We start from the raw sequence: 57,671 nt of genomic DNA on the forward strand, positions 1-57,671 counted from the left end.
CGCGTCGATCTCGACCACGCTGGTGGCCCCCGTGGGCGAATCACCGTGCTCGAGCCCGCCCGGGGCGACGGCGTACAGGGTCTTGCCGTCGGGCACGACGATCAGAGTACCGAGCGGGCCGAGCTTCGGGATCGACGCGCGCCAGTCCTCCTTCATGCTGGCCGCGTCGATCCTCACGACATGGGTCTGGCGGTCGTCGCCGAACGAGCCGGCGTAGACATGCCGGCCGTCGACCGAGAGGGTCCAAAAAGCCGCGATGCGGGTGTCGCTGCAGGCGCGCGCGCCGGTGCGGAGGTCGACGCGGCAGAGGCGGTGGTCCTCGATCCCCATGGCGTTCGCGGCGTCGGGCAGGACCGCGAGCTCGACGAGCGCGGGTCGGTTGGGGAGCGCGGCGACGCGGGTACAATCGCGGGTGTCCCAGATCGTCAAGTGGCCGGCCGAACTGACCACGGCGCGGTCTCCTCCCGGGGACAGCGCGCTGGCTTCGATCCGGTACAGCCGCCCGGGCGCGACGAGGTCCTCGCCGGTCGAGGCATCGATGACCCGCACGCCGCTGTCCGCGGAGTGGGCGACGCGCGCGCCGTCGGGCGAGAAGGCGAGCCGGCCGACATAGGGGAGACCCCATTGCGTGAACAACGGCCGCCCGCTGGCGACGTCGAGGATCGCTAGACCGTATTCCTGGGTCGGTTGCGATCGCTCGAGCACGAGGCCCAGCCGCTGCGCCGACGGCGAGAACACGAGGCTGCTGACTCTCGCGCCCGCGGGCGGCTTGAAGCTGGATACCGCTGCGCCGGACGGGGCGGCGACGAGGCGCGTCTGGTCGCCGTCGACGAATGCGACGAGTCCACCGTCGCGCGAGAGCGCGACCTCACCGAGGTATTCGCCGGTGCGCGCGACGAAGGCGACCTCCTGGCGCGACGCGACATCGAACACGTGGATCCCGTCGCCCCGGTATTCGCTGTCGCGCGTGCGGCTCGGCGCGAGCGCGGCCCGCCGACCGTCGCCGCTCACGGCCGCGGTCGCAAGCTCGGTGCCGGCGCACAGCTCACCCTCCGCGCGGAGGCCGTCGCCGAAGAGGCTCACGCAGGCGCTGCCGCTGCCCTGGAGCTGGATCGCGGAGTGACAGTCGTCGGCGGGAATGACCTCCCTCGTCGACGGGAGCGGACGCTTGCTCACGGGCTCGCGCCCCGGCATGCGCAGCAGCGCGACCTCGCCGCTGGCCTCGGTCGACATGCAGGTGCCCGACGGCGAGACGCCGGAGGTGAGCGCGAGCTCGAATTCCTCGAGCGTGGCGCCCGACAGGGCGTCGGCGACGCGCCAGCGGCCGAGGCCCTCGAGGTACAGGCGATCGGGCGCCGGAAACAGCACGAGGCCGTAGTTTCGCACCGTGGCGAGCCGGTCGGAGCCGATCCGGCAGGTGAAGCCGGGCGGCAGGTCCTCCGCGGCGGCGCGAGCGTCCGGAGCGGGCAAGGACTCGAGGACGCGCGACCTGGACTCCTGCGAGACGCCGGCCTCGCCGGCAGGGGCCTCGGGCGCGCGCTCGGCCGGGGCACAACCGGCCAGGAGGAGGAGGCTCAGGGCCGCAGCGAGACCGGCGTGGAGCATGCGCGCATCCAAGCGCACCGGCCGGCGAGAGGCAAGCGCCGGCGAGCGAACGCGCGGCGAAATCCGACGAGGAGGCCCCTCGATGCCTCGCACAGTTCCGGGACAGCTCGATGCCTGCATTCCAGGCAGTCATCGTCGCGGTCCCATCATAGCGCCTTCACTTGCGTGACGTGCAGGCCAGCCCGACACACCGTGGGGATCTCTCTGTCACAGCGAACCCCCACGACGCGGCGTCGATGTACGCCGCGGGTCCGCTGGTGAATCGCGGCAGTTCGGGTTATCACCACCCCGATGCAACGACTCTCTCGACTCGCCCTTTGTGCATTCGCGCTCGAGCTCGCCTGCGGCGAAACGACCGGCTCCACCAGCGGCTCCACCGGCGAATCGACCGACGGCGGCACCACCACCAGCACCGGCACCACCGACGACACACCGACCGGCACCAGCACCACGACGACGACCCCAGAGTCCTCGACCGGCACCAGCACCGGCGAGCCGCTCACCACCGGCGGCGAGCCGACCACCCTCGGCACGACCACCGAAGCGGCCACGACCTCGACCGAGACCACCGGCGACACCGACACCACCGGCCCCCCCGCCGAGCCCCTCACGCGCGCCTGGTGGGTCGACGGCAACACCCTGCAGCTGCGCATCCTGCAGCAGGACAATCGCGTCGGCCTGTGCCGCGGCCTCATCCTCGAGGCGCTCGCCAGCGGCGGCGTCGACACTCCCGCCTACGAGCCCATCGACCAGCCCGCGGAATGGGCCGTGCGCTACGTGTTCGTGCACGACGCCCCCGACGATTGCTTCGACCCCTACACCTGGTACGAGAACGAGCCCGCCTCGGCCGCCGCCGCCACCGGCACGATCACCCTTCATGACGCCGACGCCGACGGCCAGCCCGAGACCCTCGATCTCGAAGTCACCGGCACCTACGCGCCCTCGGCCCCGTGGACCCCCGCCGAGGACCTGCTCGCCGCCGCCGGCGTCGTCGTCGAGATCGGCTGACCTCGCGCCGCGCTCGCCGAACCTGCGCCCCCGGAGGCATCGACTCCATGCGACAGACCGCGCTCCGATCGCCGCTCAGGTGGCGTCCGGACCGGGCCACGGGTCGCCGTTTTCGGCCCGGCGACGACGAACGCGAGGAGTCGGCAGGTCTGCCTCGTCGATTCGCTCCGGGCCGCCATGGATGAATGGCGGTACCGCCTCCAGCTTGAGCGGACCTGCTGCCGGATCGCTCGAGGACGGTTCTACGCGCCCACCATGCCCCCGAGGATCGCTTGGTGCATTCATGCCCCGAAGATAGCATGCAGCTCGCCGACCGCACGACCCCGCGCGCACCGGTCGGCACGAATCCGTAGCGAGACCGGTCACCACGCGAACCCGCCACCGAGACCGCCGCACGACCCGCGCGCCGAGACCGCCTGCAGGCCACATTCGCTTCGCGCAAGCCTGTAAACCACTTTCGCCTCACGCAAGCCTGTAGGCCACTTTCGCCTCACGCAAGCTCATAGGCCACTTTCGCCTCACGCAAGCCTGTAAACCACTTTCGCCTCAAGCAAGCCTGTAGGCCACATTCGCTTCGCGCAAGCCTGTAAACCACTGCCGCCTCACGCAAGCTCATAGGCCACTTTCGCCTCACGCAAGCCTGTAGGCCACTTTCGCCTCGCGCAAGCATGTAGGCCATTTCCGCCAGCACGCAAGCCTGTAGCCGCTGCAGCCCCGAACCCGACCGCGTCGTTGCGCAAGCCAGTAGACCGATTCGTCACTGCGCAAACCCGTCGTCGACATCTCCACGAGCCGGCGCCCGCGTCGTGCAGCGATCGCTCGCACCGTCTGAGTGCGGGCAGAGCCGAACCATTCGGCCGCGACGCCCGCGACCGGCGCGAGAGCGGCCTGCGCCGGTCCAGGTCGAACCGGACTCCGGCACTCTCGTGGATCTCGCCGCGGCGCCGCATCCTCTGAAAAGTTGTTCCCGCGCGATCGGCCTCCTTTCATCGATCATCGCGCTGGTATGCCAGCATACAATCGCGACGCTCGCGCGGCGGAGAAGCCGAGAGACCGGAGGCCGCAGGAGCTCGCGCACGACGAGCCAGACGCCCACGCGCGGGTCACCGGGCGAAGCCGGCGCTCGCTTACGAAGCGGCGCTCGCCGGCTGCGATCGGCGGAGAGCGACGCGAGGCGCGATCGTTCCGCGGCGGCGACCCGCGCGCCGGCATCGACCGGTCCGCCTCGTACCCGTTCGCGTGCGCCGGAGCTTGTGGCAACTTCGACCCGATGACTCCCGACTCGACCGCGGATGGAGCTCGTACACCCGCCCATCCCTGCACCGCGACCTTTGCCGCCTGGATGGCGGGCACGGCCGATGGCGGCGCGATCGCGCTGCACGCCGCGAAGCTCTCGACCCCCGACCTTTCGCCGCAGCTCACGGCCGTCTATCAGGTCTTCCTTCACACCCAGCGCTTCACGGTCAAGAAGAACCTCGATTCGATGCTGCGCAGTGACCCGACCGGCGTCGACGTGGAAGATCACCCGTCGATCCGCCGCGACAAGCGGCGCCTGTACGTCCTCCAGCGCGAATTGCAGCGCGCCTGTCTCACAGCCACCCTGCTCAACCTGCCGGTCGCCCGGCGCGCCGGCTTCATCCTGATCGAGGTGCTCCGGTTCAGCGAGGACGAGGTCGCCCGGATCCTGGGCACCTCCTCCTCCGCCGTGCACACCGCGGTCGGGCGAGCTCGCCGAGATCTGACCACATACCTCGAATCGAGGTGCGAGCACATGGACCCACGAAACCCGTGCCATTGCGAGACCCGCCTGGGCATCGCCCTGGAGCGAGGGTTTATCCAATGGCCCGACCGCGACGACCTCCCCGGGGACGAGCCGCTCGTCAGCCGCGCCGTGTGCCTCGACGCCGAACGGCTGTATGCCAAACTGCCGTCCCCGCTGCCCGCGCCGCGCGGATCGGGGCCGGTATGTCGATGAAGCGCCCCCCGGCCGAGGATCTCGCGTTCGGCCGCTTCAAGCTGGTGCGCCAGCTCGGCATCGGGGCGATGGCGGTGGTCCACCTGGCGCACGACGTGCGCGGGCATCGCGACGTCGCGCTGAAGCGAATGCTCCGCGTCAATGCCGTCACGGTCGAGCGCTTCAAGCGAGAGTACCGCGCGCTGGCAGGCATCCGGCACCGCGGTGTGCCCGCCATCTTCGACATCGCCGAGTCGGCGCAAGGCGAGCCCTACTTCACGATGGAGGTCGTCGCGGGGGAGACGCTCGAGTACCACCTCCGCCGCGGACCTGTCGAGCCGGTCCGCGCGCTCACCCTGGCGATCGAGCTCGGCCGCGTCTTGATGGCGGTGCACGCCGCCGGCGTGGTCCACCGCGACGTGAAGCCCAGCAACGTGATCATCGAGCCGGGTGATCGCGTTCGCCTGCTCGACTTCGGGATCTGCTGCCTCACCGAGGACTACTATCGGCAGCCGCACCTGCGCGACGTCACGGCGGAGGTCGAGCGCTGGCAGACGCTGGACGTGCGCGGCCTCGGCAACGAGCAATACGTCGACCCGCAGCTCGCCACGGTCGGGACTTCGCCGCAAAACGACGTGTTCTCGGTCTGCGTCGTCCTCTACGAGCTCGTCACGGGGCGGCCTCTCTTCGACGCCGACGCCAGGCGCTTCGGCGAGATCGACGCGGCCGAATTTCTCCCCGGGCTGGCGCCGCTGGTCCACGAGCTGCAACGCGGTGTCTCCGAGCCGTTGTCTCGCCACCGGAGCATGGCGGAGCTGGTGAAGGCGCTCGAAGCGGTGCGCGGGCGGATCGCCGGCTGGCTCATTGAGCAGACGCGGCCCGCGCCTCCGACGCGCGCGCGCGCATGGCGAGCACCGGCGCTGTGCCTGGCGCTGGGGTGCCTGGTCGGCGTCACGCTCGAGCGTCTGGCGTCGCCGCCGCGGCGCGACGATCCTTCGCTCCCCACGGCGGTGCTTCCGCGGCCCGACTCGTCCGTCTTCGACCTCGCAGCACCGCCGGCGAATTCAGCGTCGTCACAGCCGACGTCTCCTGCGAAGAGCCCACCGAACCCCGGATCCACCACGCAGCGGACCGCGACAGTCGAACCGTCTGCGAAGCCGAAGCGCCCGGAGTCGTGGGAGGCTCGCATGCGACATGCCGAAGCGCGCGCGCGCCGGTGCCTGACGAAGGCGAACGCGAAGCCGCGACCCCTCGACGTGACCATCGCCGCCGACAAGCCGCCGAGCGTGTGGGGCGCGACGTCCGAATCACCCGAGGCGCAGTGCATCCGCGAGGCGCTCTCCCATTTCAAGCTGACGGTCGCCCAGGGTCAGCGACAGCACACCTTCTTCGAGGAAACGTGACCATGCTCGTTCATCTCGTCCTCGCCCTCGCCATGCTCGCGCCGCCACCGTCCAAGGCGGCTGCCCAAAAGGCCTTCAACGACGGCCAGTGGCAGACCGCGCTCGAGCTGTACCTCGAGATCGCCGAGACTCCCGGCGTGCACCCTCCGCACGCTCTGGTCGGCGCGCACGACAGCCTCCGCGCGCTCCACGACGCCGCGCCGACCGAGCCACATCTCTGCCGCGCGCTCGAGCTGGCGCGCGAGGTCCTCCGCCGCGACGACCTCAGCGACAGCGAACGGGCCTACTGGCGCGAGCTCGAGGCCGACGACGCGGCGCGGGCCGGTGCGACGTGCACTCCCGCCACAGCACCGAGCGAACCCGTCGAGACCGAGCCGCCGACGCCATCCTCGGACGATGCACCCGACGCTGCGACGCCACCGCCCGCACCGATCCCGGAGGGACCGATCGCAGCGCCGGCCGTGCAGGGCAGCGAGCCGCGTCGCCCCGCCACGGCGAGGATCGTCACGGGCTCGCTCCTCTCGATCGCCGGCGCGGGCCTCGTCGGCGGCATGCTCGGCGTCCTCGTCCGGCGAGAGCACGCGGACGAGAAGATCGCCGGGCTCACCACAATCTTGCTCGCCGAGGATCGCCGACCGACCCCGGCCGAGTCCGACGCGATCGCAGCTGCGCGTGCATCTTATAAGGAGGATCGGACCACCGCCTGCGTGCTCGGGATCCTCGGCGGTGTAAGCCTGCTTACAGGTCTGGCGCTCGCGCTGGCGCCGGCGCGTCCATCGCCACTCGCGCGACTCCGCGCCGACGCGGCCGGAATCGTGTACTCCTTCTAAAAGAAGAGGTTGCCCGTGCACCGCCGACTCTGGACCATCCCATGCATCTCGCTCGCGGTCGCGGCGTGCTCCCTCGAGCCGCCATCGTACGCGGCTTACACCGCGGCCCTCGATCACCTGTCCGCAGGGACAGATACGGAAGGGTCGTCGGGATCGACGAGCACGACCACGACCACGACGGCACTCACGAGCTCCGGCGCGACCGCGACAGGGAGCTCGTGGGCGACGACGTCGGACGGCGAGACGGCGAGCGGCGGGATGACGGGCGACGACGGCAACGCTCTGCCGCTCGAGGTCGCGGTACTCCTGGGCCCCTCGTCGGTGAGCAAGGTCGGCGAGGTGTTGGTGAACGTGTGGACGTCGCGGCCGGTGAAGACGATCGACATCTTCGACGGCGAAGAGCCGCTCGTGCTCGGGGCGGCGCCCAAGACCCCGGTCGCCGTGCTCGAAGTGACCTCCGATCAGAGCCCAGGCGACGGCATGCATATGATCCGCGCCGTCGCGCACGCCGAGGACGGCGTGATCGGCCAGGCGGAGAGGGACCTGCTCATCGACGTCGCGCCGGGCGGCACCGACGTGTGGCCGCCCTACGTCCACGCGGGGCCCGTCAGCGCCTTCACGGGCGTGACGCTGCTCGGCGATCAGTCGATCGCGGCCTCGGGCGTCATCGAGGCGAAGGAAGGTCTGGTAGCGGTCGTGATGCAGTTCGACGGCGCGACGGGCAACGTCGAGGCGGGACCGATCTCCCTCGGCAAGATCTCCGTCGCGGCCGCGGGCCACGGTCCGGCCATCGCCGCAGGCGACGACGGCGCCGTCTACGTGGCCTCGACGCGCGCCGGAACCACGTGGGCGGTGTCCAAGGTACGGCCCGGCAACCCGTTGCCGCTGGTGTGGACGGTGACGGGCGAGCTCGGGACCCAGGCCTTCGGGATCACGTTCGCGGGCAATCGCGTGGTCGTCGTCGGGGCCAGCGAGGTCGCTCCCGGCACCCATGACCTCAAGGTCTGGTGGCTCGCAACCGAAGACGGCGAACTGCTCGACGAGAGCACCTTCGCCGCGGGTTCGGAGGACGACCCGGGCAACCTATTGGATGAACTCGGACGGGCTGCGACTCTCGTTGGCGATCGCCTCGTCGTCGTGGGAGAGCGCCAGATCGAGGGAGAATTCAACAACCCCTACCGTCGCGCGGTCGTGCTGCACTACTCCCTCGCGGGGATCTTGCTCGACGAGTGGACCTCACCAGGAGAGCTGCTGGAAGAAGACGCCGGGATGGCCGTGGCGCCGCTGCGCGACGGTGGGTTCGTCGTCACCGGCTGGGGCCGCAACGTCTTCACCATCCGCCAGGTGCTGACGCGGTGGTTCTCCGCCACCGGTGAGGCTGGCCCCGTGCGGATCGAGTCCACGCCGGGGAATGACGCGATCGCCTACGCGATCGGCGAGGACCGCGAGGGCAAGCTCGTCCTCGCGGGCTCGCGCAAGACGCCGGCGACCGACGCGGACGCGTGGATCTTCGCCATCTCCGGCCCGCTCGGTGCCCATACCTGGGACGTCATCCGCAGCGGTCCCGGCAAGGGGCCCGACCAGACCGCCGACCTCGCCATCGGTCCGTGGGGCCACGTGTCCGTCGTCGGCGGCGAGTTCGCCGACTTGCAGCCACGGGCCTTCGCCATGCGCCTCTACCCCTGATCGCTGCACGATCTCGACTGGCGGGTCCTCCCGGATCGAGGACCCGCCCGCCCATCTCACTGCGGGACGAACACGTCGCACTGCGTCTTGATCTTCGCCGCGGCCTCCGCGAAGTAGCTCGCGTAGCCCGCCTCGTTGCAGATCGAGCCGAACACCGAGTGAGGCATCAGCTCCGTCCAGGTCCGGAGTTCGTGGTAACCGGGAGGAACCCCGATGTAGCCGCACAACCCGTCCGGGTCGTCGATATCGTTGGTGATGACGAGCAGCACCACGGCATCCGCGTCGCCCCCCTTGGCCTCCACTAGCGCGTCCGCCCAGTCTTGAGGCGTGCCGGCGCTGAACTCGTCCCACGTGTCCTGGATGGCGACGACCACGAGCAGCGCGTCCTCCCGGAGAAAGCCCGCGTCGCACCCGCCCGGCTCGTTGATCTCCTCGGTCAGGGCATTCATCGTGACCTCGGCGACGTTGTCGGCGCCGTTGACTCCGACCGACGCGATACAGGTGAACGCGTCCTCGAGCTCGGGCTGCCCTGCGGTGATGTAGCGACGACCGCTGGCGAGGTCGCACCGCTTGTTGCTCGCGTGCTCGCCGATCGGGTACGTGACGCCCGCTCCGCGGACCGTGTCGCACGGCTCGGGTTTGACGCCGCAGGGGTACTCGGGCACCTCGGGACAGAAGTCCTCACAGTTGGCGCACAGCACAGGGTGCCCCCACAGCGGCGACGTGTTCGCCGACAGGATGTGATAGTCGAACTCCGCGAACTCGCTCTCGAGCGTGCCGATGAAGCCCGGGAAGCTCGACTTCAGCCAGCCCTGCGCGACCTCCATCGTCCAGGCCGAGCTGATCGTGAACACAAAATCGATCTTGCCCTTGCAGCCCGCCGGCGGCTTGTCGCCCCCGTCCGGCGGGACCCCGCCGTCCGGGATGCCGCCCACCGAACTGCTCGAGCTCTCCGCCGAGCTCCCCGCAGCCGAGTCCTCGCCCGTGCCCGTCGCGCCGCTCGTCGTGGTACTCGCCGTCGTCTCACCCCCGCCGGTGGTCGAAGTCCCGACCGGCGCCGTCGTGATGCTCGTGCTGAACCCCGAACCCTGCCCGCTGCCATTGTTGCAGGCGAGGACGGCGGCAGCAGCGAGCACGAAGCGGCGCATGGAACCCGCAGTATAGCGGACCGACACACGAAGTCGATGCGTCGAGGCCGCGCTCTGTACACCCTTCGCCAGGTACTGACGCAGTCGTTCAGTGAGGCTGGCCGCCGACCTCGCCATCGGTCCGTGGGGCCACGTGTCCGTCGTCGGCGGCGAGTTCGCCGACTTGCAGCCACGGGCCTTCGCCATGCGCCTCTACCCCTGATCGCTGCACGATCTCGACTGGCGGGTCCTCCCGGATCGAGGACCCGCCCGCACATCTCACTGCGGGACGAACACGTCGCACTGCGTCTTGATCTTCGCCGCGGCCTCCGCGAAGTAGCTCGCGTACCCCGCCTCGTTGCAGATCGAGCCGAACACCGAGTGAGGCATCAACTCCGTCCAGGTCCGGAGTTCGTGGTAGCCGGGAGGAACCCCGCTGTAGCCGCACAACCCGTCCGGATCGTCGGTGTCGCTCGTGACGACGACGAGCACCACGGCCTCGGGATCCCCGCCCTTGGCCTCGACCAACGCGTCCGCCCAGTCCTGAGGCGTGCCGGCGCTGAAATCGTCCCACGTGTCCTGGATGGCGACGACCACGAGCAGCGCGTCCTCGCGGAGGAAGCCCGCGTCGCACCCGCCCGGGGCGTTGATCTCCTCGGTCAGGGCATTCATCGTGACCTCGGCGACCATCGAGGTGCCGTTGATCCCGACCGACGCGATGCAGGTGAACGCCTCTTCGAGCTCGGGCTGCCCTGCAGTGATGTAGCGACGACCGCTGGCGAGGTCGCACCGCTTGTTGCTCGCGTGCTCGCCGATCGGGTACGTGACGCCCGCCCCGCGGACCTTGTCGCACGGCTCTGGTTCGACCCCGCAGGGATACTCGGGCACCTCGGGACAGAAGTCCTCACAGTTGGCGCAGAGCACAGGATGCCCCCACAGCGGCGACGTGTTCGCGGACAGGATGTGATAGTCGAACTCCGCGAACTCGCTCTCGAGCGTGCCGATGAAGCCCGGGAAGCTCGACTTCAGCCAGCCTTGCGCGTCCTCCATCGTCCAGGCCGAGCTGATCGTGAACACAAAATCGATCTTGCCCTTGCAGCCCGCCGGCGGCTTGTCGCCCCCGTCCGGCGGGACCCCGCCGTCCGGGATGCCGCCCACCGAGCTGCCCGAGCTCCCCGCAGCCGAGTCTTCGCCCGTGCCCGTCGCTCCGCTCGTCGTGGTACTCGCCGTCGTCTCGACCCCGCCGGTGGTCGACGTCCCGACCGGCGCCGTCGTGATGCTCGTGCTGAACCCCGAGCCCTGCCCGCTGCCGTTGTTGCAGGCGAGGACGGCGGCAGCAGCGAGCACGAAGCGGCGCATGGAACCCGCAGTATAACGCGGCCGACGCGCAGAGTCACGCCAGGGGGCGCTGAACGGCCGCCATGCCGAACGTTCGGTCGTCGGCTGGCACCTCCATTCGCGGCGTACGCGTCCGCGAGGGCTGCTCGGCGCGCTCCACCAGCGCGTCGAGACCGTGGCGCCGCGCCGCGCCGCGCGCTGCTCCTCGAGCTGACCCAGCACCAGCGGCTGACGGCAACCGGGTCGCCCTGGCGCGAACGACGGCCATCCCTCTCTTCCGGCGCCCATCACTCGGCGAGCTCGGGTCGCCGGTGTCGACACATACGACAATCCATGGCTCGATCTCGATGTTCGCCCACGAATGATGGATGGACCGGAGCTGGATTCGTCATGGACGGGACTATCCATTTCGTCCGTACTCTCCCGCCTCATCGTCGACGCTCCACTCGAGCCGCGGGAATCGTCGCCTGGGCCGCGCTGGCCCCATGCGACGACGAACGCTCCATGGTCCTGCGCGCGGACCTCGACCGAGGCCTCGCCGTGCGACCACGCGGAACGGCGGCGCGTCCGCCATTGCGACGAACGATATCGACACAGCGTGACGCTGCCGTCGCCGCGGTGACAGATGTCGGCGTCAGGCCCACCGCGCTCGCCACCACCCTGCCTCCAGGCGGGGCGCATTCGCGGGCGCCAGCGCTCGCCACTACAGCCTCTGCAGACCTCACCGGCGGCCGCGACGCCGGGGTGCGATGATTCGCGGATGCCTCCGAATCCACGCGAGCAGCGGGGCAGCGGGCGGTCTGCGTGAGCGCTTGTCCTCCCCGGTCACATCGTCTAGCGTCGCCCCGATGTCCGATGTCGAGTCGCGGATCCACCAGCTCGTCCGGCGCGTCCGCAGCATCGTCGACGCCGGCGTCCCGGAGCCGATCGCCGCGCCCGGCGACGACGCGCTCGGCGAGCTCGAGCGCGAGGTCAACCAGCTGATCCGCGCCTCCGACGCCCGCCTGCAGGAGCGGCTCCTGTTCGCCGTCGGCCCGGTCGTCGTGTTCCGCTGGCAGAACCGCGACGGCTGGCCGATCGAGTACGTCTCGCCCAACGTCGCCTCGCTGACCGGCTACCCGCTCGAGGACTTCGCCAGCGGCCGCCGGCCCTACGCCTCGCTGATCCACGCCGACGACCTCGCCCAGGTGTTCGAGGAGGTGACCAGCAACAGCAACGGCGGCGCCTCGTGGTTCGTCCACCAGCCCTACCGCCTGCGCCACGCCGACGGCCGCTCGCTGTGGATCGCCGATTACACCGTCATCCTGCGCGACGACGCCGGCACCATCACCCACTACTTCGGCTACATCATGGACATCACCGACCAGGTCGATCAGATGTCGCGCCTGCGCGCCCAGGAGCAGGTGATCGAGCGCCTCGGCAGCCCCGTCCTGCAGGTCGGCCGCGGCGTGCTGGCGGTCCCCGTGCTCGGCGGCCTGCACGGCGACCGGGCCGCCCGCATGACCGACGACCTGCTGTCGGCGATCTCGCGCCTGGGCGCCCACACCGCCATCCTCGACCTCACCGGCCTGCTCGAGATCGACACCGCCACCATCGAATCGCTGCTGCGGACCAGCCGCGCCGTCGGCCTGCTCGGCTGTCGCTGCGTCCTGTCCGGCATCTCGCCGCTGGTGGCGACGCTGATCGTCCGGCTCGGCCTCGAGGCCCAGTCGCTGACCACCGCCGCCACCCTGCAAGACGCCCTCGAGCTCGCCCTCCGCGCCTGAGATCGTCCGGGGCGCGCGCGACCGTCGTGACTCGAGCGCCCCGCTGCGCGCGCCTGCTCCCGCGCGGGCACGTCGCCGGCGCTGCCTGCCGGGACATGTCCGAAGGGGCATGTATTGACATCCGCGCTTCAGGACACGCGCGCGCGAGCTCTCAGCACGAGTTCATGCATTTGTAGTTCTCGTACTCCCAGGGCCCGCAGCCGCCGCAGGACGGAGGGCTCGGGGCGGCGTAGCACCAGCGGTGATAGTGGGTGTACGTCTTGCCGTCATCGCCCCGCTCGATCTCGCACGAGCCGCAGCTCCCCTCGTCCGTCTTGAATTCCCAGAAGCCCTGACAGACCCCCTCGGAGACCTGCGGCGCGTCCGCGAGGGCCGGCGGTTCCTCGGGGAGGTGTTCGCTCGCCGCGGGCTCGGCCGGCAGCGACTCGCAGAGGGGGAGCAGGGCGGCGAGCTCGTCGGAAGTCACGGGGGCGAGCGCGGAGTCCCGCCAGGACGGCGCCTCCGCCGGATCGCACGCGGCCACGAGGAGCGAGGCGACACACAATGTACAGCTTCGAAGGTTCATGACACCATCACCCCCGGCATTCATTCACGCACCACCAATTCATCACGGTGGCGGGCTCGCAGCCGCAGCTGACCGGACTCGGGGCCTTGTAGCACCAGCGCTTGTAGTTCACCCGTTTGAAGCCCCACTTCTGGATCACGTCGTGCCAGCAGGTCCCGCACGCCTCGTCGACGCTGGGGTAGTCCCAGTAGCCGTCGATGCATTCGCCCTTGGCCGGGTGTGGCGAGTCCGCGAGGTCGTCCGGGCCGATCGGCGGCGCTGCGGCCTCCTCCTCGGCGAGCTCGCACAGGTCGCGGAGCTCGTCCTCGGAGACGACGTCGAGGACGGCCGCGGCGTCCTCGGCGAGCGCCGCGTCAGGGTCGTCGCAGGCCGCGAGGGCGAGCGCGCAGAGCCACCCCGCGGCGGTGAGCATTCGTGGTTTCGTGGTCGTCGCTGTCATCGTCGGTGCTCCCTTGAATGGAGTCGTCACGCCGGCCACCCGCGTGGTGCCCGGCCTTCTCGAGAGATGACAGTCGACCCACGGCGATGTCGCACCGCGTCGACGACAATTTCTCCACGCGACCGACGGGGGCGCCCGCCCGCGGCGCCAAGCCCCCTGCGAACGGTCGCTCGACGGCCGCGTCCGCTGGCGAATTCCGCAGCACCCCTTCGCCTGTCTTCCCGGCCAGGTGGTGCGGCCGCTCGAACAGCGGCGCGCCGCGGGCCGCGAGGGTCGAGCGCGACTGGGCGTCGGCTCGCGTCCTCGGCTCAAAACCCGGCCGACATCAGGTAAACCACCGCTCTCCGCCGGCAGCGCCGCGCTCCACGCCGGCCGCCGCTCGAGCGAGGCCGGCGCGCGCGGTCGGGTACAGTTCGCGCCGCATGGACTCCATCCTCGTCGGACACGAGCTCGACTTCCTGGCCCGCATCGGCGTCTGCTTGGTCTGCGGCACGACCATCGGCGTCGAGCGCGAGCTACGCAACAAACCCGCCGGCATCAGCACCAACTGCTTCGTGATCGCCGGCGCGTGTCTTTTCACGTTCATCTCGCAGCAGGCCGATCCGGAGAGCCCGGCTCGCATCGCCGCGCAGGTCGTGTCGGGAGTCGGCTTCCTCGGCGCCGGCATGATCCTGAAGGCCGCCGGCGACAAGATCACCAACCTGACCACCGCCGCGTCCGTGTGGTTCGGCGCCGCGGTCGGCATGTCCATCGGCATGGGCTGGTACGTCATCGCCGCGATCGGTACCGTCTACGCGGTCCTGGTACCGCGTATCCCGCACGTCAAGAAGTGGCGGAAGCAGACGCCGGACGGTTGATCGAGGGCGCCGTCGGCGATCGTGACAGCGCGGAGGTCGGCGACGACGAGGCGCCGCTGCACGCCCAAGTCGCCATGCGCGACGCCTCTTGCTCGACGAGGGCCGTCGAACCGGTCTGCGCGGCCTTCGGCGATCACTCGAGATCGCCGACCTCGACCACCCGGCGCACCTCGAGCTCGGCCAACCTCGCCGCCACGGCCAGCTGAAGATCGCGGAGCCGCATGTCGCGCACGCTGAGGCTCGCGTCGACCAGCTCGAACGCGCTCAGGCGGCCATTTTGATAGCCCGCCTGCGCCTGCAGCCGCAGCGCGTCCGCGGCCCCGCGGCCCATCTCCACGTGGCGCAGCGACGCCTCGAGGCGCCCCAGCGCCACCGTGTGCGTCGCCTGCAGCCGCTGCTCCGCCGCCAGCACCAGCGTGCGCGCCACGCTGTCGGCCGCCCGCACCTCCGCCCGCGCCCGGTCGACGAAGCCTTGCCCGCGCGACAGCACCGGCAGCGGGATCGTCACGCCTGCGCCCACGTCCACCTGCCCCGGCCCCTGCCCGAAGCCTGCTGCCACGCGGAGGCCGATGCCCGGGAAGATCTCGCGCTTCGCCACCCGCACCTGCGCCCGCGCCCCGTCGATCCGGGCCTGCGCCGCTGCCAGGTCGGGCCGCTCCTCGAGCATGCGCTGGCGCAGCGCCTCGATCCCGCCCATCTCCGGCCGCGCGAACAGGTCGACCCGCGGCGCCCCGCGCAGCCGCGGCGCCAGCGGGCCGACCGCGACCTCGAGCTCCCCGCGCGCCGCCGACACCTCCGCCTCCGCGCTGCGCACCGCCGCCTCGCCCGCCATCACCTCGAGCGCGATGCGGGTCGCGTCGTACCGCGGCGTCACCCCGCCCGCGACCCGCGTGGTGACGATGCGCTCGCTCTCTCGCAGGTCGTCGAGCGCGTCGCTGTGGATCTCCACCGCCTGGCGCGCGCTCGCCAGCCCGATCATCGCCCGCTCGACCTCCAGCTCGAGCCCGCGGACCAGCCGTTGCCCCTCGGCCGCCACCGCCCGCGCCTCGTGCTGCGCCGCCTCCCCGCGGGCCTTCGGCGCCCCGGTCACCGGCAACCACTGCCCCACCCCGACCACCATCGCGCCCGCGCGGTCGTACGAAGTCGAGCGGATGCCGAGGAAGTAATCGGCGTTGATGACCGGGTTCTCCCACAGCCGCGCCGCCACCTGGGTGGCCGCCGCCGCCTCGACCCGCGCCGCCGCGTAGTCGCGCAGCGGATGGCCCTCGCGCATCGCCGCCACCGCCTGCGCCAGGGTGAACCCGGGCTCGACCTCGACCGCGTCCGCGCGCCCTCCGGGCCGCCGCGTCGCCGCTCCTGGCCGCGCCGAAGGATCGGCGACCACCGCGTCCTCGCGCGCCGCGGGCTGCACCGCCACCGCCAGCGGCGTCGCCAACCATCCTGCCAGCAGCCACGCGATCACGGCTCACCTCCGCTGCGGCGCGGCGGCCCCGAGTACAGCAACGGCAACAGCGCCAGCATCACCGGCGTGACCACCAGCAGGCCCGACACGATCGCGATTGCGAACGGCCGCTGCGTCTCGCTGCCCATCGCGTGGCTGAGCGCCGCCGGCACCAATCCCAGCAGCGCCAGCGCCGTCGTCAGCAGCACCGGTCGCAGCGCCGTCGTGGGCCCGACGATCGCCGCCGAGCGCGGCTCCTCGCTCGCCGCGCGATCGATCGCCCCGCTCAGCACCACCCCTGAAAGCACCACCTGCCCGAGCAGCGCGATGCAGCCGACCGCGCTGCTCACCGAGAACAGCTCGCCCGCCAGCCGCAGCCCCGCCACCGCGCCGAAGCACGCCAGCGGCAGGAACGCCGCGATCACCAGCGTCGGCCGCAGGCGCCCGAAGTTGAAGAACAGGATCGCCAGGATCGCCGCCAGCGCCACCGGCAGCGACAGCGCCAGCCGCCGCATCGCCCGGTCCTGGTTCTTGAACTCGCCGCTCCACACCAGCTGCATGCCCTCGCCGAGCGCCACCGCGTCCGTGGCCGTCTGCGCCTCCTGGACCGTGCCGCCGAGGTCGCGCCCGCGGACGTTGAACTTGACCGCCACGAAGCGCGTGAAGTCCTCGCGCCAGATCGCCGCGCGCCCCGGCGCCAGCGAGATCGTCGCCACCTCGCCGAGCGTCACCCCCAGCTCCGGCGCCGACACCACCAGCCGCCGCAGCGCCGCCGGATCGGCGCGCACCGACTCGGGCAGCCGCAGCGCCGCCCCGTAGCGGCGCTCGCCGTCCCACACCTCCGTCGCCACCGCGCTGCCGAGCGCCACCCGGATCGTCGTCTGCACGTCCTCGACCGCCAGCCCGCGGCGGGCCAGCGCCTCGCGGTCGAGCTCGATGCGCAGCTGCGGCACGCTGCCCGCCTGGTACAGCGCCAGGTCGGCCACCCCGGGCACCGCCGCCAGCCGCTCGCGCAGCGCCTCGGCCACCGCCGTCATCTCCGCCAGGTCTTGCCCGCGGACCTTGACCACCACCTGGCCGATGATCCCCGAGATCGTCTCGAACACCCGGTCGGTGATCGGCTGCGAGAAGTTGAGCTCGACCCCTGGCAGGTCGGCCAGGCGGTCCCGCAGCTCGCCCTCGAGGCTGCGCCGCGACGAGCCCTCGCGCCACTCGCCCTCGGGCGCCAGGTTGACGAAGAACTCGGCGTTGTTGGGCCCCTCGGCCTGGGTCGCGTCCTCGGGCCTGCCGATGTGCGTCAGCACGTCGGTGACCTCCGGCAGCTCGAGCATCGAAGCTCGCATCTGCGTCACGTGGCGGCGCGTCTCGTCGAGCGCGATCGTCGACGGGAACACCGCCGTCACGTAGAACCCGCCCTCGTTGAGCTCCGGCAGGAACTCGCTGCCGATCCCGCGCGCATAGACCCCGAGCCCGACGGTCAGCGCCAGCAGCCCCCCCGCCGCCAGCCGGCGCAGCCGCAGCAGCCGGCGCAGCCCCGCCGCGTAGACCTTGCCGAGCGCCACGATCCAGCGCGGCGGCGCCCCGTCGACGCGCCCGCGCAGCAGCGCACGCTCGAGCGCCGGCACCACCAGCGCCGCCGACAGCAGCGCCCCCAGCAGCGCGAACCCGTAGGTGTAGGCCATCGGCGCGAAGATCCGGCCCTCGACGCGCTCGAGCGTGAAGATCGGGATCAGCGCCGCGATGATGATCAGCAGCGCCAGCGCCACCGCGCGGGCCACCCCGCCGGCCGCGTCCTCGATCACCGCCGCGCGGTCGCGGTGCGGCTGGTGGTGGATCGCGTGCAGCGTCGCCTCGAGCACCACGATCGCCCCGTCGACCAGGATCCCGAAGTCGATCGCCCCGAGCGAGATCAGGTTGGCCGGCAGCCCCATCCAGCGCAGGCCGATGAACGCGGTCAGCATCGACAGCGGCACCACCACGCCGATGATGATCACCCCGCGCCATGTCCGAAGGAACAGGTACACCACCGCCAGGACCAGCAGCGCCCCCTCGGCCAGGTTCTTGCCGACGGTCCCGAGCGTCGCCTCGACCAGCACCGTGCGGTCGTAGAACGTATCGATCTGGACCCCCGCCGGCAGCACCTCCTGGTTCAGCTCCTCGACCCGCGCGTGCAGGGCCTCGAGCACCACGCTCGGGTTCTCGCCGCGGCGCAGCAGCACGATGCCCTCGACCACCTCGTCGGTGTGCCCGCGGCCGACGCTGCCGCGCCGCGGCGTCGAGCCCTCGACCAGCGTCGCCACGTCGCGCACGCGCACCGGCACCCCGCCCTGCTCGCGCACCACCGCCAGCCCGAGCTGCGCCGGCGAGTCGACCGCCCCGAGCCCGCGGACCACGAACTCCTGCGCGCCGATGCCGACGTAGCCGCCGCCCGCGTTGGCGTTGCTGCGCGCCAGCGCGTCGTGGACCTCCGCCACCGACACCCCCGCGGTGGCCAGGCGGGCCGGGTCGATGCGCACCTGATACTGGCGCTCGAACCCGCCGAACGTGACCACGTCGGCCACGCCTTGCACCGCCCGCAGCCGCCGCTCGACCACGAAATCTTGCAGCGCCCGCAGCTCTCGCAGGCTGCGATCGCCGCGCAGCGTGTAGCGGTAGATCTGGCCGACCGGCGTCGCCTGCGGCCCCATCTCCGCCTCGGCCCCGTCCGGCAACTCGGCCCCGCGCAGGCGATCCGCCACCAGCGTGCGCAGCTCGAAGTCCGAAGTGCCCTCGGCGAACGTCAGCGTCACCAGCGACAGCCCGAACACCGACACCGAGCGCAGGTCGATCAGCTTCGGCGTGCCCGCGAAGGCCCGCTCGAGCTCGATCGTCACCCGGCGCTCGACCTCTTCGGCCGCCTGCCCGGGGTAGATCCCCACCACCTCGACCATCGGATCGGTGACGTCCGGGAACGCCTCGATCGGCAGCTCGCGCAGCGCCGTCCACCCGTACGTCGCCAGCATCAAGGCCGCCGCCAGCACCAGCGGCCAGCGATGGACCGCGAATCGACTCAGCGCAGCGAACATGACGACCTCACAGCAGCCGATCCAGCTCGCCGTCGAGCAGCACCGCGTTCTCGCTGACCACCGTCTCGCCCGCCGTCAGCCCCTCGACGATCTGCACCTTGTCGCCGAAGCTGGACCCGAGCGCCACCGTGCGCCGCTCGAGCACCCCCTCGTCGACCGCCACGAACACCACCAGCGCGTCGCGCCGCAGCAGCACCGCGCTGCGCGGCACCACCAGCGCCCCGTCGCCGCGCACCGCCGCCCGCACCCGCACCGCCATCTGCCCGCGCAGCCGCGGGTCGGTGGCGTTCGGCATGCACACCGCGATCGCCGTGCGCGTCGCCCGGTCCAGCGTCTGCACCACCTGCACCAGCTTGCCGGGGAACCGCTCGGCCCCCAGCGCCGGCACCGAGAACGTGCAATCGGCCCCCTCGCGCACCCCCGCCGCCTCGTGCTCGGGGAACGCCGCGGTGGCGAACAGCCGCACCGCGTCGCCGATGAGGAACGCCGGCTCGTCGTCTTCGGGCGTCACGCGCTCGCCCGGGTCGAGCGTGCGCAGCAGCACCTGCCCGTCGGCGCTGGCGCGCAGGATGAAGCGGTCCGCGCCCTCGTTGCCGGCCTGGATCGCCCGCAGGCTCTCGCGCACCCCGCGGAGCTCGGCCTCGCCGCCCGCCAGCCCTGCCTCCGCCTCCACCAATTCTCGCGGCGAAGCGGCCCCGTCGCGGACCAGCTTCTTGAAGCGCGTCACCGCGTCGCGCTGCGCCGCCAGCGTCGCCGTCAAGCGCCGCGCCTCGCTGCGCAGCCGCGCCACCTCGCCGCTGCGCAGCGTCGCCAGCGGCTCGTTGGCCCGCACCTGCGCCCCCGCGGCCACGTGCACCGCCTCGACGTAGGCCGCGAACGGCACCCGCACCGCATAGGCCGCGTCGGGCGCGAACTCCAGCCGCCCCACCCCTTCGATCTCCGCCGCGATCTCCCCGCGCTCCGCCGACGCCAGCGACAGCTTCGGCCACAGGTCGGCGCGCACCTGCATGCGCCCGTCGTCCTTCAGCGCGTACGCCGGCGCCTGCGGCGTCGCGGCGTGCGGCGTCGCGGTCGTGCAACCGATCGCGAGCGCCGCAAGCAACCAGGAGACGTAAACGAACCGCATGTCGGGAGACCATGACACCCCTCGATTACGAACGCCGTTACGACGGGGTTAAATCGCCGAAAGACACCCGCACGCCGATCCACTATTGCGTCGCGTCGACCTCGAGATGACCTCCGAGACAGGTGACCCGCGCGTCGCCGACGTGCGAGTCACCGCCTCTCCGCCGCGATCGCGCCCGCCATGCCCTCGACCTTTGCAGCGCCGCAAGATGACTGACGAGACAGACGACGCCCGCGAGCACCTTTCACCTCACGAGCGCAGGACCTCCCCACCTCCGTGGCCCCACCCCACGAAGCACCCCGCCGTGGCTCCGCGAGCCGCTATCTGTCTCTCGAGACAGACGACGACCTCACGAATCTCGATACAGAAAGACATCTCCTCGCGGCCCGACCTTGCAAGCCCGAATACATGTCCCGAAAGACAGCCCCCCAGCATCACGCCGCCGTGATCGAGCGCGACGGCGCCGAACCAATGCTCGCCTCGTGCCAGCGCCGCGCGACCGCGCTGGCGGCAAACGTCTATGCGGTCGTCCGCGACCGCGAGCCGCCCGACCCGGACGCCTCCACGAGCGCCGGCCCGGGCTGCGCATCGGCCTCGAGCTCTCGCCGCAGCAGCCGGCGCTGCCATGCTCCGAGGCCGAGGGAGATGCCGACCAGCAGCGAGAACGCCCCGAAGAACACGGACACGGAGGGGTAGAAGAACACCATGAAGAACATGAACTCGAACAGCGCGGAGGCGACGCCTTTCGCGCGGCCGAACAGCCTTGCGAACGCGTAGTCCCAGAATTCATGCGTCGGGAAGACTGGCAGCTTTTGCGGCCCGGCCGGCGACGGCACCCGCGCCTCCTGAGCATCCGGGGTACCGCCCTCGGTCAGCGCCCGCATCCGTCGTCGCGCGAGATATCGCCGGCTCACGCGCTCGACCAGGCCAGCCCAGAGCGCGGCGAACGCCATGGCCGCGAGCCCGTTCTGCCACCACGACAAACCTCCGAAGTAGACCAGGCAATCATAAAATATGAAGCCCGGGATCCAGAACGTCAGCGTGATCGGCGTGAACCTCGCGAGGTTCCAGAATTGCTCGGTCGGCAAGAACCCCCATCTTTGCGGGGGCAGGGGTCCGCGCGAAGGAGCAAGCTGCTGTCGCAGCGCCATTGTCCCGCGGTCCGTCACTTGTTCTGCGCTCCGTCACAATTGCCAGCGATATGACCCGAGACGGTGTTGTGAAGACTCGGCGGCTCCTGGCGCCGCAGCAGGACGAGGGAGGCCTGAAGCATGGCCCTCCATGTGCCTCTGCACCTGCCGCCGGGCGCGCGGCGACCAGGAGCAGGCGCAGCAGCGTGCGAGCACTCGAGCAGAGGCCCCGTCGAGTTCCGCCGGGGCCCGCGCCGGTGCCATCCGGCTCATCGTCCGCTGCGTCTCGGCGCCAGGACCTTCCTACCGATCATCTGTCCTTCAGGACATACCGGAACTCCGCCCCGCGACCACCTCTCTCACCCACACCCCCTCGACGGCCCGGCCTGCCGCCCGTCGAGGAACTCCGCCACCGCCCATTGATTCAGCCCCGTCGCAGCGAAATCGATGGAGCCGTTACCAATCGCCAGGCCAGCTTCAAACGAGCTCGGGAGCCTCGCCCACCGTCCGCCCAGGGGCGACCCGAACGCCGGGCGACTCGCACCTCGAGCAGCCCCTCGCGAGAGCATGTCCCGAGAGACATGTTCCGCCATGCCCCCGCCGATTTCCTCGCCTCGCATCCCCGCGGCGCCCAGCGGCCTCTACCTCGCCGATCGCCCTCCTGCCTGCCCCAGCGCGCCGGCCGCGAGCCGCGACAGCCGAGCTCGCCCGCCTCGTCCCGCCCCTCGCGCGCTGGACTCGCCGTGCACTCCGCGTCATCGTGCCCCCAGTCATGAAGACCACGCGCACTCCCAGCATTCCCCGCCACGGCCGGGCCATCCTCGGTCTCGGCCTCTCGCTCGCGCTGCTGTCCGCTTGCGGCAGCGACCCCGGCGACACCACCACATCTGCCACCGAGACCGGCGCCACCGAGACCGGCACCACCGAGACCGGCACCACTGCGCCCGGCACCACCGATTCGTCCACCTCGCCGACCACCGGCACCGCCACCACCGACGACACGGCCACCACCTCGCCGACCACCGGCACCGCCACCACCGACGACACCACCGACACCACCGGCAACGAGGGTCAGCCGTCGCTGAGCTTCTTCGTCTCGAGCACCGGCAGCCTCACCGGCAACCTCGGCGGCCTCGACGGCGCCGACAAGCGTTGCAAGGAATTGGCCGACGCCGTCGGCGAGGGCGACAAGAACTGGCGCGCCTACCTCAGCACCGAGAAAGGCCCGGACGACCAGCCGGTGCACGCCCGCGACCGCATCGGCAAGGGCCCCTGGTACAACGCCGACCTCGTGATGATCGCCGCCGACCTCGACGATCTGCACACCAAGGAGGGCGATCACACCCTGTTCCTCAACGAGAACGGCGAGCCGATCAACGGCCAGTGGGAAGGTTCGCCCACCCCCAACGAGCACGACATCCTCACCGGCTCCAACAAGGACGGTACCGTCGCCGTCGGCTTCACCTGCGCCGACTGGACCTCCGAAGACGCCTCCGTGTTCGCCCAGGTCGGCCACTCCGACGGCCTCGGGCCCATGGGCAGCGACGCCGAACAGTACCGCTCGTGGAACTCCGTCCACGAGAACGGCGGCTGCCACGACACGGCCCCCAAGGGCGGCGCCGGCCTCGTCTACTGCTTCGCCGCCGACTGACGCGCGCCGAGCTCGACGCACGCGAGTCACTCACGAGCCCCCCCGCTCGACGGGCCCCCGCGAATGGTTCACGCTCGCAAGGCATGCGAGTCGCCGTCATCGGGCACGTCGAGTGGATCGAGTTCGTGAGGGTCGCCAGGGTCCCCGCCGCCGGGGACATCGTCCACGCGCGCGACACCTGGGAGGGCCCCGGTGGCGGCGGCGCCGTCGCGGCCGCGCAGCTCGCTCGACTCGCTGACGATTGCATCTTCTTCACCGCGCTCGGCGACGACGACCTCGGCGCCCGCGCCCGCCGCGAGCTCTCCGCCCTCGGCCTGCGCCTCGAGGCTGCCACGCGCCCCGGTCGTCAGCGTCGCGGCCTCACCTTCGTCGACGACACCGGCGAGCGCACCATCACCGTGATCGGCGAGCGGCTCGCCCCGCACGCCGCCGATCCGCTGGCCTGGGACCTGCTCACCGACTGCGACGCCGTCTACGTCACCGCCGGCGACCCCGACGCCCTGCGCCTGGCCCGACGCGCGCGCAAGCTCGTCACGACCGCGCGGATCTCCGCCCTCCTGCGCGCCGCCGGCATCGAGGTCGACGCCCTCGTCGGCAGCGCCCACGACCCCGCCGAGCGCTACGCCCCCGGCGACCTCCATCCACCCCCGCGCCTCGTCGTCCGCACCGCCGGCGCCGCCGGAGGCACCTACGAAGCCCTCGGCCACGCGCCCAGGCCCTATCCCGCCGCCCCGCTGCCCGGCCCCGTCGCCGACGCCTACGGCTGCGGCGACTCCTTCGCCGCCGGCCTCACCTACGCCCTCGGCGCCGGCCTCGACCCGGACGACGCCGTCCGCCTCGCCGCCCGCTGCGGCGCCGCAGCCCTTACCGGCCGCGGCCCCCACGGCGGCCAGCTCGATCGCAGCACGCTGTGACGCGAAGCGGGCGAGCCCCCGCTACCGCGAAGCTGCCCCGCGGCCCTGCTCGATCGCCACATGCTGCGACGCGGAGCGAGCGAGCCTTCGCTGCCGCGCCGCTGCCCGCCACGGCCCTGCTCGCTCGCCCCGTCACCTTGCCTCCGGGACATGTCGCATCGGACATCTACGTGCTCGGCGGCTGCCTGCTCCGCGGGCGCTCCCTCCGCGCATGAGCCTCGATCCTGCCGCCGAGCTGCGCCAACTCTTCGACCTGTGGTTCCACGCCATCGACGAGCGCGACGTCTCCTTCGTCGATCGCCACTTCCACGCCGAATTCCACGACATCGATTTCGACGCCGTCGTCCGCGCGTCACAAGGAAGGCTGTTCCAAGATTCACGGATCGAGGTTCCAGACCGTTCCGTCTACCGCGCCATGTTCGCGGCCCTGCCGCCCGGCACCACCGGCGACCACGACGTGCGAGCGTTCGACGTGCGCCCGCTCGGTGAAGGCAGCAGCGCCCTGGTCACCGGCGTCTACTATGCCCGCCTGGAGATCCCCGGCGTGCCGAAGATCGAGAAGACCCTGCGCTTCCTGAGCGTATGGGAGCAGAGCCTCGCCGGCTGGAAGCTGCTCGCCCACCAGACCGTCGCCCTGCCGGGCGCGTGAGCGGGGAGCGTCCTCGCACCATGACCGAGCTCATCAAGATCTCGCGGCGCGGGGAGCCGGACAGGCACCTGCTCTGCATGCCCGAGATGATGCTGCGAGCTTCGCCTCCTTCTTCTGAACGCTGAGCGCGTTCCCCGGCTCGGGGAAAGCGCTGTCGGGCTGGCCGCGTCCATCTCCCCTTGCGCCAACGCCTGCGCTCGGGTGTCATGGATTCATGAAAGATCCGGCGACTCACTTTCAACCCTGGATCGGGAAGAACTACCGGTCTCCCGGCCGCAAGAACAAGCGCGTGATGGTGCTCGGCGAGTCGCACTACGAGTGGCTCGACAACCAGTCCCTCGCCAGTGACTGGACACGGCAGTCCATCGAGCATGACATCATCGGAAAAAAGCATCGTTTCCGTACCCGTGTGGCCGCAGTTTTTCTCGGCCATCGCCCGACGACACCCGAGGAGCGCGGCGACTTCTGGCACTCCGTCGCGTTCACGAATTACATCCCCGTGAGTGTGGGCAGGGGAGCGAAGAAGGAGCCGACCGAGGAGATGTGGTCGGCCGCGATTCCGCGATTCTCCGCCTTGATCGCGGAGCATGAGCCTCAATTCCTCCTCGTCCTCGGCCACGAGTTATGGAGGCGAGTGCACTATAGCTACGCCATGGACGGCCGCCCCGAGCCGCACCTGAGCCCGCTGGGTGAATGGCGAATGTGGCGCTACCGCATCACGCCGGACCAGACAATACTCGCCTGTGCCACGACCCATCCGTCATCCAGAGGCTTCGACTTCAACCAGTGGCACCCTTTCGTGGAGACGATGTTGAAGCTCGCTTGAATCGGAGTCCACCCGGGGCATGTCCGATCGAACATGCTCCGAGGGACAGACTCACGGCATGATGCAACTGTGCCCCGTGCACGCCAGCAGGCCGTCGGCCGCGACGTAGGCCCCGGACGCCGCGCAGAAAGCGGGTAGCACCTCGCCCCGCGCCACGGCCGACAGCGGGTTGTCCGTCAGTATCACGTCGAGGCAGTCCTGATCCGGTCCAGGCACCGACCAGTCGGCGGTCAGCAGCGCGTCGGCCTCGACGATCCCGTTGTCCATGAGCTCGAGCGCGAGCGGCGTGGGGAACGTCGCCACCGGCGACAGGTCCTCGACCAGCGCGCCGTTGGCATACAGACGGCGGATCGGCAGGCCCGTGAGCGGCCCGAGGTCGGCGACGTCGATGCCGTTCATCGTCAGCGACTCGAGCGACGCGAGATCGGCGAGCGGGCCGAGGTCGGTGACCGCCGTGTTGGAGATGTCCAGCGTGACCAGCGACCCGAGGGCCGCGAGCGCCTCGATGTCGAGGTACGCGCCGCCCGGAGCCGACAGCTCGCGCAGCGCCGACAGACCGGCCAGCGGCGCCAGCGAATCGATCGGGGCCCAGGCGATGTCGAGCAGCTCGAGCTGCTTGGCCGCGGCCAGCGGGCTGACATCGGCGGCCACCGCGCCATCGAGGACCAACTCGCGCAACGCCGTGAGCCCGGCCAGCGGGGCGAAGTCGGCGACCGGGTTACTGCGAAGGTTGAGGACCTCGAGCTGGGTGAGGCCGGCGAGCGGGCCGATGTCGGCGATCTCGTTGAAGGAGAGTGTCAAGGACACGAGGCCGGTGGCGCACTCGATCCCGGAGAGGCTCACGATCCCCACGTCCGCCGCGTAGATCTGGGTGAGCGCGGCGATGTCGACGCCGAGCAGCGGGCCCTCCGGCTGCTGCAGCACCGCCCGTACGGCGGCCTCGAGCACGGGCGAACTCGACCTCGTCGCAATCGACCCCCGCTTCGGTGGTCCCGCTCGACGTCGACGCCGCCACGGTCGTCGCCTCCGTCGGCGTTGTCGTGGCGCCGCTGGTGGTGTCGTCCGGTCCCGTCGTCGCTGCCGTCGAGCTCGACGGATCGCTCGACCCATCGGTCGTCTCGGGCGGCTCGGCGGTCGTGACGGTCTCGCCGGGCTCCGGACAGCCCGACACGACGAACGAGACGCAGACGAGCGTCCAGACGCGACAGCTCTGTTTATTCATGAGAGCGCTCCTGCTCGAGGCTAGAGAGTGCCGGCGCACGCGCAGGCCGCGCCCACCGCGCAGGCCCCTTCCACCCTCGCCCAAGATTTTGACTTGGCGTATCTACGCCCTGTACGCTTGGTGGTAAAGCCGCTTGCATCACCCCATGTACCCACGAGGCCTCGACTACCTGCAAGCCCCCCTCGAAGGAGGGTCCCGGAAAATCGTCCGGAACCCTGCCCCGAACCTCGGTAAAGAACCTAGACTTAAATTCGGATCTCTATGACTACCCAGGTCCGCTTCGGGGCACGCTTCTCCGTCGATACTCACCTCTTCCGCGAACTGGGAGAGCTACTTGTCGGCCGTGAATCGACCGCTCTCATCGAATTGGTGAAAAATGCCTACGATGCTGATGCGACCGAAGTAACCGTCTATGGCGAAAACATCGGTGATATCAACCGGGGGACCATCCGCATCACCGACAACGGTGTCGGCATGACCCCAGAGACGTTTCAACGCGGGTTCCTTCGCGTCGCCGCCCGGATCAAAAACGAGGGCGACAGAAAATCCCCGCGTTGGGGCCGCAGATTCACCGGTGCGAAAGGCGTTGGTCGCCTCGCGGCCCACAAGCTCGCGCGCAAGATCGAGATTCAATCGACGCCTTGGACAGAGGCCGAATCGACCGTTGGCGTCGATGGATTAATCGATTGGGACAAGGTCGAACAAGCCGAGACACTCGACCAGATCCCTGAGGGCGCGGTCTCTCTGACCGAGAAGCGCGTCAAGAAAGGCAGCGCCCACGGCACGATCCTCACCCTGACGCGGCTGCGCCGGAAGTGGACGCCTGCCCAGCGCGCCCGCTTCCTCCTCGAGGTTGAAGCGCTGCGCGCTCCTCCCTTGATAACCGGCTCGATACCTCGCAACATTGTACCGAAAGGCGGCCTCTTCGATCGACCGTTCTTCGTCGACGCCAAGAAGACAGACCCCGGATTCACGCTGACCCTTGAGGGCGACTTCGAGACAGGCGAGGGCTACTGGCCTGCAGTGCTTGCCGCGGCGGGGTGGCTGCTCGAAATCGACGCCTCCCCCGAGCGGGTCCGCTACGCCGTTGCGCCCACGAAGAAGACCTTGACGGAGTTTCCGGCCGCTCGTCCTATCGAAGTCTCCGAGCCTCATCCGGCGTCCGAGCGAGGTCCCTTCTTCCAAGCCCGCATTTTCATCCGCGAGGGCGCTAACACGCGAGACCGCAATGAGCGCTCCTGGGCATCGCGCGTCGCTGGCGTGCGAGTCTACATGGAAGGCTTTCGGGTCCTGCCCTACGGAGAAGAAGCCGATGACTGGCTCGCCCTAACGCGAGATACGACCAGCCGCGACAGGAAGCTCCGTTTCCTCTCCGATTCCATCGCCTCCGACAAGCTCTCAGAGATCGACAACGAGGGCCTGCTTATTCTTCCTAGTAAACATTATATCGGCGGGGTCTTTCTCACCGAAAACCGCGCCGGATCATTGGAAATGCTGATCAACCGCGAGGGCTTTGTCCCCGACGCAGCGTTCGAGACACTGGTCAAGTTGGTCCGGCAAGGCATTGATCTCTCGACGCGCGTACGCGCAGCCGCCCGCGTCGCTCAGCGCGCGGTCCCTCACGAGGACGGTCCTGCCCCCGAGAGGCGAGAAGGAGCCTCCCCCGACCCGTCACCGCAGCTACGAAACACCTTACCGCGCGAAGAACCCCTGCGGCGCAAGGCGGAGGGCTCGCTGCGCCGCCTATCGGAGCTGAGTTCGGAGCTAGAGAAGCTCGCCAAGAGCGCCCCCGAACCGCTCCGGGTCAAGCTCCTCAGCGCCGCGACCGATCTCAGCCAGGCGACTGCCCTCTCGCGCGAAGTGATACCTGCGGGCTCCCTGGTATTGGTGCTCGCGTCGGTTGGGACGCAACTCGCAGCGTTCACCCACGAGGTCAACCACCTCCTCGCGCTCGCATCGGATCTCGAGGCGGTGATAGCTCGGTTACAGGCGCTCGAGCTTCCACCGCGGGTTAGAAGTCAAACCTCGAAGATCGGCGGTGCCGCGACCGAGCTCCGCCGTGCCATTGAGCGGCAGGCGGCCTACCTCGTCGACATCGTCACGCCCGACGCGAGGAGACGGCGCTCCCGTCTCAAGATCTCCGAGGTTCTGAACGCGACATGGAAACTCGTCGCTACCGCGGCCGAGCAACGAGGAATCTCGCTTCGCAATGCGATCAAGGACGACGTCCGGACGCCTCCGATGTTCCGCGCAGAATTGATGGCGGTTTTTACCAACCTCTTGACGAACGCTGTCAAGGCCGCGGGTAAGGATGGAGTCATCGCTGCAAGCTCAACGACGACGAGCGATGGAGTCCTGCGGATCCGGCTGGAGAATACCGGCGCGGCCGTCGATCCAAACGAGGGCGAACGATGGTTCCGTCCGTTCGAATCGACGACCGTCGACATCGACCCGGTACTCGGGCAAGGAATGGGCCTCGGCCTCGGGATCACCCGCGATCTGCTCGCCGAGGTCGGCGGCCAGATCTCCTTCGTACAGCCCCATCGCGGTTTCTCGACTGCGCTCGAGATCGCGTTCCCAGGAGCAGACTCATGAACACCACGGCGATCCTTTACGTTGACGACGATCCAGACGCGTTCGGCGGCTGGCGTAACGAAGTCATGGCTGACGGACGGGCGTCCCTCACGATTGCTCACCCCGACGATGTCACCCGAGACCATTTGGAGCGGGCCTCAGTAGTGCTGGTGGACTTCAAGCTCGAACATTGGCCGAACCGCGATAATCTGGAGCAGCTCAGCTTGAAACCCGTTAACGGCCTCTCGCTACTCACGATTCTGCAAGAGCACCTACACGAATCTAAGGTCACCTCACCATGCGCATTTGCACTCCATACAGGAGCCTTTCACATCGTCGCGCGGAGCCTACCACCCCAGCCGCATATCGTGGCACGTGCCCACAATCTTGAATGGATCTTTGACAAGAGCACGCCTGGACCGAGACGTGCCGCCCAGGTCGTTCAGTTGGCCGCTGCAGTGCAGGCCCTGCCAGTCATCTGGCCCCAGGACAGCGCTCCCGCCGCGAGCGACGCCCTACGACAGTGGCTAGGTTTGAATGAATCGGCCCCATGGTCTCACTCCGCTTGGGGCGACGTGGTGCGCTGCCGCCCCCCGATCCACGAGTTCGCGGAACATACGAACGGCGTCGGCGTGCTGCGCTGGATGCTTCACCGCATCCTGCCCTATCCATGCTTCTTGATCGACGACATCCACCTCGCCGCCAGGCTGCGGATCACGGTCGAATCGCTACGGACCGAGCTCGACCCAGGTGGAAGTCTGTACGACTTCCTTCGCACCGCGGAGTACCAAGGACAACTGAAGACATTCCTGGGGCGCCGCTGGTGGCGTAGCGGGATCGAATTGCTGCTGTTCCAGCTGACAAAAGAGAGTCCCGGCGATCTGTCATTCTTGCGGATAAAGCTGGCGGCCCGCTACCCGAACCTCGTCCCCACCGAGGCGCTCCACGTGTATCCCGTACTCGACGACCAATTTCGTTCCCGGGAAATCCTCGCCGCTGCAGACGAGGTGGTCGAGATCGTCCCCGACGACTGGCCTCCCTTCGCCGACTCTGCATGGGCTTTGGCCTCCGATCTCGAGGACTACCCTCAGTTGAAGGCCATCGGGGTCTCGGGTGGAGACGTGGAGGAATAAGTCGTGGAACCTCGGGGCCTCGTTTTTTCTTTCAAAGACCTCATCGATGAATGCATGGTGCTGAAGGCGTTTGCAAAACCATTCCTCGACAAGACGACGCTCGAAACGCTCGATCTCGCCCGATACAACCTTGAGAGTATCCAGGCCAGCGGTGTTTGGAACCAATCCTCAAAATGGCAGATCCCGGCGAATCGTCCGCTTTGCACTGTGCCCAGTGAAGGCGAATCCCAACCCGACAAGAAGAGTAAATTTCTTCTACGCGGAAAATTCAGCTTCGTCTGGGAGATCCGCGCCGAAAAGCCGAAAAAAGGCCCGCGGTCGCACACCTTCTCGCTAGAAGGGCTCGCGTCGACGGTGATCGACATCATGGAACAAACCTCGGACGGCGAGCGCTGCATCGCGCACTGGACCGTCGACGTCGGCGATCACAGTTCGCCGGGCACGCATTTTCATTTCCAGATGAACGGTTTCGAGAAGCCACCTTTTCCAAAAGCCCTCGATATTCCCAGACTCCCCGCGCCTCTGATGAGCCCGTTCCTGGCAATCGACCTCGCCCTGGGTGAACTCTTCCAGGACCGTTGGGCTCTCCATGCGACGAGTGAGAGTCCAGACATCAGGCGCTGGCGAAATCTGCATGGGGAGCGACTGCTCAGGTTCTTCAAGTGGCAATCCGGCTGCGTCGAGCGAGCGGCCGGGAGCCCCTGGATAGCGCTCAAGAAGGCCAAGCCTCCCCGCGACTTGCTCGTCTGTAAACTATAGTTCTGACGGCCTCGTCGTAAGCGTCAAGCCTTCACCCCGCCGCGCACAGCGCCAGCCCTGACGCGATCGACATCAGCTCATCCCCGCTGCGCAGCTTCGCCGCCCCGAAGCGGGCCTCGAACAGCGCGCGCACCACTGGCACGAACGCCGTGCCGCCGGTCATGAACACGCAGTCGACATCCCCCGCCGTCACCCCCGCGCTCGCCAGCGTCTCGTCGAGGCAGCTGGCGATCGAAGTCGTCACCGGCTCGATCCAGCGCTCGAAGTCGCGGCGGGTCACCGCCGCGTGGATCTCGATCTCCCCGTCGCTGAAGTCGAACTTCGCCTGCGACTTGTGCGACAGCTCGACCTTGGTCCGCTCGACCGCCTTGTGCAGGTGGAACGCCCCGTTCGTCTCGATGATGTGCATCAACTTCTCGATGCGGTCCGGGTGACGCGCCCCGCGGCGCAGCCGCTCGAGCTCGGCCCGCACTCGCGCCCCGGCCAGGAACGGCAAATGATGCCAGCGCGCCAGCTTGTAATAATAGGCCCCGGGGATCGGTCGCTCCACCCCCATCTCGACGTACGTGCTGCCCTTGCCGAGCGCCGGGCACACCAGGTGCTCGATGAGCGCCGCGTCGAGGTCGTCGCCGGCCGCACCCACGCCGCCGGTGCCGACGATCTCGCGCGCGCGCGCGTCCCCCTGCCCGGTCGGACCCATGCGCATCAGGCAGAAGTCCGTCGTGCCCGCGCCGAAGTCGGCCACCAGCGCCAGCTCGGGCCGCTTCAGCGTGCGCTCGTAGTGATGCGCCGCCGCGACCGGCTCGAGCTCGAGCTGCGCGTCGTGGAAGCCTGCCACCCGCGCCGCTGCCAGCAGGCGCTCGGCCGCCAGCGCGTCGTCGGCCGGCGTCGTCCCGCCCGCGAAGCGCACCGGCCTGCCGATCGTCGCCGCCTCGATCGCCACGCCCAGGTGCTGCTCCGCGCGCTCGCGCAGCCGCTGCAGGTACAGCGCGATCATGTCGTCGAGCCCGATCGTGTGCTGGGCCACCTGCGTGCGCCCCAGCGACTCGGTCGTCAGGTGGGTCTTGAACGACTGCATCAGCCGGCCCTCGCCCATCCGCTCGAGGTACGCCGCGATCGCCTCGCCCCCCGCCGAGTACTGGATCGCCTGCCCGCGCGGCTGCTCCTCCGGGTCGAAGAACAGCAGCGTGCGCCAGCTCGGCCCCGGCGTGCCGAGCGTCGGCAGCTGGGCGAAGCGTACCTGCCCGGCCGCGTCGACCAGCGCGAGCGCCGAACTCGAGGTGCCGAAATCGATCCCGACTCTGGGGCGCTTGCCTGGCGTCATGAGGCGCGCGTTGTACCCGAAAACATGCCCCTGCACCCCGGCGGTTTCGGCGCGAGCGCCAGGCCCGCGGCCTCTGCGACAACCCCGCAGCCCGGCCTGTCGCCGTCACCGATCTCGCACCGTGCCAGCGCCGAACGGGCCTCACGGCGCGTCGCATGCGGCTCGACGCCAGGCGCCGGCCGCGTCCCCGGCGTGGCGAGGTGGCGCTGGTCGAGCCGTCGCGCATCAGCCCTCAGGCCTGCGCCTGGCTCGCGCGCGCGTAGCGTCCCCCGCGTGGCGAGGTGAAGCGCATCGAGCCCCGCGCACGGGCCCTCAGGCCTGCGCCTGGCTCGCGCGCGCGTAGCGTCCGGGGGGCTGGCCCACGTGGCGGCTGAAGGCCGTGCTGAACGTGCTCGCCGAGCCGTAGCCGACACGCTCCGCGACCTCGGCCAGGCCCAGCTTGTGCCGGCGCAGCAGGTCCTGCGCCACCGCCATGCGCCAGGCTTGCAGGTACTCCATCGGCGGCAGGCCCACGGCGCGGGTGAACCGCTCGAAGAACGCCGAGCGCGACAGCGCCGCTGTCTTCGCCAGCTGGGCCACCGTCCAGTTGCGCGCGAACTGCCCGTGCATCTGCCGGATGGCCGGCGCCAGGCGGGCGTCGGCCAGCCCGCGCAGGAGCCCCGGCGGCGTGTCGTCGCCCGGCGTCGCGCGCAGGGCCTCGATCAGCAGCAGCTCCACCAGCCGCGCCAGCACCAGCTCGCGGCCCGACTTGCGGGCGCCCGCCTCCTCGCCGACCAGCCGCACCAGCAGCGACAGCCGCTCCACCCCGCGCACGTGCATCACCGCCGGCAGCAGCGACACCAGCAGCTTCGCGTCCGGCGCGTCGAACACGAAATAACCACCGAGCAGGCGCACATCGGGCCGTCCGCCGCGCGTGCCGTGGCGGACCTCGGCCGTGGGCGCGAGCGCCAGCTTGGGGTCGATGCGCTCCGGCTTCACCGGCTCGAAGCCCGACATCGTAAAGCCCGGCGTCGCCGGCAGCAGCAGGAAATCGCCCGCCTCCAGCGTCAGCGGCCGGTGGCCGTCGACCGCCAGGCGACAGCGACCCTCGAGCACCGTGCAGAAGCTCGGCTGGCCGAAGGCGGAGTAGCGCACGCCCCAGCGACCGGCGCCGCTGATGGGCTTCGAGAACACGGCGCGCGGCTGCAGCAGCGCGATGATTTCCGAGAGTGGGTCGTGCATGTCTGGACGATCGCCAATGAAACGCGGACTTCTCATGATAGAGAGTCCGGCCGGCGGCCGCTATACCAAAAGCATGAAGACCGTGCTCATCACTGGTTGCTCCTCCGGCTACGGCCTCGAGACCGCGCGTCACTTCCACGCTCAGGGCTGGAACGTCATCGCCACCATGCGGACCCCGCGCGAGGACCTGCTGCCCCGCTCGGAGCGGATCCGCGTGCTCGCGCTCGACGTCACCAAAGAAGGCAGCATCGCCGCCGCGCTCGCCGCGTGCGGGCCTCTCGACGTGCTCGTCAACAACGCCGGCATCGGGGCCCTCGGCGCCTTCGAGGGCACGCCGATGGCCCTGGCCCGCGAGGTGTTCGAGACCAACACCTTCGGCGTGATGGCGATGACCCAGGCCGTGCTGCCGCAGCTGCGCGAGCGACGGTCGGGCGTGATCGTCAACGTCACCTCGAGCGTGACCCTCACGCCGATGCCGCTCGTGGCCGTGTACACCGCCAGCAAGATGGCCATCGAGGGCTTCACGGCCTCGCTGGCGCACGAGCTCGCGCCGTTCGACGTGCGCGTCAAGCTGGTCGAGCCGGGCTACGCCCCGACCACGCGCTTCGCCAGCAACGGGACGCCCCCGGACCGGCTGATCCCCGAGGCCTACGCGCCGTTCGCCCAGCGCGTGTTCGCGGCCTTCATGCAGCCGGCCGCTGTGACCACCGAGGCCGACGTGGCCGAGGGCGTCTACCGGGCCGCGACCGACACCTCCGGGCAGCTGCGCTTCCCCGCCGGCCCCGACGCCGTGGCCCTGGCGCGCGCCGCCGGGCACCCGGTCTGAGCCGGGCGCCCGCGCGCCTCAGCGGCAGCTCCGCGTGACCATGAAACCGAAGAGCGGCCGCGAACCGAGGTCGACGTCGTCCCCCGGCGACGACGCGATCACGACCGCCTCGTCGCCCCACCTCGCATGAACTCCAGTGCTCCACGGGCCGCCTCGCGCAGCGCGGACGCGCTGCCTTGACGGTGCGACATTCGGGCGCCTACGGTGCGATCGTCGGCGCCCGTCGCGACACTGACAAGGGAGCGAGTTTTCATCATGGACCACAGGACCTTCGTCGATCAGATGTTCGCCCGCGTCGATGTGCGCGACGCCGAGGGCTTCGCCGCCTGCTTCACCGAGCGCGGCAGCTTTCAGTTCGCCAACCATCCCGTCGTGACCGGGCGCGCCGCCATCCAGGACTTCATCGCCGGCTTCTTCGCCGGCATCGGCGGCATCCGCCATCAGTTCGAGAATTGCTGGAGCCTCGACGACCGCGCCTTCTGCAACGGCTTCGTCACCTACGTGCGCAAGGACGGCAGCGAGCTGACCGTCCCGTGGGCGACCGTATCGCGCTTCGAGGACGGCAAGCTGGCCGAGTACCTCGCCTACGTCGACGCCTCGAAGCTGTTCGCCCCGTGAGCGGCGGACTGTCCGCTCACGGTTCGAAGCAATACAGCCGCACCGCGCTCGAACAATCGACGTTCGACTGGTTCGTCCAGCCGCCGTTCGTGTAGTCCACGCGGCCGGCGCGGCCGTAGCCCGAGGTGCTGGTCCAGTTCTGACACGTCGAAGCGTGGACGTTGCCGGCCTCGGTGAGGCCGGTCCAGGCGTAGCCCGACCCGAGCAGTTGGCCATACTCGGTGACCTTGATCGCCGCCGTCAGGTTGCCGCCGTAGAGCGCGAACGTCGACGCCGCGATCTCGACCCCGTCGAGGCGGACGAAGCGCTCGAGCACCAGCGGGAAGCGCCCGGGCGGAGTGCTCGACGCCGTGCCGATCCACGCGTCCCAGGTCCCGCCGAGGCCGGCCGCGTCGGCGCGCGCCTGGCACTTCGCCTGCGCACCGGCGAGGCCGCCGAGGTTGCCGTTGTAGGTCGTGCTGGTCACGAACACCCGGTGCGGCCAGCTGCAGTCGGCCTCGCACAGGCCGTTCTGCTCGGTGTCGCCGTCGTCGCAGTCCTCGCCGGGCGCGACCTGCCCGTCGCCGCACACCGCCCCCGTGCAATCGACATCGCACGGCTGACCCGGCCCGTTGTCGGGCCCGAGGTCACACTGCTCGGCGCCGAATTGGACCAGGCCGTCGCCGCACACCGCCTCCTTGCAGGCCAGCGTGCAATAGCCGTTGTCGTCGTTGTTGCCCCAGCCGAAATCGCACTCCTCGCCGAGGCTCGGCTGGACGAAGCCGTCGCCGCAGGTCGGCAACATGCACGCCTGGTTGCAGCCGTCGTCGGCGTCGCCGGAGATCCCGTCGTCGCACTCCTCGCCGACGTCGACGACCTCGTTGCCGCACCACTCGACCGTGCAGGTGGCGCTGCAGCCGTCGCCGCCGGTCGCGTCGTAATCGTCGCACTCCTCGTAATACGCCTGATAGCCGTCGCCGCACACGTTCGGCATGCAGTGCTCGAGGCACGCCTGGAAATCGCCGTTGAACGGCCCGTCGTCGCAGACCTCCCACCCGAAATCGCCCTGGTCGTGCACGAGCCCGTCGCCGCAGGTCGCTACCTCGCACGCCAGCGTGCAATCGCCGTTGTCGCTGTTGCCCGCCCCGTCGTCGCACGCCTCGCCGGCCTGCACGAACCCGTCGCCGCAGGCGGCCGCCGTACAGCTCGAAGTGCAAGCGTCGGTGTCGATTGCATTGCCGTCGTCGCACGCCTCGCCGACCTGCACCTGCCCGTCGCCGCACGAGGCCGGCACGCAGGTGTTGCTGCACGCGTCGGCGTCGACCTCGTTGCCGTCATCGCAGCCCTCCATCGCCCCCACGAAGCCGTCGCCGCACACCTGCAGCGTGCACTCCGGCGTGCACGCCGCGGCCTCGCCGTTGTCGTCGCCGTCGTCGCACGCCTCGTCCGCCGCGAGGTCGCCGTCGCCGCACACCTGCAGCGTACAGTCGACCTTGCACGCCGCGCCCGCTGCGTTGTCGGGCCCGTCGTCGCACGCCTCGTCGGGCCCGACGTCGCCGTCGCCGCAGGTGTTGACCGCACAGTTGCTACGACACGCCGCGTCGGGCCCGTTGGCCTCGCCGTCGTCGCATTGCTCGCCCGGCCCGAGCACCCCGTCGCCGCAGCCGTCCGCGACCCCGTTGACGTTGACCGTGATGTCGATCGTCGAATCACAGCCAGCCAGAAGCGCGCCCGCGATCAGCCAAGAAACCCCACAAGCAAGCACATTCGTTTTCATCATGATGTCACCCTTCCGCTCGAGCGAGCCCGAGTCGACGGGGTATAGCCGCGAGGACCGCCGCACGCCTTGGGATTCAAAGCAAAAACCGGCACCCGAACCTCACGGAGCGCCGCCCGTGCACGTGCGCGGCGCCCCTGCTATCGCGCGAGCACCCGAGCGAGTCCGACCGCAGACCGTCCGCACCGGCGCCGGGAATAGTCGCAAAGCGCGTCCGGTTGTCGTCGGCTGGCCAGGCGCCGCAGCGCTGAAGAACCACCGCCACTGCCCGCTACGATCATTCACGACCTCGCCGCGCTCGACCCTTGTCGTCATTCACCCGGGCCACACGACGGCCCTTCCTCACGACCACCGATGCTCGCAAACCGCCGCCACTCACGGGAATGCCCCGGCCACGGCGGCAGTCGTTCGAGCGTGTCGTCGAGCAGCGCCTCCCGCAGCCTCCCTGAGAGCAGACACGGACTGTGGTCATTCAACCCCGACCGCACCAACTTGGAGTCTGCAGATTCCTGGTCGCGGTATCGACACTGACAGCACGGTGGAGCGCGACCTCGAAGCGCCCGAGCGCCCTTCTTGACCAGGCGCTCGTTTACGGCTTCGAAACCTCCCACTGGCCCGGCCGGTCAGAAACGTGCTCGAGGCCTCCGGAGCGCCATGGAATGGCCCGACGTCACGGCGGCTTCGCGTCGCCGAGCAGGTGGGTCGTGAAGCGGTAGAGCACCTCGAAATCGCGGTTGATGGCGTTGAGCTGGGTCTTGAGCGCGTCGTACATGCGCTCGCGGACCTCGACCAGAGCGCCGTCGTAGGTCCCGCCGGTGCTGTAGAGCACGGCCTCGGCGAGCGCCCGGTCGGGCGGCGCGAAGGTGTCGCGGATGATGTGCTGCCAGTCCGCCAGCAGCTGCTCGCGCGGCGTCGACTCCTCCGCGGTCTTCGGCGTCGTGAGGAGGCCGAACACGAACGGCGGGTAGAGCCGCTCCGGATCTTCGCCCGTGACGATCGGCGGGAACAGGTTGCGCTCGTGAGCGAAGACGATCCGATCGCGCTTGGGTGCCAGCGCCGCGAATCCCAGGGCGGCCGCGGCGGCTCCGCCGGTGATTCCGAGGACTGCGGGGCCGTCGGAGTCGGTCCGGCGCAGCTCCCACAGGCCCGCGCCCAGGGCCGCGATGGCGCTGACGGCGGTGGACGCGATCGTCAGCGACATCTGCTGCTTGCGGGTGCGGCGCTCGAGCTCGAGCAGCACCGTCTCGACCTGCTCGTCGTAGCAGTCGGCCTCGAACAGCAACGAGTCGAGCTCGATCTCCAGCGCCGCGATCCGCGTCACCACATACAGCCGCGCCGCGAGCAGCTCGAGCGGTCGCTCGGCCGGCGTCGCCTGGGCCCGCAGCAGCTCGATCAAGCTCCGCTCCAGCCCGGCGGCCCGCGCGACCCGGCGCACGTCCGCGGGCACGCCCGCCAGCTCGGCGAGCAGCGCCGGATCGTCGACGGCCTCGTCGAGGCGCATGTAGCCGACGCCCCGCCGTCCCGCCGTCGTCCGGCGACAATCGGCGTTCGCGAACGGGTCGACCACGAACGCCGAGCGCGGCGGCCGAGCGGGCAGCGAGCGGCTGACGAGGGTGGCGCAGCCGCTCGCCGCCAGAGCCGTCAGCAGCGCTCGCGTCGCCAGCGAGGTGGGCTTCCCGATCACTCCCTGCACTTATTAGCGCGCTTACGCCGGCCCCGCGAACCGGCGCACCTCACGGGCAGAGCTTGTTCAGCTCCGGGCAGTAGTTGGCCACGACCTCGCCGGCGATGTCCCAGCCGTCGGCCTTCAACGCGATCGTGAACGAGACGTGGGCGTCGGGCACGATCGGCGTCACCTCCGGGTCGCACCACAGCGTGTCCTCGGAGCCGCTGTCATACTCGGAGATCGTGATCTCGCCCGTGATGTTCGCGGACTGGCCGCCGAAGTGCGCCCACACCTCTGCAGGGCCGGTGCCGAGGAAGTCGGAGGGCCACATGCCCATGTAGTTGCTGACTGCGATCTCCAGGTGGTCGACGCCCTGGATCTCGAAGATTGGCGCCTCCACGCCGGATGCCTCGGGATACAAGTAAAGGAACCGCTGGCCGCCGCATTCGCCGCCCGAGATGCTGTAGACGGCCCACGGCAGGGCTCTCGTGCCGACTGGCGTCTGGGCCTGCACGCTCGACGTCGGCTCCTCCGGAGCGACGCAGCACGGCGCCGCCTCCCCGGTCGTGCCGCCTTCGGTGGCCGTCGATTCCCCGCTCGAGCTGTCGCCCGTCGTCGAGGTCACCGACGTCGTGCCGGTGGTCGACGACTCTGCGCCCGTGCTGTCGGTCGTCGTCGAGATCTCGGTGGTCGGCGTGCCGGTGGTCGGCGCCTCGGTGGTGCTCGTCGAAGGGCTCGGCGTGTCCGTCGACGAAGCGCTGGTGCTCGATGGATCGGGGTCTGTCGCGGTCGAGCCGCCCTGCGGCGCCTCCGGTCCGCACGCCGCCATCAACCACCAGCTCATCGTGAGTCGCTGCATCCGTCGCATCCGCCCCATCCTAGCATTCGCGACGGGCTCGCGCGGGGGAACTGGCGCAGGCCTCGTACCTCGCTCGCCGCGAGGCCCGCGCGCACTGTCTCGCTCGACGGATTCGAGCCGGCCTGGCCATCGCCGTCCCGACGGCTCGCGCTTCATTCGGTGGGTCTTTGGCGCGTGATGCAGGCCGCGGGCCGCCGCGAGGTCGGCCCGCCAAGCAGTTGCGCGCGCGCCGGTCGACGCGCGCGCGAGTTCGTCACTCTCGCCCTGCCGGCACCCGCAGTCGCGCCCCCTCCTCCCTCGCCATTTTCCCTCCTGGCTCGCCCACGACGCAGAATTTAGCCAATTTATGTCGACCTCGCCAGCCCGCGGAACTACCGGGGAGCAAGGCCGCGAAGCGAGCGGCTGCGAATCACGGAGAACCACACCATGACGACCTACAAGAAGATGAAGTGCTACAACCTCATGACCGGCGATTTCGTGGGCTATCTGGGCACCCACGACAACTACCTCACGTTGACCGACGCCGACGGCGCGGCCACTTTCGTGTGGTCGTCGGAGGGCGCGGACCTCTACCTCGAGAAGGAGACCACGCCGAACGATCGCTACCTCGGCCTCGCCGAGCGGGACTATGCCGGCTGGGGCCTCAAGGGCGGCTGGCGCAACCCCGTCATCTTCAACAGCGACGGCTCGATCTCGCTCAAGGACGAGCCGCGGCGCAAGCTGTACGGCCCGATCTCCAAGATCTCCGCCAACTACATCGCCTTCACCGAAGCCGGTGACAGCAACCAGAACATCCTGAAGTTCGAGCTGCAATCCTGAGCCCTGGCGAGGCGCGCGAGCGAGGTGTGCCGCCTCACCTCGCTCGCCGCCCTCGCGCGTCCCGGACCCGGAGCTGCGCAGTACGATACCTGTGACCGGAGGCTGAGCCGTGACGGATTACAAGATCACCCTCACCAACAATTCCCCCGTCGACCTCTACGCGTTCGAGGTCACGCCTGCCGGCTCCGAAGTCACGCTGAATTGTCCGCCGGGGTCGACCTTCGTCAAGATCCCCGCGGGCGCCAGCGGCGTGCACATCGCCGGCTTCAATCCCCCGCACACCGACTCCTGGGGGTGGATCGGCGTCGGTCTGGCCGACGGGGACCGCGCCTATCAGGTGTACTGCGAGCGCACCTACGACGGTTACCATCGCTACGCGGAGTTCGGCCGCTACGACCCCGGCAACACCGAGCAGGACTCCAACAAGTCGCCGCTGCCCGGCGGCGTCGCGCGGTCCAGCGTCACCGACGAATCCTACGACTACGTGTTCGACGGCAGCACCGTCGCCTACGAGCTCGCGTTGGGTCCCTGGCCCGAGGTCGACGGCTTCGTCTGGCAGTCCTATGCTTTCGCCGACAGCTCGTGGATGCCGCTGCTGGCGTCGCTCTCGACCCGGGCGGCCCCGAGCCAGACCTCCTGCGGAATAGAGGTCGACAGCGCCACCACCACCCTCGATCTGACCATCCGCAACGCCACCGGTCGACCGTTCATCGTCGACGTCGTCCAGGACGATACACGGCGGTGGTCCGAGACCGTGCTCGTCTCGATCACCATCCGCGTGCCGCTGCAGCTGGCCACCGGCGCCAGCTCGGTGATTCACATCACCGGCAACTACCTCGACGGCGAGTCGATCCCGCCGCTCTCGCTCCCCGATCCGGTCTTCACGATCAAGCGCAAGGGCGGCTGATCCATCGCCTGCCACGCGTCGATCTGCGCCACCGGCTCGCGCATCTCGCGGGCCGCGTAGTCCGTGCGCGCCTCGCGGGCCAGCTGTCGCGCCCGCGGTGAACGACGCCCCTCGGCCGCCGCCAGCGCGCGTGCCAGCGAGAACTTCAGATCGGCGGTCTCCAGCGGCTCCGCGCCGCTCGCCAGCTGCAGCGCCAGCGCGCGCTCGAGATCGCCGATCGCCTGCCGGGGCAGCCCCTCGGCCAGCGCGACCTGACCGCGGCCCTTGAGCGGCAGCGCCAGGCTCGGATCGTCGACCGCCACCGTCGACTGGTAGATCACCAGCGCGCGCTCGAAGCTGATGCGCGCCTCGTTCATGCGACCCAGCGCGAGCTCTGATTCACCGAGGTTGCTGTGGAGGCGAGCCACCAGCGCGTGCGTCGGCCCGAGCACGCGCTCGCGGATCTGCAGCGCCGCCCGATACGCCGCGATCGAGGCCGCGAGGTCGCGGGTGAAGAAGCACAGCACGCCGCGCGCCTCGTGCAGCTCGGCGAGCAGCTCGTGCGCCGGCCCCAGCGCGCGCACGTGGACGGCGAGCACGGCGTCGAGCCGCGCGAGGCCGGCCGCGAACGCGCCCGCGAGCATGTCGAGCCGGACCCGCACGAACTCGATCCGCGAAAGGCTCAGCGAGTCGGCGCCGAAGGCCGCGCGCGCGATGGCCCCGGCCGCGTCGAGATGCGCGCGCGCGCTTGCGAGGTCGCCGGTGTCGATGGCGAGCAGCGCGAGGTCGAACAGGTGATCGCCGGCCGCCGGCGAATCCTCGCCCCAGCGGCCCCGCGCGGCCCCGAGGCCCGCTTCCAGCACCGCCCGCGCCTCGTCCTGGCGGCCGAGCTGGGCCAGCATCCCGGCGATGTTCAGCCCCTGCGACTCGACGCGCGCGTCGTCGCCGAGCCGCCGCGCCGCCTCGCGGACCTGCTCGTGCACCGCCAGCGCCTCCGCGAAGCGCCCGGCCTGCGCCAGCTGCCGCGCCCCGGCCACGCGCAGCGCCAGGCCCCGCGCGTCCGCCGGGCGACCGAGCCGCCGCAGCGCCGCGTCGGCCTCGTCGATGAGCCACTGCTCGAGCTCGGGCCTGGACCAGCGCCCGCTCGCCGCCTCGGCCGCCTCGACCCGCAGCGTCGCCGCGAGCTCGTCGAGCCGCCCAGCCTCCGCCTCGCGCGCGACCGCGACGAGCTGCGGGACCCCGCGCGTGGTCTGCTCGCGCAGCAGATCGAGCCGCGCCGGGAATGCCTCGAGCTCGAGCCGCAGCGGCCCATATCTCGCACCAACAGCCTCGGCCGCAAAATCATCGACGCTCGCCTGCGCCCGCGCGAGCGCCCCGGCGGCCGCCAGCGCGCCGGCCCGCGCCAGCACGTCGTAGCCGCGCAGGACCGCCTCGCGCCCCGGCTCGTCCGCCGGCATCGGCTCGATCTGCGCCAGCCGCTCCGGATCGTCGCAGTCGCTCAGCGCTGGCAAGCTCGCCAACAATGCGGGCGCCCGCCCGGCCAGCGGCTCGTCGCCGCCCGCGGCCAGCAAGGTGTCGATCACCACCTGCACGCGCCGGCGCTTGCGCTCGAGACACGCATTGCGCAGGTCCAGCGCCGTGTCGGATTGCACCCCCTCGATACGCGTCGCCACGCACGCGGCCCGCCGCGCCTCCTGCCATTCACGCGCCCACCCGTCGAAGCCCGTGATCAATGTCGACACCGTGGTCTGCGCAAAGGCCAGCGAGCTCTCTTCTAAAAAACGCCCGCGCAGCGCATTGCGGCGCGCATCGTCCCAGGTGCCCACGAGCGCCTCCGGGTCGGCCGCGCACGCCGGCGGAGGTTCGGGCGCGACCCACTGCGACGCCGCGGCCCCGGCCACCAGCGCCCCCAGAGTCGCTCCGCCCAGCGCCAGACCGAGCCGGCGCCGCGGCCCGTCGACGACGGCCTCGAGCTCGGCCAGGAAATCACCGAGCGATCTGAAGCGCCCCCGCGGATCGGCCGCGAGCCCGCGCGACAGGGCGCGGCTGAGCCGCGGCGACACCCCCTCGATCGTCGCCCGCTCGCCCACCGCCGGCCGCCTCCCGGCGAGTGACTCCCAGATCGCCACGCACAGCGCGTACTGATCGGCCGCCGCGTCGACCTCGCGCCCCGCGAGCTGCTCGGGCGCGGCGTAGGCCCGCGTGCCCACGAACCCGGCGCTGCGCGGCGTCGCCTCGCCGCTCGCGCTGCTCTCCTGCGTGAGAGTGGACGCGTCCGAATCGCCGTGCAGCGTGTGCACCAGCCCGAAGTCGATCAGCCGCGCCCGACCGTCGTCCCCGATCAGCACGTTGCTGGGCTTGACGTCGCGGTGCACCAGCCCGGCCGCGTGCACCGCGACCAGCCCGCGCCCCACCGCGATCCAGTGCTTCAAGATCGCCGTCGACGTGGGCCGCGGCGTGCGCGTGAGATAGTCGCGCATCGTCGTGCCAGGCACGTACTCCATGGCGATCCACACCCGCGCGTCCGTCAATCCGGCCTCGAACACCGTGATGATGTTGGGATGCGCGAGCCGGGCCAGGCTCCGCGCCTCTCGCAGCGCCCGCTCGCGCTGACTCGCAGGCACGTCGCGGGTGTCGATGAGCTTGACGGCGACAGTGCGCTCGAGCTGCGGATCGAACCCGCGATAGACGACACCCATGCCGCCCTCGCCGATCCGCTCGCGCAGCTCGAAGCGACCGAAGCGCGGCGCCCCGGCCTGCTGCCCGAACATCGCGGTCAGCAGCCGCGCCCGCACCAGCTCGGCGTCGACGCTGTCAGGCAGCATCAGCCCGGCCGGCTCTTGATCCGCGTCCGTCATCACTCGACTAACCAGCTCCGCCGCGCTCGCTTCGCCGGGCATCGGCCCCGAGTATGTCATTTCATCACGAGCGCGACCCGCGAGTCAGCCCTCGTTCGGATCTGCGCACAGCCACGCCGGCGAGCGACACCGCGTGATAAGGTCGAACCGGGCCCCGGCGCCCGCCGCCGCTGCGCGACGACCCCGCTCTCCATGCCCCGTTCGTTCCTCGAACTGATGCGCGACCTGGGCGCGCGGCTCAGCGGCCGACCCGTGCCGCAACGCTGGAAGCGAGATCGGTCGCGCGACCACCTGGACGACTACCGCATCCTCTGGCGCCTCGAGGGCGAGCCCTGCGAGGTGTACCTGTTCGGGCGCTGGGCCGGGTACAGCCATCCGGTGGTGCCTTGCGACCCACTCACCTTCGAGCGGTCCCTGCATGCCCGCTCGCTGTGCCGCGCCTACGTGCGCGAACTCGGCGGCGAGCCGCTCATGGTCCGATTCGCCTGCCATGCCGCGCACGACCGAGAGCTCGCCACACCGACCGATCGGGTGCCCGGCTGCTATGCCCTCGAGGGCTCCGACGACGATGCGCCGCGACCAGGAGCGCCGCTCGATCGGAGCGCCGCGGCGATGTCGGACCGCTTGCTCCTCGTCAAGCAGGGACCGCCCGGCGGGCCGGCGACCGCGATCTCGCGTACCCTGAATTGGGTCTATTCGTTCGAGTACGAGTACGACGGCACCGGCGCCCTGCAGGCGACCTTCGCCGTGAAGCAGAGCGGCCGCCACAAGCTCCCGTGAGCGCGCCGCTGCCCGAGCAAGACGATCTCGGCCGTGGCCGGACGCGTACGAATGCGACCGGTGGCCAGAGTCATCCCCTGGCGACAATCATCGCCGCGACCGGGAGCCGGGGCCGACCTGCGCGGGCGCGGAGGCCGGCATTACATGTCCATGAGGACATGTCTCAAGAGACTGCCGCGTATCAACGGCCGTACACGCACAGCTTGGCGATGAAGAAGTACTCCGGCCGCGTCTTGACCACCGCGATATAGCGGTAGGGCGTCGGGTCGTCGATCTCGGCCATGAACACGTCGCGGAACGGCCGCGGCCGCGGCCCCTGGACCGCCAGGACCACGTGACCGTGGCTCATGTCGGGGTTGTTCGAGGCCAGGATCGCGAAATTTTGCCGCGTCTCCGGCTGGTCGCCGTCCTGGCGCGTGACCAGGTCGATGCGGCCCAGGGCGCGGGCTTCGCCGAGGTCGACTTGCCAGAAGCTCGCGTTGTCGCCGCCCACGGGCGACCAGCCGCCGGACGCGATCGGGCCGCCGTCGTTGGCCTTGTTCGCCGTGTACTCCGGGCTGTACACCGACGACGCGACCGCCGGCTTGCCCGCAGCGAGGTCGGTCGGCCGGGCGTACGCGTGCAGCTTGGCGATGAAGAAGTACTCGTCGACGGTCTTGACCGCCCGGATATAGCGATAGGGCGTCGGGTCGAGCACCTGCAGGTTGAAGATGCCCTTGTTCGGCCCTGCCTCGCCGTCGAGGCCGCCGAGGACCACGTGGCCGTGGCTCATGTCGGGGTTGTTCGAGGCCCAGATCTGGAAGTTCCGGCGCGTCTCGGGCTGATCGCCGTCCTGCCGCGAGACCAACTGGATCGCGTTGAGCGAGGTGGGCTGGCCGAGGTCGACCTGCCAGAACGGCCGCCTGTCCTCGCCGGTCGGCGACCACCCGCCGGAGGCGGCCGAGCCGCCGTCGTTGGCCCGCTGCGGCGGGTAGTCGGCGCTGTACTGCGACGAGCCGTAGGCGGGCTTGCCGGCGGCGACATCGATGAGCGTCGGCTTGCCCGCGTTCGTGTCGAGCTGGACGGCCGCCGGATCGCTCGGTGCCAGCACCGACCAGAAGGTCGTGAACGTCGAGAGACCCATGCTCACCAGGCCCGCGCCCGCGCCGACCAGCGCGACCACCCCGCCGGCGACCGTCGCGCCCGCGGCCAGGGACCCGGTCGCCGCCCCGGCCACGACTCCTGCGATTCCCCCGATCCCCGCCAGGACGACGCCGCTCAGGACCACGACGCCGCCGGCGATGCCGAGGCCGAGCAACACCGCGTCCTTGTGGCTCAGCCCCTGCCGCCATTTGCGCCGCAGCGCCACCTTGCCCCGCGAATCGAGCCACAGCTCCCAGCCCGACCAGTTGATGCCCTGCGCGTTGCCCTGCGTCCCGGCCTCGACCCATGCGACCAGCTCGCCCCCGGCGTTGAAGTGATGCACGTAGTCCCACGCCGTCTCGGGCCGGGCGTAGATCTTGAATCGATGCTCGATGCGCTTGCCGTTGAACTCGGCGATCACCAGGAGGTGCTGGTCGCGGGCGTTGTCCCACGGGATCATCAGGTCCTGGTATTCGCGCTCCTCGCCGCGCGGGATCACGATCGACGTGTCGCGCTGCACCTCGTGGCCGGTCGCCTTGTCCTTGGGGCGCTGATCGAAGTCATGCAATTGAAACGTCAAGGTCCCGGTCGGGTGATCGTTGACGACATTCTCGATGAAACAAATGGCCATGGTTGCTCCTCGCGGCCGTCAAGCTAGGAGCAGTCGTCGCGGGCGCCTATCCCTCGATCGGCGTAGGTCTCACCCGGTCCCGCGCGCGGATCCACGACGCGCGGCCACGTCCGCCAGCGCCCGGGCGATGCGCGCGACCGCGTCGTCGGGGCCGAAGGTGCGGAGAAACTGCGAGGGCGAGAACGCCGGCGCGATCGTCAGCAGCGCGCGGCCGTGGTCGGCGGCGCGCTCGTGCTCGTCCATCCACCAGGCGGCGGCGATCGCCAGCACGAGCGCGAACGGATAGCGCGGCTTGATCGCCACCGCCTGCTCCGCGGCCGCCAGCGCCTCGCGGTACTCGCCGCGCACGAATTGAGCCGCCGCGAGCCCGGCGACGAAGGCCCCCGGCCCGAGCCGACAGGCCTGACGCATGCGCAGCAGCCCCTCGTCGACCTGCCCGGTGATGAGCAGCACCTGCCCGAGCAGCGCCTGCGCCGACGCGAAGCTGGGGTTGTGACCGATCGCTCGCTGCAGCGAGACCACCGCGAGGTCGTGCTGGCCGCGCGCCTGCTGATAGCGACCGACGAGGTAGTGGCCCTCGGCCATGTGCGGCGACAATTCGATGCACCGCTCGGCGCACGCCGCGAGCCGGTCGAGCGCCGGCGACTCCGGACCCCATTGATTCAAGATCGCGTCATAGGCGGCGAGCCCGAGCCCGTAGTGCGCCAGCACCAGCGTCGGCTCGCGCGCCAGCGCAGCCGCGAATTCGCCCTGGGCGCGGGCGTTGGCCGCCCGCTCGCGGGCCGCGTGCAGCGAAAAGGCGCGGTGCGCCAGCTCCCACGCCGGCAGGCCGACCGGCTGCGAGTCGGGCGCGAGACCGGCGTGCACGCTGGCGATCAGCAGCGGGTACGCCGCGGCGACGATGCGCTGACAGATCTCGTCCTGCACCTCGAACAGCGCGTCGCGCGGGAAATCATAGGTTTCGGCCCACAGGCAGTGACCGTTCGCAGTATCGGCGACGCAGGCCGTGATGCGCCAGACGGCGCCCGCCGAGCGCAGCTTGGCGTCGACGAGGAACCGCGCCCCGAGCCGCTCCCCCAGCGCCTGGGCGTCGCAGGCGAGCGCGCGACTGCCTCGAGTCGAGGCGCTGGCGATCACCGGGAACCAGCACCAGCGAGAGAACAGGACCACGAGGTCGTGGCTGATGCCGGCGGCGATGTCGGCGGCGCGTGGATCGGCGTCGAGGGCCACGAGCGGCAGCACCGCGATCGCCGGCCGCAGCAAGACGCGAGCGATCCGCTCGGTCGTCGCGCTCCACTCGAGATAGACCGTCGCTGCCTCGGTGCGATTGCTGACCTCGAGCCGGGCCAGCACCGCGGCCACGTGCGTGCGGACCGTCTCGCCCGAGATCCCGAGGACCTGACCGATCTCGGGGTTGGTGAGCCCGCGCGCGACCAACTGCAGCACCTCGCGCTGCCGCGGCGACAGCACCACGTCGAGGCTCTGCGAGCGCTCCGGGCCGGCCCCCGTCCTGTCGCTCCGCGAGTTCACGACTCACAGCAGTCCGGCACCGAGGCCCTCGCCGCCGCGCCCTCGCCCCTGCCTGCGAGCGACGCACACGACCTCCAGCTCTCGCCACCGAGCGCGAACATGCCGTCAATGTATCGCGGCCCGCCGCGGCGAGGAAACCGGCCGCGCGGTCGCCGTGACGAGGCGCGCGCCGTTTCGCCAGGCTCGCCCACGCGCGGCCCGGCGAGCTCCTGCGAGCGAATCTGGGCCGCGCCTCCACGGTCGAGGCGATGGTCACCGTCGCGCGGAACTTGAGCGCCTTCACCAGCGCTCCAAGACAGGGGTGAGCCCGCGCGTCCGGAGGAGATCATGCATCACGGTGCACGCATCTGACAGTGATACTCGGTGGAAGTGACCGGATGCTATGCGAGCGGCTCGACTTCAAGATCCTGTTCCGCGGGCCCCTCGAAGCGGCATCCATGATGAACGAGCGCACCGATCCAACGCGAAGCCGACACCGTCGCCGCCGACATGGATTACGACACGCACACCCTCGTCGAGGGCTGTCGCAAGGTCGGCCTGGCGCCGCATCTCTCCTTGAATCCGGGCCGAAGTGCGGCCACCGACAGCCGCTTCCAGATCGAGGCTCCGAGGACCTCGATAACAATCAGGGCACTAAACATTGTTATGGGCCGCAGATGGCGAGCATCCCGAGAGATGGAACGAACGCCGCCCGGATGGTTGCGCCCACAAACCCCCTCGGGTGATACTGCGCGAGGATGACCCGCGCATGTCACAACCTTTGAGCGTCGTCGAGCTCGAGAACCTCCTCGGCCCGCACCTGCACATGGCCCAAGCGGGCCTCGCTCCGCCGCTGCTGCTCACTGATCGGTACGAGGTCCAGAAGATCGTGGGCAAGGGCGCGCGCGGCCTCGTCTGCAAAGGCCGCGACGTCCGGCTCGACCGCGACGTCGCCGTCAAGCTGTACCCTGCCGACCCGGCTCTCATCCGCGAAGTCGAGGCCGAAGCCAAGGCGCTGGCTCGCCTGCGCCACCCCAACATCATCGGCGTGTACGACGCCGGTCAGGCCGAGTTCCTGCTCGGAGAGCACTCCGTGTCCTGCCTGCTGCTCGCCATGGAGTTCGTCGAGGGCGCCAACGCACGCGTGTGGCTGCAGCGTGCGGAGCGGCGCCCGCGAGAGATTGTCGCCCTGTTCCTCGCCGCCGGTGACGGCCTCGCCGCCGCCCATGCGGCCGCCACCGTGCACCGCGACATCAAGCCCGAGAACATCATGGTCGACGCCCACGGTGTCCCGCGCGTCGTCGATTTCGGCCTCGCCCGGGCAGCATCCGCCAGCCCTAGCGCGCCTGCCGGCCCCGGCCATACCCAATTCGGAACGATTACGGGCACCCTCGAGTACATGGCTCCCGAGGCCCGTAGCGGCCTCGCCGACGAGAATAGCGATCAGTTCTCGTTCGCCGTCGCTCTGTGGGAGGCCCTGACCGGTCGCCTCCCCTACGATCCCCACCGCGGCGAATGGCGCCTCGCCGACAGCCCCGACTTCCACGGCGCCGAGCTGCTGCCCCGCCGGCTGGCGGCCCCGTTGCGCCGCGCCCTCAGCCACAGCGCCGGCAAGCGGCACCGCGACCTCGCCGCTCTGCTCGACGCCCTCCGACGGGCCCAGGCCCGCCGCATCACCTGGCTGGTGTGGAGCGCCGCCGCGACGGTCGCCGTGCTCGTAGTGATCTGGCAGGCGAGCCCCGCGAGCGCCGACCCCGAGCCCGCACGTCCGCCCACCACCACCGTTGCCAGCATCGACCCGCCCGCTCCTGTCCCCACCTCCGCCCCGGTCCCCGCCGTCGCGCGCGAGGCCTTCCTCGCCTACCTCGCCACCATCCGCGCCTATAACCGCCACGACGCGGACGCCTACTTCTCCGGTTTCCTCTCGCCGATGGACTGCTTCTACAGCGTCGCCGGAGCCTACGTCCGCGCTCGTCGTAAGAAGCTCGCCGGCTACATCGAGGTCAGCGAGTCCGACCTCGAGCTCATCTCGACCGACGGCGCCGGCACCGTGACCTTCTGCGAGCGCGGCCAGTTCGACTACGAGAGCGGCCGCGGCCGGGTCCGCCACGGCAAGGCGATCGTGATGCGCAAGGTCGACGGTGCCTGGAAGATCGCGGTCGAAACCACCCGCAAGCACACCGAGTGCTTCGTGTCCCCGTGCGCTCCGCGCGACGGCTGAAACCCTCGCGGACAGCGTTCATTCGGCTTTTTTTGCGATCCGTGAGCCGTTCGCCGCCGGTTTTCCCACTATGGCGGACAGGAAGGCAAGCGAAGCCGATGACCACCACCTCGACCATGACTCTGCACGCCCGCGTCGCCCGCGACCATTGGGCCCGGCTCAAGAGCTACTTCCGTAGCAAGGTCCCCGAGCCCGACTGCTACGACCTCGTCCAGCAGACCCTCGCCGAGCTCGTGAATTGCGACCTCGCGGCCGTCCGGAACATGAAAGCGTACGTCATGCGCGTGGCCCACAACGTGCTCATCGCTTACATCAACGAGCACAAGGCCAAGATGGTCGCTTTCGACAGCGATGTGCACAGCGTGATGAGCCCGCAGACCTCATTCAGCGCCCGCCTCGACAAGCGCAACCGCATCCTCAACGCCCTGCGCTCGCTCCCCCTCGCCCAGCAGGAGGCCGTCGAGCTGCGCCTGTGCGTGGGCCTCGAGCTGACCGAGATCGCCGAGGTGATGGAGCGCGGCCTCGCCACCGTCAAGCGCTACATCGAGGCTGGCACCGAGGAGCTGCGCACGTCGCTGCGTGGCATCGTGCCCGGTGACCCCGCCGACGCCGTCGCTGACGCCTACCGCGCCAGCTAGTCAGCCTGGGCCGCACGTGCGCGGCCCCCCTCCATAGCAACAACCACCATCACATCGCTCCGTCCGACGCTCCTGTCGGACGAGCGCTGGCACAGCCATGAAAAGGAGCCGCCCCGCCATGCCCATCGAGGGACCGATCAGCGTCAACTATCACCTGTACAAACCATGCAACTACCACTGTCAGTTCTGCTTCGCGACTTTCACCGACATCGAGGGCTCTCTGGATATCGCGGCGCAGCACCGTCTGCTGCGTCGTCTGCGTGAAGCCGGGTGCGAGAAGATCAACTTCGCCGGCGGCGAGCCGACCCTCTACCGCGGCCTCGGCGAGCTCCTGCACGCCGCCCGCGACCTCGGCTTCGTCACCGCCATCATCACAAATGGCGCCCGCCTCGCCGCATTATTGGACTCTCACAGCGACGACATCGACTGGGTCGGCCTCTCGATCGACTCCGCCGTCGAGGGGGTCCAGGCCAGCCTCGGCCGCGGCCGCGGCGACCACGTGGCCACCAGCCGCCGGCTCGCCCTCGCCGTCCACGACGCCGGCATCAAGCTCAAGCTCAACACCGTCGTCACCGCGCGCACCTGGCAGGAGGATATGCGCCCGCTGATCCGCGACCTCCGGCCGCATCGCTGGAAGGTGTTCCAGGTCCTGCCCGTCGGCGGCCAGAACGACAACAAGGTCGATTCTCTTCTGATCTCTCCCGCCCAGTTCGCCAGCTTCGTCGCGCGCCATACCGACCTGCCCGCGCGGCTCGCTCCCGTCGTCGAGGACAACGCGGCCATGACCGGCAGCTACGCGATGATCGACCCGCTCGGCCGCTTCTTCAGCAACGTCGCCGGCCACCACACCTACAGCCGCCCAATCCTCGACGTCGGCGTAGCGACCGCCCTCCAGGAGTCACGTTTCATGCCACATCGCCTCATCCGTCGCGGGGGGGTATACTCATGGTAAGCGCGACCCGAAACCCGCTCTACCTGTGCCTTTGCGGCCTGTCCGGTGCCGGCAAGGATACCGTCGGCGACCACCTCGAGCGCGCCCACGGCTTTCACCGCGTCGCCATCGCCGATCCGCTCAAGCGCCACGTCCAACAGCTGTTCGACCTCAGCGAGGATCAGTTGTGGGGCGAGCAGCGCAACACCCCGCACGCCCGCCTCGGCCGGACCCCGCGTGAGCTCTACCAGCTGTTCGGCGACATGTGCCGCGGCCTCGACCCCGAGATCTGGATCCGGCTGTGGTGCGACGCCGTGCGCACCGCCCTCGCCGGCGGTCACAGCGTCATCTGTACCGACCTGCGCACGCTGCCCGAGCTGCAGGCCGCGCGGGCCCGGGGCGCCCGCGTCTGGCGGGTCCTCCGGCCCGGCGCCGGCGCACCCGGCCGCGCCGGCGAGCACCCCACCGAACGCGCCCTCGCCGAGCTCGCCGACGACCAGTTCGACCGCTGCATCCGCAACGACGGCGACCTCGGTCACCTCCACCGTACCATCGCGTCGGCCCTCGCCGCCGAGGAGCTCACGTGACCCGCCTTGCCGACACGGACCCCATCTCGCTCGCCAGCCTACCGCACCGCGGCATGGTGCAGCGAGCCCGCGATATCCTGCACCGAATCGCAGCGGGCGAGCCCTACGTCCGCTTCCATGGCAAGCGCCTACGCCACGACCGGACCCGCATCAGCGTCCCGCTCGGCCGGCACTACCGGCTTATCTTCCTCGACGACGGCGCCCGCCTGCGTCCGATCGCCTGCATGTCTCACTCCGCCTACAACGGCACGAAACCCGGCGCCCGCCGCCACTCCTGATCGCTAGCGACTCGATGCCGGACCGCCTGCTCCTCGTCAAGCAAGGATATCCCGGCGGGCCGCCGACATCGATCCCGCACGAGCTGAAATGGGCATACTGGTGCACCGCGTCCTCAGGCGCCAGGTTGATCGGCCGCTTGTTGAGCACGCAGCCGTCGTTCGTCGAGGCCATGCCTGCTTTCATCCCTGGATCGGCACATTCAATATAGCGTTTGATGGACCTTCCCGATTCGCAGGGACGGCCCGTGGAATAATGTGCCAGCTCAATCGCCGAGTGCGCCCAGCGAACACCGGCGCACTCATCGTCCGCGCTCGGGAGCGTACCCGCTCGTGTCATCGCAGGGCCGACGGGGGTTCCGATCGGCGGCGAACACATACATGGCACGACGGCAGAGCCGCGTCGGGTTCTCTTGACATACAGTCGCGTCTGGTGGACAAGTGACTCCGATGATCGGAGGGCCGACGTTGCTATGATGCGGGCGCTGGACGCACCTGCCTCATGGCGTGGGAGGCTCTGCCGAATATGAGTTCGGGGATTCGTCGCCAGGCGCCCCCGCAGCGAGAGCTCGCAGTCACGCCCGCGCAAGGGAGGACCAGGTGCTGAGTCACGAGAAGATGTTCCAGGCCTCCGCGGGGCTTCTGGCCGCCGTGGACACGAACGGCCACTTCCGCGCCCTGAACCCGACATGGGAGCGGATCCTCGGCTGGTCCCTCGACGAGCTGAAGAGCAGGCCGTTCATCGAGTTCGTCCATCCGAGCGACCGCGAGATCACCCTCGCCGAGGTGGCCCGCCTCCTCCAGGGCGACACGGTCGAGCGGTTCGACAACCGCTACCTGTGCAAGGACGGCTCGTACAGGTGGCTCGCCTGGACCGCGCGGGTGGACACCGGCGACGAGCCGTCGGAGCAGCTCATTTATGCGTCGGCGATCGACGTGACGAGCGACCGCGAGCGGCCGTCGCAGCTCGATCCCACGCTGCAGGACGCCAAGGTCTACGAGAAGCTGTTCCGGGTCTCGGTGGGCCTCCTCGTCACCCTGAACTCGAACGGGTACTTCCTCCACGCCAACCCGGCGTGGGGCCGGCTCCTCGGCTGGAGCCCCGACGAGATGACCGCCAAGCCGTTCATCGAGTTCGTCCACCCCGACGACCGCGAGGCGACCGCCGCCGAGGCCGCAGCCCTGTTCGAGGGCAAGATGACGATTCGCTTCGACAACCGCTATCAGTGCAAGGACGGCACATACAAGTGGCTCGCCTGGACCGCCTACCTGGATCCGAACGAGGACGAAGCGACCCGGCTCGTCTACGGCACGGCCCATGACGTCACCCCGTACAAGGAGCTGCTCGGCGAGTTCGAGCGCACGCTCGCACGGCTCCGCGACACGATGGAGGCGATGTCGACGCCGTTCATCCCGATCACCGAGCGGATCGTGGTCATGCCGCTCGTGGGCCAGATGGACACCGACCGAATCCACCAGGTGATGACCGTCGCGCTCGAAGGCGTCCAGTCGACCCACGCTCAGGTGGTCATCCTCGATGTGACGGGCCTGCGCGACCTCGACACCCTCGTCGCGCGCGCGCTGCTCGACACCGCCAAGGCGCTGCAACTGCTCGGTACAAAGACGATCCTTACCGGAATCCGACCCTCCCTGGCGCAGACGCTCGTCGGTCTCGGGCTCGACCTGGGTAGCATCATTACCAAGGGGACCCTCCAGAGCGCGATCGCGTCGGCGCTGAAGAATGAAGTGAGCTCGGGCAAGCCCAAGCCCTTCTGATCGCGTCGTTCGTGCGCGACAAGCACAGAAGTCACCTCAGGAGCACCTCATCAATTCCTGGATACGGGTGCTCGTGAAACACGCACCGCTTGCCCCGATCGTCGAGGGTGGTGACGCCAGCCACCTCGCCACGAGAATCATCAGACCACGAGCACGAGGTCGATCGTCGCCCCGGCAGCTCCATTGCGATCCACGCTTTGGAGCCGCCGGGGAGACGCGCTCCCGAGCACTCGTGCGTGCCCGGAAGCGCCGATCTAACTGCTCCTACTGCTCGAAGCAGTGAAGTTTATCTAGAATTATTAGTTCATTTCAACGATTTAGCGGAGAGCGATATTGCGCCTCCACTAGCTCTCAAGCGCCTTAAGCGCACGCGAGGTAGCGCCGCGGCGGTCGATGTACCGGCTCGCGGTCCCGAGGTCCTTGTGCCGGAGGTGGGTGGCGACGGCCGCTACGCCGCCACCACCATCGGCGATCCGGGTGCCGCAGGTCTTGCGGAGGACACGGGTGCCGCGCCAGGGCAGACCGGCCAGCTTCACCAGGGCCATCATCCACGCATTCATGTTGTGCTCCTTGAAATGACTCCCCTTGTTGTCGAAGACGAAGGGGCCCGTCCGCGGGTGCGTCTCGAGAGCTTGGGCCAGGCGCTTCGTGATGCCGATGTTGTCCTCAGTCCTGCCCTTCGGGGCATCGAGCTTGCCCCGGACGACATTGTGGCGGATGACCATCTCAGCGCGCCATTCGGGAATGGCGAAAGCTCGGATTATTCGTCGGGATCAAGACGACGAAGAAGGGCGGAAGCGGCGGGGTTCGAATCTTGTGGGCGGCCTCGGCAGCGGACAGGGTGGCTGAGATCGTGAAACTCAAGGGCGAGGGCTGGGGTAACGATGCGCTGCGCGAGAAATTCGAGGTAGAGGCGCAGGCATAGCAGAACCGCTAACCGCCATCGGGGCTGGAACGTGGCGGATGGAAGATAGAAGAGAGCAGGGCAAGTGTGATCGCTATCCACCGACAAACTCAAGCAGGGCTTGGCCAGCATCGAGGCCGACGGTGATCGCGAGCGCAAGGCCCTCTTGCAGCGGACGGGTCATGCCTCCCTTTTCGCCCGTCGGGGAGCCTCTTCGGATCGTCCGGCCGAATTCACCAGCAGCCGCGACTTCGGAAGGCACTCATCGAGAGCGCCCAGCTTGTGGATACGCCGGCAGGACCGATGGTGACGATAAAACCAGAGGCGGACACGATCCGGCGTGTTGTGGAGTTTACTGCCCGTGCGATCTACTTCCACGAGCAGGCACGCAAGAAGCGCTGGCCTGGTAGATGCGTGGTCTCCTGCCCTCGTTTCATACTCGACGATCTTTCACCCGCGCCAGAAGCGGAGTACACCGCGAGAATCATGGGCGCTCTCAGTGAGCTCCAGCGGAGAAATCATCCAGGCTACGAATGGCGTGGCCCGCATCTGGAGATCTTCGCCTATCAACTGCACGACATCGACGAGCACGTAGCGATGAGAATGATCTTCTATGGTGCGTTCGAGTTCTTAGCCGTGTCCAAGCCAGAGGGAAGAGGTTGAGAAATCCGCCGCGGCGAGACGGCACCGTGGGGAAGTGGAGGTGAAGCGTATGGTTAGGGGAAGGTGGACGGGACATGCCCCCTTACACTCCTGCGCCGACTCGGACCCGGCTCGTCAGGGTCATGTGGAACTTCTCGGCGAGCGCCGTGATCGGTCCCCGGACTGACCGTTTTGGAGACGGCTCGGAAGCGACCCAAGCACCCCGTGAAGAAGGCCGCGTAGCAGTACCTATGCGAGCTTTGGGGACTCCCGTAGCGAGTGGCGTGGTCGCCATCGTGGCGACCACGCACGGCGCGCTCGGGGCGGGGCGATCACGCATTTCGCCGGCTCGTTCGCCAAGAACCCCGGTCCGTCTGACAGAAAGCCCGGCTCGTCGGTTCGTGCTCACGCGCGAGTTGCCAGGCACCAGATTTGGCAACGGAGATCCCGATGAGCACCGAGAACAGCGAACAAGTCCTGGACTATCCCCTTCGCGCCCATGGCCCGCTGGAGCCGCCCGAGGAGTGGGCCAAGCTGCGCCAGAGTTGCCCCATCGCGCACGTGCGCCTGCCCAGCGGGGACAGCGCGGTGCTGCTCACCCGCTACGGCGACGTGCGGCAGATGATGTCCGACCCGCGCTTCACGCGGCAGCTCGGCGGCAAGGAGGGCGCGGCCCGGATCACCGAGGAGGGGGGCGGCGTGTTCGACAGCGAGTTCGAGGGCGGGGAGCCCACGTCGCTGTCCGACCTGCTGGCCGCGCTCGGCTTCCCCTTGCCGGTGTGGGTGATCTGCGAGCTGCTCGCAGGGCGGGCCCTGCCGCACCATGTCGTCGACGAGCTGCTCGGCCATCGCCTCGATTTGCGGCTGCATCGCGGAGACCCGCCGGGCCGTGAACGACTTGGCGAGCAGCCGGCGGCACCGCTCATGCCCCTCTCAGCGCGCTCAGCGACCTGTCGGTGGAGCCGCTGGGGCTGGCGCTCGACGGACAGATCTCCGAGTTCGGGCCCGCGAACTTCGACGTCACCGCGCCGCTGGTGCTCTGCGACGACGGCGCCGGCCCGCTCCCCAACGACTGCTGCGAGGCGCCGATCGACGACCTGGAGGGCAAGATCATCCTCGTCGACCGGGGCGCGTGCGTCTTCGAGATTCAGGCCAATCGCCCCTTCGGCAAGGGCGCGGTCGGGGTGCTGATCGCCGACGTCGTCGCGGCCGACGAGCCGATCGTGCCGCTCGACGACCTCACGGCCCTGAACCCGAACATCCCGAATCTCGGCCTCACCCTCGCCGACGGCGACGCGCTCAAGGCCGCCCTCGCGGGTCCCGAGCTCACCGTGCACATGGCGGCGAAGGCGGGCCCAACCCGTGACGCGGCCTTCGATTCCCAGATGATCGCGCACGAGTTCAGTCACTATATTAACAACCGCCTCGGCGACGCGGGCGGTCCGAGCTACCTCGTGATGGGCGAGGGGTGGGGCGACTTCAACGCCATGCTGATGAGCATCCGCGAGGGCGACGACCTCCACGGCACCCTCAACTACGCGGCGTGGGGCTCGATCGACCCGGTCCAGTTCTGGAACGGGCGCCAGTACGTCTATTCGACCGACTTCGCCGTCAACCCGCTGACGTTCCGCCACATCGGCGACGACGTGCAGCTGCCCGCGGGCCCGCTGTTCAGCCCGAACGGCCTGGCCAACAGCCAGCAGCACAACGCGGGCCAGGTGGGGGGGGAGATGCTATGGGACAGCTATGTCGCG

General features: G+C 69.7%; 46 protein-coding genes and 1 pseudogene (2 of these 47 cut by a window edge). 28 read left to right on the forward strand and 19 right to left on the reverse strand.

Going from position 1 to position 57,671, the window contains the following annotated elements:
* Positions 1-1,605 carry the 5' portion of a hypothetical protein gene (locus POL25_RS32315; protein WP_272090140.1) on the reverse strand. 348 nt of this gene lie to the left of the window's left edge, so 1,605 of the gene's 1,953 nt are visible here — the first part of the coding sequence; the start codon lies at positions 1,603-1,605; the stop codon falls past the left edge of the window.
* A 291-nt stretch (positions 1,606-1,896) separates the two neighbouring features.
* On the opposite strand from POL25_RS32315, the gene POL25_RS32320 reads away from it, so the two are divergent.
* From POL25_RS32320 to POL25_RS32340, 5 genes are all read left to right on the forward strand, one after another.
* Positions 1,897-2,613, forward strand: coding sequence for a hypothetical protein (locus POL25_RS32320; RefSeq protein WP_272090141.1), 717 nt, complete (start codon positions 1,897-1,899; stop codon positions 2,611-2,613).
* Positions 2,614-3,883: 1,270 nt separating this feature from the next.
* Complete coding sequence (locus tag POL25_RS32325) at positions 3,884-4,588, forward strand: sigma-70 region 4 domain-containing protein (protein ID WP_272090142.1); 705 nt, start codon at positions 3,884-3,886, stop codon at positions 4,586-4,588.
* On the forward strand, positions 4,585-5,970 hold the full coding sequence (locus tag POL25_RS32330; protein ID WP_272090143.1) for a serine/threonine protein kinase: 1,386 nt from the start codon (positions 4,585-4,587) through the stop codon (positions 5,968-5,970). The genes POL25_RS32325 and POL25_RS32330 overlap by 4 nt, the downstream gene beginning before the upstream one ends.
* 2 nt (positions 5,971-5,972) lie before the next feature.
* Positions 5,973-6,800, forward strand: coding sequence for a hypothetical protein (locus POL25_RS32335; protein ID WP_272090144.1), 828 nt, complete (start codon positions 5,973-5,975; stop codon positions 6,798-6,800).
* A gap of 15 nt (positions 6,801-6,815) precedes the next feature.
* Positions 6,816-8,486: a hypothetical protein gene (locus POL25_RS32340; protein ID WP_272090145.1), complete on the forward strand. Its 1,671-nt coding sequence runs from the start codon at positions 6,816-6,818 to the stop codon at positions 8,484-8,486.
* A 56-nt stretch (positions 8,487-8,542) separates the two neighbouring features.
* Here the strand turns inward: POL25_RS32340 and POL25_RS32345 are convergent, their stop codons facing one another.
* Together POL25_RS32345 and POL25_RS32350 are read right to left on the reverse strand one after the other, a co-directional pair.
* Positions 8,543-9,634 carry a hypothetical protein gene (locus POL25_RS32345; RefSeq protein ID WP_272090146.1) on the reverse strand — a complete coding sequence of 364 codons (1,092 nt, stop codon included), beginning with the start codon at positions 9,632-9,634 and terminating at the stop codon, positions 8,543-8,545.
* A gap of 258 nt (positions 9,635-9,892) precedes the next feature.
* Positions 9,893-10,972: a hypothetical protein gene (locus POL25_RS32350; RefSeq protein WP_272090147.1), complete on the reverse strand. Its 1,080-nt coding sequence runs from the start codon at positions 10,970-10,972 to the stop codon at positions 9,893-9,895.
* 827 nt (positions 10,973-11,799) lie between these two features.
* Between POL25_RS32350 and POL25_RS32355 the strand changes: the two genes are divergently transcribed.
* Positions 11,800-12,717, forward strand: coding sequence for an STAS domain-containing protein (locus POL25_RS32355; RefSeq protein WP_272090148.1), 918 nt, complete (start codon positions 11,800-11,802; stop codon positions 12,715-12,717).
* 151 nt (positions 12,718-12,868) lie between these two features.
* Here the strand turns inward: POL25_RS32355 and POL25_RS32360 are convergent, their stop codons facing one another.
* Positions 12,869-13,183: a hypothetical protein gene (locus POL25_RS32360; RefSeq protein ID WP_272090149.1), complete on the reverse strand. Its 315-nt coding sequence runs from the start codon at positions 13,181-13,183 to the stop codon at positions 12,869-12,871.
* Positions 13,184-13,289: 106 nt separating this feature from the next.
* On the reverse strand, positions 13,290-13,721 hold the full coding sequence (locus POL25_RS32365) for a hypothetical protein (protein WP_272090150.1): 432 nt from the start codon (positions 13,719-13,721) through the stop codon (positions 13,290-13,292).
* Positions 13,722-14,143: 422 nt separating this feature from the next.
* Here POL25_RS32365 and POL25_RS32370 point away from each other — a divergent pair, with 422 nt between their 5' ends.
* On the forward strand, positions 14,144-14,578 hold the full coding sequence (locus POL25_RS32370; RefSeq protein WP_272090151.1) for an MgtC/SapB family protein: 435 nt from the start codon (positions 14,144-14,146) through the stop codon (positions 14,576-14,578).
* A gap of 133 nt (positions 14,579-14,711) precedes the next feature.
* Here POL25_RS32370 and POL25_RS32375 read toward each other — a convergent pair whose 3' ends face one another.
* From POL25_RS32375 to POL25_RS32390, 4 genes are all read right to left on the reverse strand, one after another.
* The gene (locus POL25_RS32375) at positions 14,712-16,040 is read right to left on the reverse strand and encodes a TolC family protein (protein ID WP_272090152.1); all 1,329 of its coding nucleotides are present in this window, start codon (positions 16,038-16,040) and stop codon (positions 14,712-14,714) included.
* Positions 16,037-19,084 carry an efflux RND transporter permease subunit gene (locus POL25_RS32380; protein ID WP_272090154.1) on the reverse strand — a complete coding sequence of 1,016 codons (3,048 nt, stop codon included), beginning with the start codon at positions 19,082-19,084 and terminating at the stop codon, positions 16,037-16,039. The genes POL25_RS32375 and POL25_RS32380 overlap by 4 nt, the downstream gene beginning before the upstream one ends.
* A 7-nt stretch (positions 19,085-19,091) precedes the next feature.
* Positions 19,092-20,210 (reverse strand): efflux RND transporter periplasmic adaptor subunit, encoded by a 1,119-nt coding sequence (locus POL25_RS32385; protein ID WP_272090156.1) that lies wholly within the window; start codon positions 20,208-20,210, stop codon positions 19,092-19,094.
* Positions 20,211-20,728: 518 nt separating this feature from the next.
* Positions 20,729-21,298, reverse strand: a complete 570-nt coding sequence (locus tag POL25_RS32390) for a hypothetical protein (RefSeq protein WP_272090157.1) — start codon at positions 21,296-21,298, stop codon at positions 20,729-20,731.
* Between the two features lie 814 nt (positions 21,299-22,112).
* On the opposite strand from POL25_RS32390, the gene POL25_RS32395 reads away from it, so the two are divergent.
* The 4 genes from POL25_RS32395 to POL25_RS32410 all read left to right on the forward strand — a co-directional run bounded on the left by POL25_RS32395 (position 22,113) and on the right by POL25_RS32410 (position 25,380).
* Positions 22,113-22,991: a hypothetical protein gene (locus POL25_RS32395; RefSeq protein ID WP_272090158.1), complete on the forward strand. Its 879-nt coding sequence runs from the start codon at positions 22,113-22,115 to the stop codon at positions 22,989-22,991.
* An 83-nt stretch (positions 22,992-23,074) separates the two neighbouring features.
* Positions 23,075-23,905, forward strand: a complete 831-nt coding sequence (locus POL25_RS32400; RefSeq protein ID WP_272090159.1) for a PfkB family carbohydrate kinase — start codon at positions 23,075-23,077, stop codon at positions 23,903-23,905.
* A 211-nt stretch (positions 23,906-24,116) separates the two neighbouring features.
* Complete coding sequence (locus tag POL25_RS32405; protein WP_272090160.1) at positions 24,117-24,554, forward strand: DUF4440 domain-containing protein; 438 nt, start codon at positions 24,117-24,119, stop codon at positions 24,552-24,554.
* A gap of 214 nt (positions 24,555-24,768) precedes the next feature.
* Positions 24,769-25,380: a hypothetical protein gene (locus POL25_RS32410; protein ID WP_272090161.1), complete on the forward strand. Its 612-nt coding sequence runs from the start codon at positions 24,769-24,771 to the stop codon at positions 25,378-25,380.
* A gap of 51 nt (positions 25,381-25,431) precedes the next feature.
* Here the strand turns inward: POL25_RS32410 and POL25_RS32415 are convergent, their stop codons facing one another.
* Positions 25,432-26,328 carry a leucine-rich repeat domain-containing protein gene (locus POL25_RS32415; protein WP_272090162.1) on the reverse strand — a complete coding sequence of 299 codons (897 nt, stop codon included), beginning with the start codon at positions 26,326-26,328 and terminating at the stop codon, positions 25,432-25,434.
* Between the two features lie 535 nt (positions 26,329-26,863).
* Here POL25_RS32415 and POL25_RS32420 point away from each other — a divergent pair.
* Genes POL25_RS32420 through POL25_RS32430 form a run of 3 tightly spaced genes read left to right on the forward strand, consistent with a single transcriptional unit; the run spans position 26,864 to position 31,068 of the window.
* Positions 26,864-29,197, forward strand: a complete 2,334-nt coding sequence (locus POL25_RS32420) for a sensor histidine kinase (protein WP_272090163.1) — start codon at positions 26,864-26,866, stop codon at positions 29,195-29,197.
* A complete protein-coding gene (locus tag POL25_RS32425; protein WP_272090164.1) occupies positions 29,194-30,309 on the forward strand; it encodes a globin family protein in 1,116 nt (371 codons plus the stop codon). The genes POL25_RS32420 and POL25_RS32425 overlap by 4 nt, the downstream gene beginning before the upstream one ends.
* A gap of 3 nt (positions 30,310-30,312) precedes the next feature.
* Complete coding sequence (locus POL25_RS32430; RefSeq protein ID WP_272090165.1) at positions 30,313-31,068, forward strand: hypothetical protein; 756 nt, start codon at positions 30,313-30,315, stop codon at positions 31,066-31,068.
* Positions 31,069-31,099: 31 nt separating this feature from the next.
* On the opposite strand, the gene POL25_RS32435 is transcribed toward POL25_RS32430, so the two are convergent.
* Positions 31,100-32,392, reverse strand: coding sequence for an Hsp70 family protein (locus POL25_RS32435; RefSeq protein ID WP_272090166.1), 1,293 nt, complete (start codon positions 32,390-32,392; stop codon positions 31,100-31,102).
* Between the two features lie 312 nt (positions 32,393-32,704).
* Positions 32,705-33,613: an AraC family transcriptional regulator gene (locus POL25_RS32440; RefSeq protein WP_272090167.1), complete on the reverse strand. Its 909-nt coding sequence runs from the start codon at positions 33,611-33,613 to the stop codon at positions 32,705-32,707.
* 73 nt (positions 33,614-33,686) lie between these two features.
* On the opposite strand from POL25_RS32440, the gene POL25_RS32445 reads away from it, so the two are divergent.
* A complete protein-coding gene (locus tag POL25_RS32445) occupies positions 33,687-34,439 on the forward strand; it encodes an SDR family oxidoreductase (RefSeq protein WP_272090168.1) in 753 nt (250 codons plus the stop codon).
* Between the two features lie 255 nt (positions 34,440-34,694).
* Positions 34,695-35,057 (forward strand): nuclear transport factor 2 family protein, encoded by a 363-nt coding sequence (locus tag POL25_RS32450; RefSeq protein ID WP_272090169.1) that lies wholly within the window; start codon positions 34,695-34,697, stop codon positions 35,055-35,057.
* Positions 35,058-35,073: 16 nt separating this feature from the next.
* On the opposite strand, the gene POL25_RS32455 is transcribed toward POL25_RS32450, so the two are convergent.
* The 3 genes from POL25_RS32455 to POL25_RS32465 all read right to left on the reverse strand — a co-directional run bounded on the left by POL25_RS32455 (position 35,074) and on the right by POL25_RS32465 (position 39,347).
* Positions 35,074-36,816 carry a DUF4215 domain-containing protein gene (locus POL25_RS32455; RefSeq protein ID WP_272090170.1) on the reverse strand — a complete coding sequence of 581 codons (1,743 nt, stop codon included), beginning with the start codon at positions 36,814-36,816 and terminating at the stop codon, positions 35,074-35,076.
* A 667-nt stretch (positions 36,817-37,483) separates the two neighbouring features.
* Positions 37,484-38,497, reverse strand: a complete 1,014-nt coding sequence (locus tag POL25_RS32460; protein ID WP_272090171.1) for a hypothetical protein — start codon at positions 38,495-38,497, stop codon at positions 37,484-37,486.
* A gap of 49 nt (positions 38,498-38,546) precedes the next feature.
* Positions 38,547-39,347: a hypothetical protein gene (locus POL25_RS32465; protein ID WP_272090172.1), complete on the reverse strand. Its 801-nt coding sequence runs from the start codon at positions 39,345-39,347 to the stop codon at positions 38,547-38,549.
* Positions 39,348-39,764: 417 nt separating this feature from the next.
* On the opposite strand from POL25_RS32465, the gene POL25_RS32470 reads away from it, so the two are divergent.
* Complete coding sequence (locus POL25_RS32470) at positions 39,765-40,157, forward strand: hypothetical protein (protein WP_272090173.1); 393 nt, start codon at positions 39,765-39,767, stop codon at positions 40,155-40,157.
* Positions 40,158-40,266: 109 nt separating this feature from the next.
* Positions 40,267-41,064 (forward strand): hypothetical protein, encoded by a 798-nt coding sequence (locus POL25_RS32475; RefSeq protein WP_272090174.1) that lies wholly within the window; start codon positions 40,267-40,269, stop codon positions 41,062-41,064.
* Here POL25_RS32475 and POL25_RS32480 read toward each other — a convergent pair.
* Complete coding sequence (locus POL25_RS32480) at positions 40,989-43,943, reverse strand: serine/threonine-protein kinase (protein ID WP_272090175.1); 2,955 nt, start codon at positions 43,941-43,943, stop codon at positions 40,989-40,991. The genes POL25_RS32475 and POL25_RS32480 overlap by 76 nt on opposite strands.
* Before the next feature lie 150 nt (positions 43,944-44,093).
* Here POL25_RS32480 and POL25_RS32485 point away from each other — a divergent pair, with 150 nt between their 5' ends.
* The gene (locus POL25_RS32485; RefSeq protein ID WP_272090176.1) at positions 44,094-44,681 is read left to right on the forward strand and encodes a hypothetical protein; all 588 of its coding nucleotides are present in this window, start codon (positions 44,094-44,096) and stop codon (positions 44,679-44,681) included.
* Between the two features lie 181 nt (positions 44,682-44,862).
* On the opposite strand, the gene POL25_RS32490 is transcribed toward POL25_RS32485, so the two are convergent.
* Together POL25_RS32490 and POL25_RS32495 are read right to left on the reverse strand one after the other, a co-directional pair.
* Complete coding sequence (locus POL25_RS32490) at positions 44,863-46,434, reverse strand: discoidin domain-containing protein (protein ID WP_272090177.1); 1,572 nt, start codon at positions 46,432-46,434, stop codon at positions 44,863-44,865.
* Positions 46,435-46,503: 69 nt separating this feature from the next.
* A complete protein-coding gene (locus POL25_RS32495) occupies positions 46,504-47,964 on the reverse strand; it encodes a LuxR C-terminal-related transcriptional regulator (RefSeq protein ID WP_272090178.1) in 1,461 nt (486 codons plus the stop codon).
* Positions 47,965-48,712: 748 nt separating this feature from the next.
* On the opposite strand from POL25_RS32495, the gene POL25_RS32500 reads away from it, so the two are divergent.
* The 6 genes from POL25_RS32500 to POL25_RS32525 all read left to right on the forward strand — a co-directional run bounded on the left by POL25_RS32500 (position 48,713) and on the right by POL25_RS32525 (position 54,371).
* Positions 48,713-50,164 carry a serine/threonine-protein kinase gene (locus tag POL25_RS32500; protein WP_272090179.1) on the forward strand — a complete coding sequence of 484 codons (1,452 nt, stop codon included), beginning with the start codon at positions 48,713-48,715 and terminating at the stop codon, positions 50,162-50,164.
* 98 nt (positions 50,165-50,262) lie between these two features.
* Positions 50,263-50,802: an RNA polymerase sigma factor gene (locus POL25_RS32505; protein WP_272090180.1), complete on the forward strand. Its 540-nt coding sequence runs from the start codon at positions 50,263-50,265 to the stop codon at positions 50,800-50,802.
* Positions 50,803-50,920: 118 nt separating this feature from the next.
* Complete coding sequence (locus POL25_RS32510; RefSeq protein ID WP_272090181.1) at positions 50,921-51,754, forward strand: viperin family antiviral radical SAM protein; 834 nt, start codon at positions 50,921-50,923, stop codon at positions 51,752-51,754.
* Positions 51,748-52,320 (forward strand): deoxynucleotide monophosphate kinase family protein, encoded by a 573-nt coding sequence (locus POL25_RS32515; protein ID WP_272090182.1) that lies wholly within the window; start codon positions 51,748-51,750, stop codon positions 52,318-52,320. The genes POL25_RS32510 and POL25_RS32515 overlap by 7 nt, the downstream gene beginning before the upstream one ends.
* Positions 52,317-52,598, forward strand: a complete 282-nt coding sequence (locus tag POL25_RS32520) for a ParE family toxin-like protein (protein ID WP_272090183.1) — start codon at positions 52,317-52,319, stop codon at positions 52,596-52,598. Before POL25_RS32515 ends, POL25_RS32520 begins: the two co-directional genes overlap by 4 nt.
* 597 nt (positions 52,599-53,195) lie before the next feature.
* On the forward strand, positions 53,196-54,371 hold the full coding sequence (locus tag POL25_RS32525) for a PAS domain S-box protein (protein WP_272090184.1): 1,176 nt from the start codon (positions 53,196-53,198) through the stop codon (positions 54,369-54,371).
* A 344-nt stretch (positions 54,372-54,715) separates the two neighbouring features.
* On the opposite strand, the gene POL25_RS32530 is transcribed toward POL25_RS32525, so the two are convergent.
* Positions 54,716-55,096, reverse strand: a complete 381-nt coding sequence (locus tag POL25_RS32530; RefSeq protein WP_272090185.1) for a tyrosine-type recombinase/integrase — start codon at positions 55,094-55,096, stop codon at positions 54,716-54,718.
* A 461-nt stretch (positions 55,097-55,557) separates the two neighbouring features.
* On the opposite strand from POL25_RS32530, the gene POL25_RS32535 reads away from it, so the two are divergent.
* From POL25_RS32535 to POL25_RS45165, 3 genes and pseudogenes are all read left to right on the forward strand, one after another.
* Entirely contained in the window at positions 55,558-55,938 is a 381-nt protein-coding gene (locus POL25_RS32535) for a hypothetical protein (protein ID WP_272090186.1), read from the forward strand.
* Positions 55,939-56,367: 429 nt separating this feature from the next.
* A pseudogene (locus POL25_RS45045) lies at positions 56,368-56,629 on the forward strand (cytochrome P450); the annotation flags it as partial.
* 244 nt (positions 56,630-56,873) lie between these two features.
* A protein-coding gene (locus POL25_RS45165; protein WP_308477907.1) for a M36 family metallopeptidase crosses the window boundary here: on the forward strand, positions 56,874-57,671 show its 5' portion. It continues 675 nt past the right edge of the window; only the first 798 of its 1,473 coding nucleotides appear in the window; it begins with the start codon at positions 56,874-56,876; the stop codon falls past the right edge of the window.

Origin of the sequence: Nannocystis bainbridge, assembly GCF_028368995.1 — a bacterium.
In the GTDB taxonomy this organism is placed as follows: Bacteria; Myxococcota_A; Polyangia; order Nannocystales; family Nannocystaceae; genus Nannocystis; species Nannocystis bainbridge.

Excerpts from the sequence above, each read along its gene's own strand:
- POL25_RS32410 (WP_272090161.1), top strand. The coding sequence starts at position 24,769 with ATGAAAGATCCGGCGACTCACTTTCAACCCTGGATCGGGAAGAACTAC.
- POL25_RS32505 (WP_272090180.1), top strand. The coding sequence starts at position 50,263 with ATGACCACCACCTCGACCATGACTCTGCACGCCCGCGTCGCCCGCGAC.
- POL25_RS32365 (WP_272090150.1), bottom strand. The coding sequence starts at position 13,721 with ATGACAGCGACGACCACGAAACCACGAATGCTCACCGCCGCGGGGTGG.
- POL25_RS32440 (WP_272090167.1), bottom strand. The coding sequence starts at position 33,613 with ATGCACGACCCACTCTCGGAAATCATCGCGCTGCTGCAGCCGCGCGCC.
- POL25_RS32530 (WP_272090185.1), bottom strand. The coding sequence starts at position 55,096 with ATGGTCATCCGCCACAATGTCGTCCGGGGCAAGCTCGATGCCCCGAAG.
- POL25_RS32450 (WP_272090169.1), top strand. The coding sequence starts at position 34,695 with ATGGACCACAGGACCTTCGTCGATCAGATGTTCGCCCGCGTCGATGTG.
- POL25_RS32435 (WP_272090166.1), bottom strand. The coding sequence starts at position 32,392 with ATGACGCCAGGCAAGCGCCCCAGAGTCGGGATCGATTTCGGCACCTCG.
- POL25_RS32325 (WP_272090142.1), top strand. The coding sequence starts at position 3,884 with ATGACTCCCGACTCGACCGCGGATGGAGCTCGTACACCCGCCCATCCC.
- POL25_RS32420 (WP_272090163.1), top strand. The coding sequence starts at position 26,864 with ATGACTACCCAGGTCCGCTTCGGGGCACGCTTCTCCGTCGATACTCAC.
- POL25_RS32490 (WP_272090177.1), bottom strand. The coding sequence starts at position 46,434 with ATGGCCATTTGTTTCATCGAGAATGTCGTCAACGATCACCCGACCGGG.
- POL25_RS32355 (WP_272090148.1), top strand. The coding sequence starts at position 11,800 with ATGTCCGATGTCGAGTCGCGGATCCACCAGCTCGTCCGGCGCGTCCGC.
- POL25_RS32400 (WP_272090159.1), top strand. The coding sequence starts at position 23,075 with ATGCGAGTCGCCGTCATCGGGCACGTCGAGTGGATCGAGTTCGTGAGG.
- POL25_RS32485 (WP_272090176.1), top strand. The coding sequence starts at position 44,094 with ATGCCCCGTTCGTTCCTCGAACTGATGCGCGACCTGGGCGCGCGGCTC.
- POL25_RS32480 (WP_272090175.1), bottom strand. The coding sequence starts at position 43,943 with ATGCCCGGCGAAGCGAGCGCGGCGGAGCTGGTTAGTCGAGTGATGACG.
- POL25_RS32470 (WP_272090173.1), top strand. The coding sequence starts at position 39,765 with ATGACGACCTACAAGAAGATGAAGTGCTACAACCTCATGACCGGCGAT.
- POL25_RS32335 (WP_272090144.1), top strand. The coding sequence starts at position 5,973 with ATGCTCGTTCATCTCGTCCTCGCCCTCGCCATGCTCGCGCCGCCACCG.
- POL25_RS32455 (WP_272090170.1), bottom strand. The coding sequence starts at position 36,816 with ATGATGAAAACGAATGTGCTTGCTTGTGGGGTTTCTTGGCTGATCGCG.
- POL25_RS32510 (WP_272090181.1), top strand. The coding sequence starts at position 50,921 with ATGCCCATCGAGGGACCGATCAGCGTCAACTATCACCTGTACAAACCA.
- POL25_RS32350 (WP_272090147.1), bottom strand. The coding sequence starts at position 10,972 with ATGCGCCGCTTCGTGCTCGCTGCTGCCGCCGTCCTCGCCTGCAACAAC.
- POL25_RS32395 (WP_272090158.1), top strand. The coding sequence starts at position 22,113 with ATGAAGACCACGCGCACTCCCAGCATTCCCCGCCACGGCCGGGCCATC.
- POL25_RS32465 (WP_272090172.1), bottom strand. The coding sequence starts at position 39,347 with ATGCGACGGATGCAGCGACTCACGATGAGCTGGTGGTTGATGGCGGCG.
- POL25_RS32445 (WP_272090168.1), top strand. The coding sequence starts at position 33,687 with ATGAAGACCGTGCTCATCACTGGTTGCTCCTCCGGCTACGGCCTCGAG.
- POL25_RS32345 (WP_272090146.1), bottom strand. The coding sequence starts at position 9,634 with ATGCGCCGCTTCGTGCTCGCTGCTGCCGCCGTCCTCGCCTGCAACAAT.
- POL25_RS32370 (WP_272090151.1), top strand. The coding sequence starts at position 14,144 with ATGGACTCCATCCTCGTCGGACACGAGCTCGACTTCCTGGCCCGCATC.
- POL25_RS32330 (WP_272090143.1), top strand. The coding sequence starts at position 4,585 with ATGAAGCGCCCCCCGGCCGAGGATCTCGCGTTCGGCCGCTTCAAGCTG.
- POL25_RS32405 (WP_272090160.1), top strand. The coding sequence starts at position 24,117 with ATGAGCCTCGATCCTGCCGCCGAGCTGCGCCAACTCTTCGACCTGTGG.
- POL25_RS32500 (WP_272090179.1), top strand. The coding sequence starts at position 48,713 with ATGTCACAACCTTTGAGCGTCGTCGAGCTCGAGAACCTCCTCGGCCCG.
- POL25_RS32320 (WP_272090141.1), top strand. The coding sequence starts at position 1,897 with ATGCAACGACTCTCTCGACTCGCCCTTTGTGCATTCGCGCTCGAGCTC.
- POL25_RS32385 (WP_272090156.1), bottom strand. The coding sequence starts at position 20,210 with ATGCGGTTCGTTTACGTCTCCTGGTTGCTTGCGGCGCTCGCGATCGGT.
- POL25_RS32515 (WP_272090182.1), top strand. The coding sequence starts at position 51,748 with ATGGTAAGCGCGACCCGAAACCCGCTCTACCTGTGCCTTTGCGGCCTG.
- POL25_RS32425 (WP_272090164.1), top strand. The coding sequence starts at position 29,194 with ATGAACACCACGGCGATCCTTTACGTTGACGACGATCCAGACGCGTTC.
- POL25_RS32380 (WP_272090154.1), bottom strand. The coding sequence starts at position 19,084 with ATGTTCGCTGCGCTGAGTCGATTCGCGGTCCATCGCTGGCCGCTGGTG.